The following is a 57,671-nucleotide window of genomic DNA, read 5'->3' as shown; positions in this document are numbered from 1 at the left end:
TGGCCGAAGGTGAACACCAGCGCGACGGGAATCAGGATGATCGAAGCGACTTCGAACAGGTTGCTCCAGGCAGTCGGGTTTTCGAACGGATGCGCCGAGTTGACGCCGAAGAAACCGCCACCGTTGGTGCCCAGCTGCTTGATCGCGATCTGGCTGGCGGCCGGACCCAACGGGATGACCTGGTCAGCGCCCTGCAGCGTGACCCCGTGCACATAGTGCGCAAAGGTCTGCGGCACGCCCTGCCAGACCAGGAACAATGCCAGCAGCAGGCACAACGGCAACAGCCCGTAGAGAGTGGCCCGGGTCATGTCGACCCAGAAGTTACCCAACGTTGCGGCGGACTTGCGCCCGATGCCGCGACACAGTGCCACGAGCACGGCCAGGCCGGTGGCGGCGCTGACGAAGTTCTGCACGGTCAGGCCGACCATCTGGCTCAGGTAGCTTAGGGACGCTTCACCGCTGTAGGACTGCCAGTTGGTGTTGGTCATGAAACTCACGGCCGTGTTGAAAGCCTGGGTCCACTCCATGCCGGGCAATTGTTCGGTATTGAGCGGCAGATATCCCTGCAGCAGGAGAATGGAGAACAGCAACACAAAACCCGCCAGGTTGAACGCGAGCAAGGCCAGGGTGTATTTCTGCCAGCTCTGCTCAGCGGTGGAATCGACACCGGCCAGGCGATAGCAACCGCGCTCCACCGGGCCGAGGATCGGCGAAAGCCAAGTGCGCTGGCCTTCCATCACCCGGTAGTAAAAACGCCCCAGAAACGGTGCCGGAATCAGCACCAGGGCGAAAAAGGCGAGGATCAGCCCATAGTCATAACCGTGCATAGCCGCTCCTAGTTCCGATCTGCGCGCAATAGCGCAACCAGCAGATAAATGAACAGCGCCCCTGCCAGCAGCAGCGACACCCCGTCCAGAACACTCATGGGATTTCTCCGTGGTACGGCGTCGTGCCGTGTGTGGAGTGATTGTCGGTAGGAAGGCTGTAAAGGAACGAGATCGAGAGCCGGGCTGGGGGGTAAAGAATCCGTAAAAAGTGTTGGCTGGGCAGGCCTCATCGCGAGCAAGCAGGCTCCCACAGGGAGTCTTCAGTGGACGCGAATTCTTTATTCACCACAGACCCATGTGGGAGCGAGCTTGCTCGCGATGAGGCCTGCCCTGGCACCAATGCTCTGAACTGGGGCACAAAACCAAGCCATCCGATAGCGAACATCCCCGATACGACACGATTTCACCCATTACGACCGCCCTCGCCACACTGGCACGTCCACTGCACTGCCCCTCCCCAGCGCTTTTGCTATGGATCGAGGGGAGCCACCGATGAACACACAACTCAAACCCACCCTGGGCACCCTGCATTTATGGGGTATTGCCGTCGGCCTGGTGATTTCCGGCGAGTATTTCGGCTGGAGCTACGGCTGGGGCGTGGCCGGGACAATGGGCTTTTTGGTGACGTCCTTCATGGTGGCGGCCATGTACACCTGCTTCATTTTCAGCTTCACCGAACTGACCACCGCCATTCCCCATGCCGGCGGACCGTTTGCCTACAGCCGTCGCGCCTTCGGCGAGAAAGGCGGGTTGATTGCCGGCCTGGCGACGCTGATCGAATTTGTCTTCGCCCCGCCGGCCATTGCCCTGGCCATCGGCGCCTACCTGAACGTGCAGTTCCCGGCCCTGGACCCTAAACACGCAGCGGTCGGTGCCTATATCGTGTTCATGGGTCTGAACATCCTCGGGGTCAAGCTGGCCGCGACGTTCGAGCTGATTGTCTGCGTCTTGGCGGTGGCCGAACTGCTGGTGTTCATGGGCGTCGTGGCCCCGGCGTTCAGTTTCAGCAATTTTGCCCTGAACGGCTGGGCTGGTTCCGATGTGTTCGGCGCACCGGCCATCGCCGGCATGTTTGCCGCGATTCCCTTCGCCATCTGGTTCTTCCTGGCCATCGAAGGCGCGGCCATGGCCGCCGAAGAAGCCAAGGACCCGAAACGCACGATTCCCAAGGCTTACATCAGCGGCATCCTGACCCTGGTGGTCCTGGCAATGGGCGTGATGTTCTTCGCCGGCGGCGTCGGCGACTGGCGCACCCTGTCGAACATCAACGATCCCCTGCCCCAAGCCATGAAAACCGTGGTTGGCGAAAGCTCCGGCTGGCTGCACATGCTGGTGTGGATCGGCCTGTTCGGCCTGGTGGCGAGTTTCCACGGCATCATCCTTGGCTACTCGCGCCAGTTCTTCGCCCTGGCCCGCGCCGGTTACCTGCCCGCATCCCTGGCCAAACTGTCACGCTTCCAGACGCCGCACCGGGCGATCATCGCCGGTGGGCTGATCGGCATCGCGGCGATCTACAGCGACGGCCTGATCAACCTCGGCGGCATGACCCTGACTGCAGCGATGATCACCATGGCCGTGTTCGGTGCCATCGTCATGTACATCATGAGCATGCTCAGCCTGTTCAAATTGCGTAAAACCGAACCCAACCTGGAACGTACTTTCCGCGCCCCGGGCTATCCGATCGTGCCGGGCATCGCCCTGGTGCTGGCAGTGGTGTGCCTGGTGGCGATGGCCTGGTTCAACGCGCTGATCGGGCTGATCTTCCTCGGCTTCATGGCGGTGGGTTTCGTCTACTTCATCCTCACCGCACAGCTGCGTGCGGACGCTCCCGCCGATGCGATGCTGACCGGGCTTTAAGGTGAAGCCTGCCGAACGGGCGTAGTATTGAACCACTGCGAGCAACCTTCGCTCATAAGTGGTAGGTGCGATGGATCGGCGAAATGTTCGTCCGTCCATCGCCCCCTCAAGGAGAGCCCTATGCCCTGGTATGCCTGGTTGATTCTGATTGTTGCAATCGGCTCGATCGTTGGTGGTCTGATGATGCTGCGCGACACCGCCAACAAGGTCGAGTTGACCGATGAGCAACGCAAGCGCGTTGCCGAGCGCAATGCGGAAATGGATGCTAAGGAGGCCAAGGATCGTTGAATCGCAACAGTCCTGGCTGCATGACGCTGTGTGGCGAGGAAGCATCCTCCCTCGCCACACAGCGTGCTATTTCTCCCAATCCGCCTTGGCGATGTGCAAGCCATGCAACCCCTTGTATGCTGCCCGCTCAGGCTGGCTCCAGCCCTCCAGCAATGAATCCTCCAAGCGATAGATCTCAACCCCCAGCGGGCGACAGACGCTAAGGGGATCCTGCGCATCCGGCCCCCACATCGCCAGCGACAAGTCACCACCCGGGCAGGTGGACAGGGCGCACAACAGATCAATCTCGGCAAAAAACTCCAGGTAATCGCCCTTCTGCGCCGGACAGGCCTTCATGAAGTACATGTCGTCATGATTGAGTCCGGTGCACTGGAAAATATTCAGAACGTCATGCACATCGAACTCCGTCAGGCCGTGGGGCAACACCGCACGGGTCAGGTTCGAGTGGCAGTGATGATGAAAATCCTCCCCGGTCAGCATTTTGTTCACATACGGATCACAGCGCGTACCCAACAGATCATGCAGTCGTCCACCATGCTCATCGATACCATAACCGGCCAGACTGTCATCGGTGATGGTCACCAAGGGCCGCAGGAATGGCAGGTTCGACCACAACCGGTCATGGATGCTGACGTGGGCGCCTTGAAGCTGGCGCGTGCGCGCCGCCCACAGGCGCTCCCGCGGATCGTGGGCGTTCCAGACGTTGAAGTCCCCTACCTGCGGGCCCACGGGTGTAGTGACACGAAACACGTGCCCAGCCGGCACATGCCAGGCGCGGCCAGTACGGATTGGCACTTCGAACTGCTCGATCAGCATGCGCTTGTCCTGCTGGGTGCGGATACGGTCGTAGAAGGATTTGTCCACCTGCAGGGCTGAACCTTTGCTGACCTGGTAGGCGGCTGGGTAGTCTTTGTACATGGCACGAATCCTTGATCAGTGGTGATGGGTGGGAGTCAGCAGTTGCAAAAGCAGTTGCTCGGAATCGTCCAGGTAAAGACTCATGGCTTCGTGGGCCGCAAGCTTGTCGCCCTTGGCCAGGCAATCGTGGACGTAGCGGTCACGGGCCAGCCACGGCGCCTGGAAACGCGCCTCATCGGGCGCGGAGCTAAATACCAGGCGCAGTTGCGCAACCACATTGGTGAAAAACTCATCAAGTAATGGACTGCGCATCAATCCGACGATGTGCTGATGGAACGCCAGTCCATGGGTACCGACCGAACGCCAGTCTTCAAGCTCCCGAGCCAAATCCGCCGCCTCGAGGGCTTCGAGCATCCGGTCGGATTGATACTCACGCAATGACTGGCTGCCCAAGATGGCTTGAAGCTCCAGGGTGCGACGGACCTTGAACAGATCTCGCACATCATCGGCACCTAACCTGCGGACCATCACCCCTTTGTTACGCACGTAACGGGTCAACCCTTCCTGGCCGAGGCGATGTAACGCTTCGCGGATGGTGTTGCGCGAGGCGTTGTAGGCTGAGACCAAGTTGTTCTCTACCAGCGCCATACCTGGCAGCAAGTGACCGCCGATGATGTCGGCGCGTAGCTCCAGGGTGATCTGATCCGCGAGGGATAGTGTATTGGTCATGGGAGGGAGGCCTTGGATTGTTGAACAATCGGTTGGCTATAGATAATCATTATTTATGCCAACGCCTGGAACGCTTCCAGAACTCGTCCAAAATTTGCATCCGCCGGACGGCAAAAAGGCCAGTCAATTTGACCGGCCTCCTTCAATCACAAACTCAATTCACTTCCAGCTTGTCACGGTTCCTGTCTAGAATCGCCTTGCCGATCCCCTTGACCTCCAGCAACTCCTCCACCGAAGAAAACGGCCCATTACTCTCCCGATACGCAACAATCGCTTCGGCCTTGCCCTTGCCGACTCCTGATAGCTCGCGCTGCAGTGTTGCCGCATCCGCCCCGTTTAAATCCACCCGGGCGCCCTGCGTTTTGGCTCGCTGCTCCACGGCCTGCGCCGTAGAGACCGATTCGGGCTTGACCGCTGGGGCGGCGATAGCAGCAATCGAGGCGCTGGTAAGAAGGGCAAAGATCAGAGAGTAGAAATAGCCTGTACGCATAAATGACGCTCCATGACATCGTTAAGAGAGAAGCAGCTTTTCCGAAGCCGCCTCTCAAACTTAGGCGATGATGTATCGCTGTCAAAAATATGTACGTTACAGCTTGTGTAATAATCAGGGTTCTAGGCGACGTTGCTGGTAGATCCAGTCGACGATCTCGCCGTCCGGCACGTAACCACTGACGGTATCGCGCAGAAGCTGGCGCACACGAGCGTAATCATCGTGCTCAATGGCGCAGAACAGATCATGCAATTTCAACTTCAACACATCCCAAGGCAGATGATCCTCATTGGCTGCCATGATCATGGGATGCTCGGTCGCGACGACGTTATCGCCGATCAACAGCTCTTCATACAGCTTTTCGCCGGGCCGCAGGCCAGTGAACTCGATGGAAATATCGCCTTGTGGGTTGCGCTCGGAACGGATGCTCAAACCCGACAGATGAATCATCTTTTCCGCCAATTCGACAATCCTCACTGGCTCCCCCATATCCAGCACAAACACATCGCCGCCCTGCCCCATGGAACCGGCCTGAATCACTAGCTGTGCAGCCTCGGGAATCGTCATGAAGTAGCGGGTGATTTTCGGGTGCGTGACCGTCAAAGGCCCCCCGGATTTGATCTGACTATGGAACAAAGGAATGACAGAACCCGACGAGCCCAGCACATTGCCAAAACGAACCATTGTGAAACGGGTTTTGTTCACCCGCGACACATTGGCTTTGTCACCAAACAGCACGGGCGCAACTTCCCGGCTGAGGGCCTGGAGCGTCAATTCGGCCAAACGCTTTGTGCTACCCATGACATTAGTCGGGCGTACCGCCTTGTCGGTAGAAATCAGCACAAAATTGGAAACCCCCGACTGCAAGGCAGCCTGAGCGGTGTTCAACGTGCCGATGACATTGTTCAAAACACCTTCGGCGATGTTGTGCTCAACCATTGGTACATGTTTGTAAGCGGCAGCGTGATAGACCGTGTCCACTTTCCAGGTTTTCATCACATCCAGCAGCTTATCCTGACGACGGATAGAACCAAGAATAGGCAGTAATTTAACCGGTACCGACTCTCGGGTGACTCGCTGTTCCAACTCAGAAAGAATGGTGTAAAGGTTGAACTCACCGTGATCGAACAGCAAAAGCGCGGTCGGCCCCAGGGAAAAGATCTGCCGGCACAACTCCGAACCGATCGACCCTCCAGCCCCCGTCACCATCACTGTCTTGCCCTTGATACAACGCTCGAGCAGATCGGCCTGGGCTGGTACCGCATCGCGACCGAGCAAGTCAGCGATATCCACCTCTTGGATGTCTTCAACCTTGACCCGACCGCTGGCCAGATCGGTAAAATTCGGGACACTGCGCACGTGAAGCGGAAAACCTTCCAGGAAATTGAGAATTTCCCTACGACGCGCGCGGGTAGAAGACGGCAGCGCGAGGAGGATTTCCTGCGCGCCCGTTACATCGATCATTTGTTGGATGTGCTTGGGTTTGTAGACCTGCAACCCGGAAATCGATCGATCCGCGATACTCGGATCATCGTCGATGAATGCTACCGGCCGCATCACCTTCCCCATGCGCAGCGCCGCGACAAGCTGATTGCCTGCGACCCCCGCGCCGTAAACCGCGACTTTAGTCAAGCCATCATCGCGATTGGTGAACGGAATATGCTGTGCCCCGGTGAACCAGTCCCCCATGAAGTACTGGCGCATGCATAGACGCAGGCCGCCAATGATGACCATGCTGAGCCACCAGTAGTTGAAGATGATGGAGCGGGGGACAACGGTTTGGTGGTTGCTGTACCAGTAGACGACGACGGCGAGGATCAGGGAAGACAGGCTGACGGCTTTGATGATGGCAACGAGAGCGTCGTTGCCGAAATAGCGCATGACGGCGCGGTACATTCCGAAACGGATGAAGAGCGGGATGGCGATTGTGGGGGCGAAAGCGAAGAGCCAGAGGTGGACCTTCAAGGGGTTGTACATGTCATCGATGCCGAGGCGGACGATGAAGGCAAGCCAAAGCGCCACCCATACAAGCAGGATGTCTGTGGAAACCTGTATCAACCTTTTCCGGCGCCGAGGAAGCCCTACCAGGTACGCCCTCGCTTTATCCATGGATTCGTCAAACACCTCAGCCTCTCCTTACGTAGTGACCCCTTATAAGCGCATGTCATCCACGTTAAGCCAAATGACAGAACTGTTACTCAGCTTTTCATCAAGGCTTCTTCGAGGTGGCCCGCACGAAACTTTATTGCCAGCATCAGTAATGGAGCATAAGCCAGAATCATACCCAAACTACCATCCATGCCATAATGAATAACGCCTAAAGCTATAGGTAACAACCAGAAAACATTGATCAGCCCTACAGCCACCGTAACCGGTAAATGGTTGCCATACCGGCGGGAAGCAAACTGATAGGCATGGCTGCGGTGCGCCTCGTAAACCTTGTCGCCTCTGAGCAAACGGCGAAACAATGTCAAAGTAGCATCAACGATAAATATGCCAAGTAGGATCAGCCAACCCCACAATAGTTCCGCCGAGAACCAGGCGGCTTGAAGCGAGAGCCCTCCGAGCACAATGCCCAGAAATCCGCTCCCAGCATCCCCCATGAAAATCCTGGCGGGGGGGAAATTCCAATAGAGAAAACCGGCTACGGATGCAGCTAATAACAGTGGTCCCCAGATCAGTTGCGTTGCACCGCTAACCCAATACAGAAGACACGCCCCTAGACAGACGCAAATAGCCTCAACACTGGCTATACCATCGATTCCATCCATGAAATTGTAAAGGTTGAGCAGCCACACCAGATAAAACAACGCCAACCCATGCCCCCACCACCCCAAGTCCAGCGCCCATCCGCCAAACTGAATCACGGGTAGCCCGCCAAGCCAGAACAACAACCACATTGAAGCAGCGAAATGCCCCACCAGGCGCCAACGAGCGGCGATGTGCCCGTGATCATCCACAAATCCAATCACGGCAATCATGGTTCCCGCCCCGAAAATCGCCCAAAAAGTCGAGGAAACGATCAAGCCTGCCGACAACAGCATCGCCAACGCCAACATGAATCCCAGAACAATTGCGACCCCGCCGCCTCGAGGTGTGGGAACTGAATGAGAGCTTCGAGCGTTGGGGATATCGATCAGGCTTCGAGATAAAGCGTACTGGCGCAAAGCCCACGTGAGGGAAAAAGACACAGCGACAATGACAGGGATAAACCAGCCATAACTCATGATTTGCAGGAGTCCAGAAAATGTTGCGCCGTCAGGCCCAAAGCTTTATCGAGGGGGACCGGAGGTATCCAGCCCAATAGTTGTCGGTTTTTACTTATATCTACCTGTAAGGAGCCAAGGATGCGTTCCGACAATGCACGCTGGCCCAATAACGCTGCCACCCTCTGCATCAGCGTGACAGGTATTGGCAATAATCTGGCAGGCCTCCCCAGCGCATTCCCCAACTTGCGCAATAATTGTGTGGTAGATACATCTTCGCCATCACTGGCCAGGAATATTTGATTGGCAGCCGCAGGATGATCGGAACAGGTCACGATGAAATCCACCAGATTCTCGATAGCAACAAGACTGCGCTGGTTGTGAACGGCGCCGAACGGCAGAGGAACACCACGATACAGCCAGCGCATCAAGCTAAGAAAATTGGCTTTGACACCTGGGCCGTATATCAACACCGGGCGAATAATGACAACCTCCATGTCTGTATCGGCAGCAAGTATCGTCAACCCTTGCTCAGCCTCAAGCTTAGAGATCCCATAGGGGTCAGTCGGAGCAGGTAAGTCATCGGCGCTATATACGATACCTGGCGCCCCCCCCTCTCCATTCACCTTGATTGAACTGATGAAAATAAAACGTTTCACACCGGACACCACTGCCTGGCGAGCGAGGTTCAACGTAGCCTCGACATTGACTTCACGAAACGCAGCGAGCGGATCGAGAGAGACTTCATTCATGATGTGAACGCGAGCAGCAGTATGGATAACAACATCGACGCCAGCCAGCGCCTCACTCCAGTCATTTGCACCGTTGAGACCGGTCAACGGTAGAGAAAGCACGCCTGCCGGAAACTTGGCAGGCACGGCTCGCATCGGTGCCACGATAGAACACCCAGGCAACTGCACTAATCGATTTATTAATGCACGTCCTACAAAACCATTACCACCAGTAATTAGAAAGCGTTTAGCTCTCATCGGTGCCCCTTGAGAATATATAAGAACACCTATGCTCTGCCAGTGTGCATAGATTCAAAGCAGCGACCGATAAATCTCCGCATAGGATTTTGCCATTGAATCAGCTGAAAACATTCCTTCAAAACGCTGTGCAGCCGCCTCTCCCATCGAAGCCGCAACCGCTGGTTGATTCCAGAGGTAGTTCATTGCCTGCGCCAGCGCAACAGAGTCGCGAGGAGGTACAACCAATCCAGTTTCTCCTGCGATATTGATGTAAGTCGTGCCAGAACCAATCTCGCAAGAAATCATTGGTTTCCCGTACATGGCCCCTTCAAGCAACGAAATACCGAAAGATTCGGACCTGAGGTGTGACGGGAAAACGAATGCATAGCAGAGCGTCAGCAGAGCCGCTTTATCTTCATCAGGCAAGCCTCCGAGAAAATGCACATTCGACAGCCCCAACTGATTCGCCTGAGCTTTCAACTCCATTTCAAGGTGTCCGCCCCCCAGAATGACGACGGGCAGTTGAGTGTTTTTTGCAGCTTCAAGCAGATAGTCCAGCCCTTTATAGTAGCGCAGAGCTCCCACAAACAGGAAAAAGCGCTCCCCCAGACGCGAGCGCCAGACGCCCAGCTTTTCAGCAGAGGGCGTGGGGTAGGTTTGCCGATCCAGCCCATAGGGAACAACGTGAACCTTGTCTTTGAATCGCGTCAATACTGGACTGCTTTCAGCGTAGTTGGGCGATGAAGCAACAATGCAGTCAACACTCGACAAGAAACGGTTCATCAAGGGCTGATAAAGCTTGAGGAGTGTCTTTTGCTTGACGATATCGGAGTGATAACTGACAACGGCGGGCTTGCGAATTCGACTGACGAAATGCACAAGATCCATGTAAGGCCACGGAAAATGGTAATGGACAATGTCTGCTTTCTGCGCCAACTCGGCAAAATCCTTGAACGCCGACAGAGAGAAACCGGTGGACGCTACATGCAGGTCGAGCTTGGAGCGATGAGTCAGGTGATGTCCCACCGGCTCATTGCGCGCCGCACCTCGCTCACTGAGGTAAAGCACTTCGGACTCAAAGCCGTGCCTTATTCCACCTTCAGCAATCTGAAAGATGACCTGTTCAATGCCACCCATGGTCTCCGGGTAGTATGTCTTGAAGAAGTGCAGAACCTTGATCATTGTCCCTCGACCACCTTCCGATAAACCTGAAGCGTTTCCATTGCGCAGCGTTCCCACGAAAACCTCGCCGCATGCCACAAGCCTTGCTCGACCGCGCTGGAACGCCACGACTCATCTTCCAGACCACGCTGGATGAGCCCTGTTAACGTTCCGACGTCCATGGCGTCGCACATCAGGGCCGCATTGCCAGCGACCTCCGGAAGCGACGAACTGTTAGAGCAAACGACAGGGACACCAGAACTCATGGCTTCCAGAACCGGCAAACCAAACCCTTCATACAATGAAGGAAAGGTAAAAAGACGAGCGCCGGCAAACAGCAGAGGAAGTTCTTCACTGGGTACAAACCCCAGGTAAAAGGCCCAGCCCTCACGGCGGGCGCTTTCGAGCCGTTGGTGAATACTTTCGTTGCGCCAGCCGTGATAGCCGGTGAGCACCAAAGGCCAGCGCTTGCGCACTGCCAACGGCAGACGTGAATACGCATCAAGCAACGTCTCGATATTCTTGCGAGGCTCGATCGTCCCGACAAACAGGCTGTAACCACCCATCTCGAGACCATGGCGCGAAAGCGCACTTTTGAGGTCTTCCGCACTACGAGGATGAAACTCGGCGGAACTGGCCAGCGGCACCGTATGAATACGCTCAATAGGCCAGGAAAAGTACTCCGCCAACTCTTTACGCGTGTACTCGGAGTCCGTGATCAACGCGTCTGCTCGTACCATCGTGGCCTTCAGCTCTTCCTGCAAGTAACGCACAAGTTGCGGCGCATGGCAGTGAGACCAGGTGAATGGAGACAGATCGTGGAATGTAGCAACACTGCGGCCAGCAAAGGGCGGCAGAAAGTAATTCGGGCTATGGTAAAGAAACTCACCATGATTTTTTAACGCGTGCTTCCTGAGCAACGGCATAAGGAGCCGATACGCTTCAACCGCCAGGAAGTTTTTCTGCACCGCTCGCTTCAAGCCGTAACCACTACCCGACTCGTTGGCAGCCGTAGGCAACGCCGGCAAAAATCGCCGACCGGCAAAAAATTGCAGGTCGGTGATTTCAGGATTCTGCTGCAGTCGCAGCGCCAATTCGTAGGTGTAACGACCAATACCAGTCAGCGGAAACCGGACCGGCTCAACAGAAAGAATTAACTTCATCTACTCGGCCGTCAGCATCCAGCTCAGGGTTTCGTCCAGAGAAGGTGTTGACCAGCCGGGAACCAGTGCACGTAACCGTGAGTTATCTCCGCACAACGTTTTCACCTCATTGGCCCGCACAAAGGCCGGATTCACTTCGACCTCAATATCGTGCCCGGTCAACCCTCTGCACATTTCGATGACTTCACGAAGCGAATGGGCATTGCCAGAGCTGACATTAATAGTCTGCCCCAGCGGCTTGGCCTCGATAAGTCCTCGATAGGCCTTCACCAACGCGCGAACATCGCTGAAATCACGCCATACATCGAGGTTGCCCAATTCAATTTTTTTCGCCTTACGCCGGAAATGGGAAATAATTTTCGGCAGCAAGAAATTCTCGGCCTGGCCAACACCGGTGTAATTGAAAGGACGAGTAATAACGATGGGCAAGCGTTCGTGCCAAAGGTTGGCCATGTACTCCATGGCCAACTTGCTAACGGCATAATCGTTGGCTGGCGCCGGAGTTGTGGTTTCCGACAACAGGCCACCCGAAGCGTTGCCATAGACATTGGCACTGCTGGCGATCAGCACACAATCCAGGGGTTTTCCACTGGCCGCGACAGCTTCCAGCAAGTTACGCGTGCCGATCAAGTTCACTTGATAGAACGCGTCCGCTGCGCCATGCCCGACAAACGCCAATGCCGCGAGATGAACCACAACATCAGGTTGAATCTTTGCCAGCAACGTGCGCAACCCCGGGCCATCGCCTAGATCCACCTGGTAATAATTGCGCTCATCGGAAGGCTGACTACCCAACCCGACAACCTCGTAGCCATGAGCCCGAAGTTCATCCGCCATGTAACGACCAGTGAAGCCTTGAATACCTGTAATCAGCGCACGTTTGCCAGCAATGGTCATCAGAATGAAAATCCTTGTTCATTACGACGCAAGTCGGCTTCAACCATCATGCGGCACAATTCTTCCAGGGAGGTTTTCGGCTCCCAACCCAGAACTTCCTTGGCTTTGGCCGGGTTGCCAATCAGCAACTCAACCTCAGTCGGGCGGTAGAATTTCGGGTTGATCGTGATCAGTACCTTACCAGTAGCCGCATCAGTGCCTTGCTCGGCCTCCGCAGTACCCGCCCAGGAAATAGTGATACCCACAGCCTTGAACGCCATGGAAACGAAGTCGCGAACAGTCTCGGTGCGGTTAGTCGCCAACACGAAAGTGTCCGGCTCATCGGCCTGCAGCATGCGCCACATTCCTTCCACGTATTCCTTGGCAAAACCCCAGTCGCGCTTGGCGTCGAGGTTGCCCAGCTCCATCTTGTCCAGCAGGCCCAGCTTGATCTTGGCGACGGAGTCGGTGATTTTGCGGGTCACAAACTCACGGCCACGCAGTGGGGATTCGTGGTTGAACAAGATACCGCTAGTGGCAAAAATGCCGTACGACTCGCGATAGTTGATGGTCATCCAGTGAGCGTAGAGCTTGGCAACGCCGTAAGGGCTGCGCGGATAGAAAGGCGTGCTTTCGATCTGCGGGATAGCCTGCACCTTGCCGAACATCTCGGAGGTGGATGCCTGGTAGAAACGAACCTTCGGATTAACGATCCGAATCGCTTCTAGGAGGTTTACCGCACCGAGACCGGTGATCTCTGCAGTGGTGATCGGCTGCTCGAACGAAACACCCACAAAGCTCTGCGCTGCAAGGTTGTAGACCTCGGTGGCTTCGGTGGTCTGCAGCAAACGAATGCTGGCAGACAGATCGGTCAGATCGTATTCGACCAAATGCAGATTAGGGTTGGACTGGATGCCCAACTCTTCGATACGCCAGAAATTGACAGAACTGGTACGACGGTAGGTACCGTATACGGTGTACCCCTTCTCCAGCAGCAGTTCCGCCAGGTAGGCGCCGTCTTGACCAGTGATGCCGGTAACAATTGCTTTCATGCGAATCCTCTAAACTCCATTTTGAGCTTTGGTTGGCTTGCTCACAAAAATAAGATGCACGGCTAGAGCCGCAGCGACCATTCTGGTCCGCAATGATACCCAAATTGCCTGCTCTGAAGGAACTTTAAAAAGGGCAAGCCCCCCTGACCTCCTATCGTCTCAAGCCCCTTCGCCTCCCCATAAAACCAGCCTCCTTTATAGCCATAGCCGTATAAAAACCATGAGCCCCATAAAAACCCCGACACAAAAGTGGCGAGGTTTTGACTCAGCAGAGGTCAGGCTTTGCAATTTTTAATAGCCATCGTTTTGCCACCAACCAGCAAAAATCAGCATCGTGTCACGCTTAGCGTCGAAATTACCTAGCGCCATTTTTTCGCATCAGGCCCTGCCTGATCCTGGCCAGAGAGTCAGCGATTCTAGAGGTTACGAACTCACGACCACGCAGCAGAGACTCGTGGTGGAAGAGGATGACATTGGTAACGAATACCTCTGCGACGCTCGATAGCTGATAGTAGCGAATTGTTCAGGCCTGTCGCACCAAGGTAGTGTGGCAGGCCGGTCGCGCAACCAACACACGCGCCCCTGCAGCAATTGATGCACACAACTCGCACCTAGGTTATCATCCAGCCCCTTGAAGACATGAGGCTCAACCCTCTGGCGGCGCTACTTCATAACCTGACACGGATGTGAGCTTTGCGACATGATGATGGATATCATGAGAATAATTTGGTGACTGTTGATGTGGCGGCAGTATTGAACTTCCCTGCTACAAGGGCTTACCAACACCAGCCCTGCGCACAGAACCTCAGTGATCACCAGAAGTGCTTTCTGAGTGCCGTTGGTTTCTCCGTGCCCGCTGTCCGTTCACGCGCGGCAACTCACCTTCATTCAACGCCCGTCAACTTAAGATTTCTATTTTTTCATGGCCGTCGAATCTTCGATTCCAAGGCAAGCTGACGGCAGCATGGCCGCCCCGTACAGAATTTTCTTATCCGGTAACCGATATGGCTTCAGTAAAACTTCATAACGGGAAAGCCTTCAGCTCCGAGGCAGGCACATCAATGCTCGACAGTGCCAGGACTGAAGGCATCACCCTCGAATACAGCTGCAGGACTGGACGCTGTGGTGTTTGCAAAACCAAAGTTCTCTCCGGTGAAACTGAAGCGTTCAAGGACGAGACGTCTTTGACACCCGATGAGAGCGCAGCAGGATTGATATTGACGTGCTGCCGCCACGCCCTCACCGATGTGGAGATTGATGCCGAAGATCTTGGAGCACTCGGAAACGTTGTCGTAAAGACACTCCCCTGCAGAATCGACACGATCAGCAAGCTCGCCGACAACGTTGTGGAAGTCATCCTTAGACTACCGCCCAATAGCAAATTCACTTATTTGCCAGGACAGTACCTCGACATCATCGGTGAAGCGGGCCTGCGCCGTAGCTATTCCATTGCCAATGCCCAGCGCGCTGACGGAAAACTGGAATTACAGATCCGGGAGGTCGAACAGGGCGTGATGTCGCAGTACTGGTTCACCAGCGCGAAGACCAACGACCTCTTGCGACTGGAAGGCCCTTTAGGCACCTTCAGCCTGCGTGAAAAGGACGTTAAGAACATCGTTTTCCTGGCTACGGGCACGGGTATCGCTCCCGTTAAGGCCATGCTTGAGCAATTGCTTGCCAATCCCTCGATGGCCGCCGGGAAGAAGGTTTTCATCTATTGGGGGGGCCGTACGCTCAGCGACATCTATTGGGAGCCGCAACTTCAAGGACTGGACGCCACCTTCATACCGGTCCTGTCGCGGGCGGACGCTCAGTGGGCAGGACGGACGGGCTATGTACAATCGGCGCTGATCAAGGATGCAATCGATCTCACGCAATCGGTCGTCTATGCCTGCGGCTCGGAAGACATGATTCATTCCGCACGGGATGTACTGACAACTTCGGGACTGCTCGCTAAACACTTTTATTCAGATGCATTTGTAAGCTCAAACTGAAAAGGAGCAATGATGAAAGCGGTCATATTGGCAGGCGGGTTGGGTACACGCCTGAGCGAAGAAACTAGTGTACGTCCGAAACCCATGGTCGAAATTGGTGGTAAGCCAATCCTCTGGCACATCATGAAAATGTATTCCGCGCACGGCATCAATGATTTCATTATCTGCTGTGGATACAAAGGCTATCTAATCAAAGAGTACTTCGCCAATTACTTCCTGCACTCGTCGGATGTAACTTTCAACATGCGTGAAAACACCATGGAAGTACACGACAAACGCGCCGAGGACTGGAATGTCACATTGGTTGACACCGGTGATACTTCGATGACCGGCGGTCGCTTGCGCCGCGTAGCAGATTACGTTAAAAATGAAGAACTGTTCTGCTTCACCTATGGTGATGGCGTCGGCGATATAGACATCAGCGCCACCATTGCCTTCCACAAACAGCATGGCAAGGCAGCGACGCTCACCGCCACCTATCCCCCTGGTCGCTTTGGCGCGCTGGACATCAAGCAACACCAAGTTCTTAACTTCAAGGAAAAGCCAAAAGGCGACGGCGCCATGATCAATGGCGGTTTTTTTGTATTGTCTCCTCAAGTCCTCGAATACTTGGTCGACGACAGCACTGTCTGGGAGCAAGAGCCCTTGATGGGGCTGGCAGCAGACGGCCAGTTGATGGCACATGAGCACCAGGGCTTCTGGCAGCCAATGGATACTCTGCACGATAAAAACCTGCTGGAAAAACTTTGGCAAAATGGCAAGGCACCTTGGAAATCCTGGGAATAATATGAAAGCTACCGTCACAGCTGCCTTCTGGAAGGGAAAGAAGGTATTCCTCACAGGTCATACCGGATTCAAGGGCAGCTGGTTGTCCCTGTGGCTACAAGACATGGGCGCGCACGTCAAAGGTTTCGCGCTGGCACCGCCTACAACGCCCTCGCTCTTTGAACAAGCGCGCGTTGAGCAAGGCATGGCATCGCAGATTGGCGATATTCGCGACCTGCAGACCATTACTGAAAGCATGACGGCTTTTGATCCAGATATTCTGATCCATATGGCTGCCCAACCCTTGGTCAGGTTGTCATACCGAGAGCCTGTCGAGACCTATGCCACCAATGTCATGGGTACTATTCATGTGCTGGAGGCTGCACGCAAATGCCCAAGCCTTCGCGCAATCGTCAATGTCACGACTGACAAGTGCTACGAAAACCAGGAGTGGGAGTGGGGCTATCGTGAAAACGAACCGATGGGCGGCCACGACCCTTACAGCAACAGCAAAGGCTGTGTAGAGCTGGTCACCTCCGCCTACCGCAATTCATTCTTTAAAGCTGATGACGCGCCCGCCCTAGCCTCGGCACGTGCCGGCAACGTGATCGGTGGGGGTGACTGGGCAGAAGATCGCCTCATTCCCGACATTCTGCATGCCGTCGAAAAAGGCCAGCCGGTGATCGTTCGCAACCCGAAAGCGACGCGCCCGTGGCAACATACCCTTGAGCCGCTCAGCGGTTACCTTGTCCTGGCCCAACACCTGTGGGAGCATGGTCATGCATTCGCACAAGGCTGGAATTTCGGCCCCCGGGATGAAGATGCTCGTCCCGTCGAATGGATACTCGATCACATGGTCGGAGCATGGGGCGCCGGTGCGAGCTGGCAACTTGATAGCGAATCTCAACCCCATGAGGCGCGCTATTTGAAGTTGGATATTTCCAAAGCCAAAACCCATTTGAAATGGGAGCCTACCTGGAGCCTGGAAACCACACTAACCCGCATCGTCACCTGGCATCGCGCCTGGTTGCGAGGCGAGGATATGCATGCCCATTGTGTGAACGAAATCAACAGCTACATGGCAGCCATGGCCGCTGGCGACTAACCAATTAAAAGCTTTAAGCAGGAAATACTATGACCCCCGATATGCTCCGTCAGGAAATCAGCCAGCTCGTTGAGCGTTACGCCCAGATTGCCTTGGCTGCCAAACCTTTTGTTGGGGGCGAGACCGTCATCCCACCCTCCGGCAAGGTGATTGGCGCGCGCGAACTACAACTGATGGTCGAAGCATCCCTTGATGGTTGGCTGACTACCGGTCGCTTCAATGCTGAATTCGAAAAGAAATTGGCCGAATTTCTCGGTGTCAATTATCTCATTACCGTCAACTCGGGCTCGTCGGCCAACCTTGTTGCTTTCAGCACACTGACCTCACCCAAGCTAGGTGACCGTGCCATCAAGAAAGGTGACGAAGTCATTGGCGTGGCTGCAGGCTTCCCCACCACTGTCAACCCTATCGTCCAGTTCGGTGCGATACCGGTCTTCGTCGATGTCGACATGGCGACTCATAACATTGATCCTGAGTTGATCGAAGCAGCCATCACCCCCAAGACCAAAGCGATCATGCTCGCCCACACCCTTGGTAACCCGTTTAACCTGGGCAAAGTCAAAGCCCTGTGCGAAAAGTACAATCTCTGGTTGGTCGAAGATTGCTGCGATGCACTCGGTGCGACCTATGATGGCAAGCTGGTTGGCACCTTTGGCGACATCGCTACTTTGAGTTTCTACCCGGCCCACCACATCACCATGGGGGAAGGTGGCGCGGTGTTCACCAATAACGCCCAGCTCAAATTGATTGCCGAATCGTTCCGTGATTGGGGACGCGACTGCTATTGCGCGCCCGGTTGCGATGATACCTGCGGCAACCGTTTCGGCCAGCAATTCGGCAGCTTGCCACAAGGTTACGATCACAAGTACGTGTATGCCCACTTAGGCTACAACCTGAAGATCACCGACATGCAAGCGGCCTGCGGACTGGCGCAGCTCGACCGCGCACCCGAGTTCATCGAAACTCGCAAGCGCAATTTCAAGCTACTCAAGGAACGCCTGGCGAGCCTGAGCGATTTCCTTGAAATCGCCGAACCAACCCCCAATAGCGACCCGTCTTGGTTTGGTTTCCCAGTCACTCTGAAGGAAAGCGCTGGGGTCAAGCGTGTCGACCTGCTCAAGTTCCTGGATCAGAACAAGATCGGTACCCGCCTGCTGTTTGCCGGTAACCTGACCCGCCAGCCGTACTTCCATAACGTCGAGTACCGCGTCGTGGGCGAACTGACCAATACTGATCGGACCATGAACCAGACCTTCTGGCTGGGCGTCCAACCCTCCCTTGGCCAAGAGCATTTCGATTACGTCGGTGAAAAACTGGAAGAGTTCTTCGGGATCGGTTTCTAAAATATGAAAGCTTCAGATGCAGTAGCAAAAGTACTTGCAGACAATAACGTCCTGTATGGTTTTGAGCTCATCGGTGGAATGATTACCCATCTGGTTGACAGTATTAACTTGCTCGGAAAGACCAAGTTGGTATCAATGCACCATGAGCAAGGCGCCGCCTTTGCTGCATCTGCCGTCGCACGTGCGACCCATCACAAGATCATGGGCGTGGCACTGGGTACAAGTGGACCCGGTGCCACCAACCTGATCACCGGAATTGCAGACTGCTGGCTGGACAGTCACCCATGTCTGTTCCTGACCGGTCAGGTCAACACCCACGAACTCAAGGGCGACAGGCCCATACGTCAGCAGGGCTTCCAGGAGCTCGACAGTGTTGCCTTAGTGAGTAGCATCACCAAATATGCTCACCAGATCACCCATGTCGATGAACTGATCCCTTGCCTTCTCAAAGCGATCCGCATCGCTCGGGAAGGCCGTCCGGGTCCTGTCCTGCTGGACATTCCCATGGACATCCAGCGCGCCGAGATCGATGAGGCGGTGCTGGACCAATTATTGAACGCACGAACCAATGAAACGATGCCTGCTGCCGAGCAGCACGCCTCGTTCAGCGACGTCTGGGCGGCACTGGCCAAGGCTCAAAAACCGGTATTCCTGATCGGCGGTGGCGCTGTAAACAGCCCGGCGTTCAGCCAATGGCTGAGCCTGGTCGGCAAATTGGGCATCCCCCATGTTGCCAGTCTGAAAGGCGCGGAAAAACTCACGGCGAGCGAACACTACCTCGGCATGCTCGGTGCCTATGGCACCCGCGCAGCCAACCATGCAGTCCAGCACTGCGATCTGCTGGTGGTGTTCGGTAGCCGCATGGACGTGCGCCAGACCGGGGCCAAACCCGAAACGTTCGCTGCGAATGCTCATATCATCCAGTTCGATCTGGATGCGGCCCAGCTGGACAATAGGGTCAAGGCCCAAGAGTCTATCCATGCCGACCTGGACGCGGTGTTTGCCGACTTCATCGCCCATGCAGCCAAGCTGCAACCCGCTCCGGCGGCCTGGCGCGCTCACCTGACACAGGTCTTCGAGCAATCGTTCGTCGATGAGTACACTGCGTGGAACATCAGCCCGTTCGAGCTGCTGAACAATCTCAACGACCTGACCGCCGACCGGGCCCTGGACTATGTTGCCGACGTTGGTAACAACCAGATGTGGGCTGCGCATACCTTGCGCCTGAGCCCCGGCCAAGCCATGCACCACTCAGGCGGCCTGGGCACCATGGGTTTTGCCATTCCTGCCGCCGTGGGCGCCAGCATCGCAGGTGACAAACCGGTTGTCGTCATCACCGGCGATGGCGGTGCGCAGCTCAATATCCAGGAACTCGACATCATTGCCCGCGACCAGTTGCCGATCCTGACTATCGTACTGAACAATCACTCGCTGGGAATGGTCCGCGGCTTCCAGGAAATGTACTTCGAAGGCCGTAACTCTTCGACTTACTGGGACGGCTATACCTCGCAGTTCCAGGCCCTTGGTGCTGCGTATGGCATACATTCGCTAAGCGTTGTCAATCTGGCGGCATTCAAGGCCGCTGTAGCCGAGTTTCTTGCCAACGGCAAACCCATGCTCATCGAAGTCATGATGCCAGATGCGCGGGAATGCCGGCCACGCCTGGAGTTTGGCCGCCCGATCGATGAGCAGTCGCCACCGCTGGATCCGGGTAAATGAAGCTTGCCATCCTAGGGGCAAGCAGTCATATCGCCAAAGACCTGGTAGCCAGCATCGCTGAACATACTGCCTATGAATGCAACCTGTTCGTGCGCGCACCGGGCTCGCTCGATGCCGAACTGCGGGCCATTGCCGAGCGCAAGGGATTTGCCGTGCTCGACTACTCCGGTTTCGATGCCAGTTGCCAGTTCGATGCGATCATCAACTTTGTTGGCGTTGGAGATCCCGCTCGGGCCGTACAGATGGGCAAGGACATATTCACCGTCACCGAACTGTATGACAACCTTGCCTTGGAGTACCTGCAAAACCATCCTCAGTGCAGATACATCTACCTGAGCAGCGGCGCTGCATACGGTACCAACTTCGAAACACCTGTAACCGAGGCCTCGAAGGCGATATTCGCGATCAACGGGCTAAAGCCGCAGGACTGGTACGGCGCGGCAAAATTCCAGGCCGAGTGCCGCCATCGAGCGCTGCCTGAGGCCGCCATTGTCGATGCGAGGGTATTCAGTTACTTCAGCCATCGCCAGGCTGTAGAGGCTCGCTTCTTCCTAAGCGACATTCTGCGTGCACTGCAGGCGGGCACGGTGCTGGAAGTGGCACCCGATGATATGCTCCGGGACTACCTCACCCCCGCCGATTTCCTGCAACTGATTGACCGGATCCTGCAGTCGCCAGCGTGCAACGACGTGGTTGACTGCTACAGCCAGGCCCCCATCGGCAAGTTCGAACTGCTGACGGCCTTGAGCGAGCAGTTCGGCCTGCAATACACAATTGTGGGTGACCAGGCGAGGATCAATGCCACAGGCCCCAAGGCCCATTACTACTCGCACAATCGCAAGGCCGGGCAACTGTTTGACTATGTGCCCAGCGACTCTTCACTAAGTGGTGTCGTGCGTGAAATCAGGCAGCATCTGAATGCAAGAGACTAAAAAAGCGCCCTCCATGCTAGGCAGGCTTCTACAAGTAAAACTGTTCAGGTTCCTGTGTGTGGGGGTGATGAATGCGGCGTTCGGCTATGGCTGTTTTGCCGGTTTTCTCTACCTCGGGCTGCACTACAGTGCGGCGTTGCTGCTCGCCACGGTATTAGGCATAGCCTTCAATTTCAAAAGCACCGGTGCCCTTGTATTCGGTTCTCAGAACAACAAGCTGATTTTCAGGTTCATTGCCGGCTATGGCGTCGTTTATGGCGCCAATGTGGCAGGCATTGCGGCGCTCAAATTACTGGGTGTCGACCCCTACTTGGCTGGCATGGCCTTGATCGTGCCCATGGCCTTACTTTCATTCGTCATTAATAACAGGTTCGTTTTCAATTATGCGTAAGCTTATCAGCATAGTGACACCCTGCTACAACGAAGAAGCCAACATTGATGAGCTGTACCAACGCATCGTCGAGGTGATGTCACGCCTTGACTATGACTACGAACACATTTTCATCGACAACTGTTCCACGGATAACAGCCACGCCAAATTGCGCGCCCTGGCCGCGCAAGACAAGCGGGTAAAGCTGATATTCAATGCCCGTAACTTTGGCCACATCCGTTCGCCCTATCATGCCCTACTGCAGGCCCGTGGCGACGCCGCCGTGCTGATCGCCTCCGACCTGCAAGACCCACCCGAGATGATCGAAGAGTTCGTCAAGAAGTGGGAAGAAGGCTTCAAGACGGTGATGGCGGTCAAACCGGAGAGCGAGGAATCGCGTCTGATGTTCCTGATGCGTCGCACTTATTATCGCTTTGTTACGCGTATTTCCGAAGTGCCGCTGGTGCAGAATGCCACGGGTGCCGGACTATTTGACCGGGTTGTGCTGGATATCCTGAAGAAGATCGACGACCCCTATCCGTATTTCCGCGGCCTGCTGTGTGAAATCGGCTTCCCGATTGCCACGGTGCCGTTCAAGCAACCACGGCGTCAGCGCGGCATCACCAAGAACAACTTCTACACGCTTTATGACATCGCGATGCTGGGCATCACCAACCACTCCAAGGTGCCGTTGCGCCTCATGGTCATGGGGGGCGGGCTGTTGGCGGGACTCAGCCTGTTGATCGCATTCGGGTTTCTTGTGGCCAAACTGCTCTTCTGGAACTCGTTCCAAGTGGGCATCGCCCCCTTGCTAATTTCTCTATTCTTCTTCAGTTCGGTACAGATATTGTTTTTGGGCATGCTGGGGGAATACCTGGGTTCGGTGCATACGCAGATACGCAACATGCCGTTAGTGGTTGAGTCTGAACGTGTAAATTTTGATTGACTTATGGATGACTGACAATCGTGACATCAAATAATGCACCACTTGAAAAAGCCATATTAAATTCGGAATTGCCACTAAAATCGTTGCAAGCAGTACTCGTGGAAAACTGGAAGTTGGTACTTTCAGGCGCTGTCATATCCTTCTTTCTCGCAAGTATTTGGCTTAGTGGCTGGCCGGGAGGGCTATGGCCCGACGTTTCTTACCCATACTCTTATCAAGGTGATAGTCTTTTCCATGCCTGGATGGCCAAAAGCGTTTCAGAAGGATGGCTCTTTAACAACCCCAGAACTGGATACCCTTTTGGTTCAAATTTTATTGATTTTCCAGGCTCCGACTTCGGTAGCCATTTAATCATCAAAGCATTTTCTCTACTGTCCGGCAGCAGCTTCACTGCAACAAACCTATTTTTCTTGTTTAGCTTCCCAACTGCCTTCATATCCTCTTTCTGCGTCGTCAGGGCCTTTGGCGTCTCGCGTGCCCTTTCATTCGTGGGCGCTTTACTTTTCACATTCATGCCATTCCACTTTCAACGTATTTCCCACCTCTTCTATACATGGTATTTCGTAGCTCCGATATTTTTCTATCTGGCATTTTCTGTTTTTCGCTCCTCAAGCAATCAAACTTTAAACACACCAAAAAGAAAACCCTGGGTCAAGTACGCACTTTCTACTCTTGCATTGCTTGCAATTTCTTCTTTTGGTGTGTACTACACACTCTTTGGCGTGATTCTAATTTTCTTGGCAGGCGCCCTAAACCTTATCAAAACCAGAAAGCCCCTTGGACTCAAGCGCGCGCTACTTATAACAGCCATCCTTTCTGGTGGCGTATTACTCAATATAGCCCCAAATCTAATTGGAAAGCATGAACAAGGCAAAAACTCGGAAGTAGCAATCCGTTCCCCCATAGAGTCAGAAATTTACGCCCTCAAATTAATGCAACTCATACTCCCCAGAGCTGACCATCGAGTATCTTACCTGGGACAATTCACTCAATCTTATAACGCCGCATCTCCGCTGATAAACGAAAACACTACGTCGACTTTAGGCATTATTGGGTCCTTTGGGTTACTGGCGTGCTTTTTGTATATCCTGGCTTCTCTTTCCGGAACTAGAACAGATCACAGATTAACCTTTTTGGCTGCCTCTACACTTGTATTGTTTTTGTTTGCTACTACTGGGGGTTTGGGCGCGCTCTTCTCCTATGCCATCTCACCTTCAATAAGAGGATGGAACAGGGCTAGCATCTTTATTGCCTTCGGCTGTGTTCTTGCCTTCTTTTTGTCGCTCCAGTTATTTTTAGAAAAATTCTCTTCGAAGATTCACGTCCACTCATTACTCGCAGCGGCAATTGCACTTACCGTGGGCATGTATGACCAAACAGTGCCTCCATGCAAAGAATGCAGGACACCGCAAAAGCTGGCATATGAGAACGACAAGAACTTTGTAAACGACATTGAGCGCTCATTACCTGAAGGCGCTGCCATTTACCAATTACCTTATATTGCGTTCCCGGAAACCCCGCCCTTAAATCGGTTATCTGCTTATCAATTGGCCGCAGGCTTTATTCATTCAAAAAACCTTCATTGGAGCTTTGGTGGAATGAAGGGCCGGGATGGCGACATGTATTATCGCTCGCTTGCAAATGAACCTATAGAAAAGCAATTGGAGGTCATTAAGCGTTTGGGCTTCAATGGCATCTACATAGATCGTCGTGGTTACGCGGACAATGCGAATGAGTTGATCACAAACTTAACTACGCTGCTTGGCTCTCCCCCGCTTTTAAACAGTTCGAATGGTGAGCTCGCGTTCTTTAAATTAACCTCGACTGAAACTACCAACTTAGCAGGCCTAAGCCCTAAGCAAATAATGGAGAAGTCGGGTTATTATGCAGACCATCTGGGTCCGCGGTACTCCGCCAACTTGCAAGAAGGGATAGTTTTTACTCGCCCAGGTTGGCCAGCGTTTATTCAAACTGTTTCTGGTTTTTCATCACCAGAGCCGTGGGGGCGCTGGTCTGAAGGGAACCCCCGCTTGGTTTTTACCTCTCCACTCCCCCAAACGTTCACGCTGATAATGACAGCACAAGCCTTCGGACCTAACGTCGAAAAGCCTGCAAAAGTATTAATTGGTACTCGAGAGTACGAGGTAAAACTTGAGGGTGCAGCATCAGAGGTTCGCATACAGGTGGATCTAATGGGGCAGACAACTGATACAATTTCATTCTTGCCATCAAAGCCAATCTCCCCTAGGGCTTTAGGCATCAATAGCGACAAGCGTAAACTTGGGATTGGTTTCGTTTCGCTTCGATTTGAGCTATAAAAACTCACCACAATGCTCAAATCAAGAAATTCGTATCAACTAGCTGAATAGTTGAAACTTGTAGTAAAAAATGCCCTGGCCAATACCAGGGCATTTCTATTTAAATCTTGCCGCCTTTTTCCCGCGTCCATTACGCCCTCCTGAAAATAGATCAGAGGGAGCTTGGCAAGCTAGCGAACGCACTAGCCCTCCAGGTATCGTATGACTGTGTTCGCGTTGTCTTCAACAGAAAGCCTAGAGTTGTCGACAATTAAAGCCGGCGTCAACGGTGGCTCATAGGGAGAGGATATCCCTGTGAAGTTTTCTAAAGAGTCACAGCGCGCTTTCCGATAAAGTCCTTTGGGGTCTCTTTCTTCACAGACACTGAGAGGAGTACTTACATAAACCTCATGAAAGCAACCGGAGCCAATTATCTCGGCCGCTAAAGTACGATCCTCAATCATCGGAGAAATTATCGCCACGATGACTATCAGACCAGCGTCATTCATGAGTCTTGCAACCTCAGCTATTCTTCTTATATTCTCCGATCTTCCGAGCAGACTAAATCCTAAGTCTTTATTAAGACGGTGCCTAACGTTATCACCATCAAGGACAAAACAATTTTTACCTTGGGCTGCTAGTTTTTTTTCTAATGCACAAGCTAAGGATGATTTTCCGGAGCCACTAAGCCCGGTGAGCCAAATGGTAATGGCCTGCTGCCCTAACTGGAGTTCCCGGTCTTCACGGGTCAAGGCTCCGTAATGCCAAGTGAGGTCATCCCCGCTTGTTTTCATTTTACAAGAACCTCACTATCAGAAAAAATCGCACTCTGCGGCTCATCAAACCATGCCACACCTTCCTGTACAAAAGTCATTCGCAAAATCAATAACCCTGACACTTCAGGAGCGATGACTTCTACATTAAGTTTCAGGTTTCCCTCTGAAAGCAAAGTCGGCTCGATTTTGGTTCTAACCCCATCAAAGATAACGAGCTCATCTGTGACCGGATTTATCCAGTGGTAGCAAATATTGATTGGATAGCGACCATTACTCTGAATGCGATATTTCGAATTATTGGTTACCTCGACTTGAACCTCAAAGGTAGCTCCCTGCTCAATAGCATCTGGTAAGGATATTGTATTGATTTTCAGGGTTTTCCTTTCCTCCGGAGACAGTTGAGTAATACAAGCCTGGTCCGCGTGCTTCGGGCTAGTGACATACTCATTTATGAGTAGTGAATTAACCAATTCGTCATACCTTGAATCAAAGGTCTTCACCGCCCAATCGTAAAGCTCCTGATCCAATGAGGTTATTTCTCTTATGGCATGAATTGTATCACTTGATATCTCATCATCCATCGGTCGATTTTCCGACACATTCAATTTTTCACGGGAAAATTGAGGATAAACATCTAAAACATGTGACAATAAATGCAATGAGTGATTCATTCGTTCCGTGATACCAAAGAACATGAACCGTTCAAGCCGGGATTTAGCCAAATCCAGCAACTCTCGATCTTTGTTACGCGCAGCATAACTCTTGATAACAGCCTGACCATAACCAACAGGATCTTTAGACAGTTTTTCAAAATCTAAATCTGCAGCAAGAAATATAGTTTGGGCATTCACCATATCCCACTGAGTTTCTTTATCCGCAACAAAGTCAAATAATGACCAATTTTCTTTCACAACACGATCATGACGATAAGCATTTACGTCACGCTTGACATGTGAGTACCATGAAATCGTACGCTGCACAGGATCTCGCAACATCGTTATATAGTTTAAATCCCGCCCCACATAACTATTTAAGCCAAACCATAGATGCCCCCGAAAAAAATCATATTTTGAAATGGAATCACCATCCAACTTAAAAAGTTCGGGAAGCAATTGGGCAGGACATATCCGAGAACGATCAAATTGCGCATCCAAAAATGAAGTCAACGATGTGCCGGCTGTCTTTGGAATATGAAGATAATAAAGTGGTTTGTTCATTGTTTACCAAATCTAAAATTGAATTAAAATCAAACGCTCGACCAATCAAAACCCTGTAAAAAAATGAAATAACCTAGCACGCATCACAGACACTGTCAAACTCTTGTAAATTTCGAATTTTATGTTTTTTACCCTTAATATTGTATTAGCCTTCCTTGGTGTACTACCGGTAGAGGAAACTGCGCTTGGCACGGCAAAACATTTTCAAGTTGATGGAGATGCACGCTGGGTTCATCGGAAATGCGGGATACTGCAGACTACATCGCAGAAGACGAAGGCCGATCTGACTGAGTCCACCCGTCGCGCCATTGATATAGAGACAAAAAGCAACTGGCAGCCCATTGCCAGCAAGGGGAGACTCATATGCTATGGGTAAACCAGTGTCCTCTCGGCCAAATCCTTCAATCACCAGCTCCCCCCCTCTATTTGACCAAGGCAGTATAGGACGACTCGAAGACCAGACCGGCTATCCTGGCGCGGTCTACACTTTCCTCAGTTCCCGCTCCTCAGTCCCCCGATCGAGCATCGGCCCGTGCGAGCAAATCGGATTGCACGATGGCGGCAGGGCACGTTAATGGAAACCTCGACTCGTACGTACGACACTTCGACGAATTCCGATTGCCAGGCGCAGCTAGTTTGAAGTACCTAGCTAGTCTAGTATGTCTCACCACCCCATACCAGCGAGCCAAATAAGCAATGCGCACAACGCATGGAAGTTTAAAAAAAATAGCTTTCGGATCACTCTTTGCTGTTCTGATAGCCATCATTCTTTTGCCGTATTCAAAAAACGGCTTCTGGGCTGACGATGCCTTGAACAGTCAGACATGGGGATTGATCAATCGCTTCGATTCCAGCGTCATTGAATTTTCAAGCAGCGTTATCCGATCGTGGCTTGTTGAATACGGAAGAATTCTTTTACCTTGGCCTGTGATCTACAGCTTCTTCTACATATTTAAGAGCGAGCTTGCTGTCAGATTGGCGGACATGGCGATGTTCATTGCGCATGTAAGCCTCACCATCCTATTACTACGTAGAATTGGTATATCTTGGCGAACAATCGGTTTTTTTATTTTGTCTTTATTGGCTTTACTGCAAATACGTGACTCGGCGGATCCATTGGCCGCATTCGCCGGTTTTAGCCAAGGCGTTGGAATCCTCCTCACGTCATCCCTCTTGACGCTTCACAAGTGGCACAAAACCAAATCCGCAGCATGGCTAGTCGCATCTTCGTTAATAGCCGCTCTATCAATGACGTTCTATGAAATTAATTCCGTCTACGTTCCGATTGCAATCGTGACGATACTTACCTCTAACCATTCAAGAAAAATTCGCGATACCGCCATAATTGTCGTGCCATTTATCATATTCATCACCGCAAATCTCTATGTAAAGCAAATAGCACTGACCCCTTATGCAGGCGCTGAAGTTGGAAATTTAAGTGCTGTACCGGCGACATTCCTTAAACAGCTATTCGCGACGCTTCCAGGGAGTTTTTACTTATCCGCAGGAAAAAACGAATTCCCTCCGAGCGAACTTTTCAGTGCAGCTTCCACAAGTCAACTCGCATGGGCAGTTATGATCCTGTGGTCAGCTATAGCAATCATTGTACTTAGGCGTGAACCTACAAAACAGCCCGTGATGCTCCTGCCTATTTTCGCAGCAGGCATGCTTCTACTTGTGCCTCCAGTGCTGATCTCTATCTCAGCCAAGTATCAATTAGGCTTGACTTGGGGCTATGCACACATTCCGGTCTACTACCAATGCTTCGGACTTGCGTTTCTTCTTGCAGCCGCTGTAGATCAGTTCTCGCGGGGCGCAATTGCAAAATGGGCGATAGCCTGTGTTCCATTGGTTGGTCTTGGAATTGCACTGAACTGGACGATGAACATGCACCAGTCAGCAGCGTGGGACTCTGTGTTAAGGGAACCACGTGACTCCTTGGTATCCGCCATGCAGAGCGGTATCTTCGATGGGGTCCGCGACGGCGATGTAGTACGGATAGATGGTCAGCCGATTCATATAAACGGCAACCTGATATACCAAACAATCGAAAAGAATTTTTCTATTCCCAACGAGGCTGCAATTTCAGGTTGGTTCGAGTCACCGCCCAGGGCTGATGCCAAGGTTTATCGTTTAGTACGGGACCCGGCGGTCAACAATCAGTGGAAAGTAGTTCCACAATAGCGCCGGGGAGTTTTGAATGCTGTTCAGCCCGCACTGCGCGGGCCTCTAATTATGAAATAAGAAAACAGTCCCATTCATTATTCAGCCTCGCTCAATTCCGACACGCAGGACCGAGTTGTATATTGCTACTGTGCTTTCAAGACTTTGATCTGTGGCGCAACAGCCCATATCAGGTTTCGACACCTCGATTTGTCGTCTGATTCTATAGTTCACGGCATGATTTCCATGCGCGGCAGTCGATCCAGAGCCCCCCCTCAATTGGCTCTTTTTGATGCGTGACCGTGAGCGGGCGCAAGAACTGGCTGTTCAGCGCCCCCGAAGGCGCGCCGGCCAGCGCTCAACTTTACAGTTTGGTCGAGACGGCTAAAGCCAAACACCAAGAGTCCTATGCGTGGCCGCGCCACGCACTTGAACGGTTGCCGCAAGCTGTAGCAGTAGAAGACTTCGAAGCCTGGCTGCCGTCGCACTGTACGCCGCAAAATACCAAGATGGCTTCACGCCCCACCTTTAAAAGGTGGAGTTCATGGATCGCATACACTTGATTAGCTCGTCGAGCTTAAAAAATTATCACGCGTATTGCGCAGTCGTCTTGTTTATTACTGGCTGAGGAGATTGGGGGGCGAGTAAAGCGCGTTTGAATTGCTCAGCACTCTGTTTCCAGGTTAGCCATGGCATGTTAACTGACTCAATGGTTGAGCCGTCACGATAATCCTCCAACCACTGAGTAATTGCGTCGGCCAAGCTCTTCGCACTGTCACCCTCGAAGAACGCCGCATACTCGCCGGCGACCTCTCGAAACACCGGCAGGGCACGCGCCAGGATCGGCAGCTTATGCTGCGCAGCTTCAATCAGCGGCAATCCGAAGCCTTCACCTTGCGAAGCGGCCAGCAAGCAGGACGCCGCCGCATAGACTTTTTCCAGGTACTCATCGCTGACACCCTCAAGCCAAAACAGACGCTTGTTTAATTGCGGGTGGTTGCGCAAGCGCGCGCACAACGCATCAACCATCCAGCCTTGTTTGCCCACAATAACCAAATTGACCTGCTCACCTTGGTCCCATAGCAGATCGAAGGCTGCAAGAGTTTGGGTATGCCCTTTGCGCGGCTCAATCGTGCCCACCGACAAGAAACTCGGTACGCTACGCAGGCATTCAAGCACCTCATTGGCGCCTTGCACCAAACCGTTGGACGGCATCGATGCGGCCAAATCAGCACCTAGGTGGAACCAACTCGTCTGCAAGGGAGAGGGAGACAAACGGGGTGCGCCATGGACGGCAACCCAGCGCTGCAGGTCAGTAGCCACCGAGGCAGAGATACATAGCGCTGCATCGGCCTTGGAAACCTCGTATAGCCAATCGGCATGACCTTCCTTGGTGCCCGCAGGAAAGTGCTCCTCGAACTGGATCGGGATCAGGTCATAGACTACGAAAGAAGTCTTCACCCCACGCTCGCGCAAACGGGAGAATACCCCGCGCTTGCCTGCCTCGACAATAAAGGAGCCAGAGAAGTCCAAGCCCAGGAATTGCTCGCCAGGTTGCATATCTACTGGCTCATCGAGTAACCATCCGGTCGGGCAGCCCATCAACGAAAGCATGAAATTGCGCGCATAACGCCAATGCCAATCGCCCCCGCTATCGCTCAGAAAAACCGGTTCAAACAGATAATCAGCAGGCGGCGATTCAATCAGCGCCAGCAGCAATGCCCTGACCACACGCTGAATACCGGTGCGTAAATCAACCCGTATCATGGCAGAGACGTCAACATATATGCGGCGCAAGCCAACGGCCGGCGGCTGGTTGAGTGCAATGGCTTTGGACATCGCAAGGATATCCACGCTCTCGCTATAATCAGTGACGACATGCCCCACCGCCGACGTGAACGTCTGATAACGGCTGTAATCAAGATAATGGGCTTCAATACTTTCGAAATAGCGCTGGGCACAAAATGCGGGCGCATGGGCGCTTCGCACATATGTGGCGGCTAGATCGCCCAGACCAGCACGAGCCGCAGGCTCGCTGCGGAGCCATTCCAAGGCTTGAGTCAGTTGCACGTCGCTGAAATCGTCTTCCAGCTTGATCAACACGTCATCCGGCAGATCAGCCATGGCACCATTGGCATTGATGATCGTGGCCAGACCGTAATTGAGACAATCGAGCACTGCCGCTGAGGTCTCGCCGCGCGACAGTTCACGCAACTGCACACCCACGTCTGCAGCGGCTAGATACTGCTCATAGGTCAACGCGTCGGTCCAACCAACAATGCTGACGCTAGAAGGCTGTTGGCGTTCCTTGATTAGCCGCTCGATGTCTTCGCCATAGTTTGACGCCTCGTTCTGACCGACGAAGAACAACTTGCAGTTGGAGTCCTGGCGGAGCAACGGGGAGTTTTCCCACGCGGCCAACAATCGATGATTAAGCTTGGTCTTGCCCATAAAGCCAAAGCTACACACAACGAAATCGTCACTGCTCAAGCCCAGGGCTGCACGGGCGCGCTCGCGGTCCTGGTTCATCGCAGGCACACGCAGAAGTGGGATCGCCGAACAGCGAGCCCTTTCACCATACCATTGACGCGCCAACGACTCGGAGTAATTCGAATGCACGATCACTCCTAGTGCCTGATTAATCACCCCCAGGCTGCCCGGGTACTTGGACAACGTGCTATGCACCCCGTCCCGATGAAAGTCATCCACCGCCTTGTAGCCATGTCCCTGATACAGCTCTTTAATCCAGGCATCGGGTTTTATCCCATGGACCTGGCAATACCACTGAACATCGCTCAGATAGAAGTCGTGCAAGACGACGACTCCAGCAATCTCGTCAAGTAACTCAAACATAAAGGCATGCATCGGACTATTACCGAAGTGGTAAATAACCCGCTGGTAGCGCGAGGCGTTTTGGCGGAACCACTCCACCGAGCGCACCTGACAGTTAGCCAGGATCCAAGGATCATTGACCTGGGGGTGATCGGTCACCACATCGATGTCGTAATAGCGGCTTAACTCGGGCAACAACTCTGCGCTGTACCCGGCGATGCCGCTTTTTTGGGGTGGCAGTGGCGACACATAAGCCAACTTCCGTCGCAAACCACTGGTGCTGACATTCCCCTGTCGCATGGTCCCTCGCGCCAACAACGCTAAGACAGCCCCAACGTCCTCCTGCAATGACTCTTCTTCGAAACCGGTCGCGGGGTTCGCCGATAGAGCATTAACCTGAACAGCAGGCACCCCCAGCGCCTGGCTGACATATTGAGGATCCAGCGGCGGTATGACCATCACCAGCTCTGCACGACGGATTTGCTGGATCTGCTGCGCCCGATACAAGCCCCGTGGCGTCACCTCGCCAGCATGGGACTTACCCAAAGACTCCAACACGACGACACTGCGCATGGACTGCTCCAATACGCCGATAGTCAAAATCAACTCATTGTCAGCGCTATCAAACACATCGGATAGCAACACCAAATCGGGCTTGAGATTGGCCAGAAACGCCTCACGGATCAACTCAGCGGCTTTCGCCCGTCCTTCGTTATCCGGATCAAGCCGATTCACCGGGCCAGGTGCCGACCACACATGGATATTTTCGGACGGCAAAACTCCATGAAACTGCGCGCGAATCGCTTCGATGGTCCCATCAAACAGCCCACTTAGGGCCAGGATGACCTCATGTTCGCCTGACTGTAGGGCTAACGCGCGTGCCAATCTGGTGATGTAGCACGAGGAGTCGAGCCGGGTGAGACGGGCTTGAGCGCCCTGCATATCAATAACAATACGCATCAGCGCAGATCCTTCTGTTCGGTAGTTTTTTTCAGATCGTAATACACTTGGCGAGCACCCGCCGACAGGCCCTCCAGGTGCTGCGGTACTTCACTGTTCGTCGTTTCATGGCGAGAAACAGATGCGCTGACCATTAGCCCACGCTTGAGGGCGAAGCGCTTGAGGGCTTCATGCAAACGGGGATAACGATTCAGGCTGGCATTGAGTCGCCGACGCAAAGCCGGGCGCCCGAGGGTATGGCGCAGCCCTGCGACCACGATTCGACGCGCCCCGCTTTTCAGCAAACGGGCAAAGCTACTGCCCAACCAGCGCACGGACCTTGTGCACCGGCGCAAAGGCGCAGTAAGGCGCCAGGAAGTGCTCCTCATCAACGCTTGCACGCGGCTGTTATCGGCGCAACTTTGTAGCCAAAATTCGTGAGTCCGGGCCAACGCCTCATCACGCTGCTGACGGGTCTGCTGCAACTCCGCTTCCAATTGGACAATCTGGCGCTGTAACTTGGCTTCCAGCTCAGCGCTCCGGCGCGGCAACTTGGCTTCAAGTTCGACACTCTGACGCTGCAACTCGGCTACCTGCTCGACATTCTGGTGCTGCGACACGGCTTCCAGTTCGACACCCTGGCGCTGCAACTCGGCTGACAGCTCGACACTCTGGCGCTGCAACTCGGCTGACAGTTCGACACTCTGGCGCTGCAACTCGGCTGACAGCTCGACCCTCTGTCGCTGCAACTCGGTTGACATGCCGGCAACCTCATGCTGTATTTCCTTTAGGTGCTGTATTTGCTGCAAAGAGCTGTCTTCAAGCGCTGCCCGGAAGCGCCGCTCCAGGTGTTGTTCATAACGCTCTGCCAAGGTTTCCAGACTCAAACCGTAAGTACGGTCAAAGTAAGGATCGAAAACCGCCAACTGTTCGACTCCCGCCGTCTTCTGCGCAATGATCGCGTAATCCGGGCTGACCCCGTCCAACACTTCCATCAAGGTAAGTTGCGGCACGTCATGCAACGCAGCCGACTCTTGCAGACGGACCAACTTGGAGCGCGAAAATCCCGTGTACTCGGTCAAAAAGCTGAGTAACAAATGTGGTATGGGTTTTTCGTGGGTCGGGTCGAGGTAGAAAGAATTAGTGCCAACCAATAGGTTTTCCGGGTTCGGCGTCTCCATAATCAACAGACCCGCCGGTTTGAGCACCCGTAGCGCCTCACTGACCAACTGCTGCAAACTGGTGAACGGTATGTGCTCAACCAAATGGAACGCCGACACCACCACTTGACTCTCATCGCCCAGCGCGGCCAGCGCCTCCAGCGCGTCGCCGTACTCGGCAGGCAAGCCGAGCGCCTGACATGCCTGCAGCATGCCCTCGTCGACGTCAACACCACGAGGTAAAAAGCCTTGCGACTGGATCAACTCCAGCCATTCGCCACGGCCACAACCCAAATCAAGCGCCAGGCACTGCGGGTACAATGCTTTGAGCGGGTTGATAAAAGGCAGATAGACCTCTTGACGTTTCCTGATCAAGTCGCGACTACCGCGATGGATATCTTCAAACGCCCGGTAAAAATTCTTACTCATTTGCTGTTTTCCACTGTTGGCGGCAACCAGGCAAGCCCAACAAATTCCGTTTTGGAGACATTCACCACATTGAACACCAGTGCCAGATCCTGCCACTCGAAGTTACAGGCAATATGATTCTGGGTGGTGTGCAGCGCAACCGCCACTGAATACGAGCCCACTCCCAAGTTAGCCTCAAAGTCGAAGCGGTACTGCATTGTCTGCCCCGCCGCCAGACTCTCCAGTTTGCAGCCCAAGTGATGCGTATTGGTGCCAAAGACCGTCTGGCCCAAACGGTCCTTGAGCGCGTAACCGGTAACCAACTCGGGGATATCGCTGTTGATCTGCACATCAATTTTCAAGCTGACATTTTCGCCAACTTGTACGTATTCGATCGGCTCTCCCACGCTATTGTGCAGGCTAACCGAACGTATGCTTGCCTCGCCCGAGCCAGAGCGAGTTTGCACACTGCCATCTTCGCGCTGGATGACTGTAACCGTGGCGTTTTCCTTGGCCGCGATAATAGCGTTGTAGTAATCCATCACCTCTTCCGGCGCGCCATCCTTGATCACGGTACCGTGTTCGAGCAGGATCGCCCGGTCACATAACGCCTGGATCGAGCCTCGGTCGTGGGACACGATCAACAACGTCGTGCCCAGACGCTGAAACTCGCGAATACGCTCAAAGCTCTTGTGCTGGAAATAACTGTCACCCACCGACAAGGCTTCATCGACGATCAGGATGTCTGGACGAAACGCTGTCGCCACGGCAAACGCCACGCGCATCTGCATACCGCTTGAATAAGTACGCACGGCTTGGTCGAAGTATTCGCCAATCTCGGCAAAAGCCTCGATCTCTGGCATGGCCTGGTGGATCTGCTCAGCGCCAAAGCCCATCAAACCGGCGGCGTGGTACACATTCTGGCGACCGGTCAAATCAGGGGTAAAACCCATGCCTAACTCGAGAATGGCAGCGATGCGGCCATTAACCTGAACGCTGCCCTCCGTGGGTTGCAGGGTTCCGGTAATCATCTTCAGCAGCGTAGATTTTCCCGCACCGTTTTGGCCAACGATACCGATGGCTTCTCCCGGCCTGATGGAAAAGTTGATGTGCTTGAGCACCCAATGCTCTTCACTGGGTTTGGTGGGCAGCCCAAACCAACGGCCAATGCGCTGAAGTTCAGAGGCGTAGACGCGATAAGCCTTGCCCAGGTTGTTTACGGTTAGCAGGCTCATAACACGTCCACCATTTCCGGCGCGGCCCGGCGGAACATAAAAAGCCCCAACAGCATCAAGCCCAAGGCAATAACAGTGGTCACTGCAATTTGCTGGATATCGGGGGTTTTGGCGTATACCAAAATGTCATGGTAAGCGCTGACGATCGGGAACATGGGGTTCATGTCCATGTAGCTTCTGAAGTTTTCAGGAATAATATTGACCGGGTAAACCACCGGGGTGAACCAGAACCAGACTTGCAGCAGGATGGGTACCACTTGACCTACGTCCCGAATGAAAACGTTCAGAACGCCGAGAATCAAGCCTATGCCAACTGCCAGAGCAGTGACTGCAAGCGTCAACGGGATGAGCCATAGCATTTCAAGGTGCGGCCATTGACCCAACAGAGCAAAAACCGCCAACAGCGCAACAAACAACAACACATAATTGAGCAGGCTCGATCCCACGACAATTACCGGCAAGGTAATACGCGGAAAGCGCATCTTTTTCATGAGGTTGCCTTGGTCGATAAACAAGGTCAAACAGCGACCGATGATCTCCGAAAATAGGCTCCATGCCAGCATGCCCGCCATCAAGTAGAGGGCGTACGCATACTTGTTGTCGATCCCGGGAAGCTTTGCTGCCAGCACGTTGGAGAGCACCAGAGCATAAATGGCGACTTGGGCCAGAGGGTTGATAATCATCCACAGACCGCCTAAACGGCTACGAGCAAAACGGGCAGAAAATTCATTATGAATGGATGAAAAAACGAACCCACGGTAATCCCAAAGGCTTTTGAACAACTCCAACATTCCTGACTCCTGGTAAAAGTAAAGCCAAGTTGCTTCACTCGTGGCGATCCTGAATCACGGGATTTACAGCTAAGGCTCAAGGCCTCCGGCAAACGATACGGTTGCGCTCCCAGAGATGAGAATCCAGATCAAATCTACTTAAACTACTTATCCCTGGATCAAACCAGCAATTTCCGCCACATAGCGCACAACAAGTTTTTCATCCGCACGACTCTCCACATTCAACCGTAGCAATGGCTCCGTGTTGGATCCTCGCAGGCTGAAGCGCCAATCGCCAAACTCAAGGCTGATCCCGTCGGTTTCATCAACAAGCGGATTGCTCGGCCGGAAGTGTTCGAGCACCTTTCTTAAGGTCTCATTCACATCCGTCACGCGATAGTTAATCTCCCCACTACACGGAAACGCTTCGATTCGCTTCGCGACTAGCTGCGCAAGCGTTTCGCCCGTTTCGGAAATCAATGCTGCCACCAACAACCATGGAATCATCCCGCTATCGCAATACGCAAAATCGCGGAAGTAGTGGTGGGCACTCATCTCCCCGCCATATACCGCGTCTTCCTCGCGCATGCGTTCCTTGATGAACGCATGTCCGGTTTTGCTCTGAACGGCGATACCACCCGCCTGCTCAACCTGCTCGATAGTATTCCAGGTCAGGCGCGGGTCGTGGATGATTTTGCTGCCGGGGTGTTGCTTGAGCAGCATTTCGGCCAGCAAGCCGACAAGGTAGTAACCCTCGATGAACCGACCATCCGCATCAAAGAAGAAGCATCGATCGAAGTCACCGTCCCAGGCCAGGCCCATGTCACACTGATTTGCCAGCAGTGCGTGACGAGTCAGCTCACGGTTTTCAGGTAGCAGCGGGTTCGGAACACCATTCGGAAAGTGGCCATCAGGCACCTCGTTGATAAACACCCACTGCAACGGAAGTCGTGCAGCCAGCGCCTGTAGCACAGGGCCTGCAGCGCCATTACCCGGATCGGCGAGAATCCTGAGAGGCTTTAGGGCGCTGACGTCGACGTAAGTGAGCAAATGGTCGATGTAGGCAGTCTTGTCGAAGGCCTGACGAACCGCGCCTTTTTGTGCCGCAACGGTGCCCAGGTCTCCCTGATCGACGCGTAGGCGAATGGCGTCGAGACCAGTGTCGCCACTGATAGGGCGAGACTCGGCCTTGACGAGTTTCATGCCGTTGTAGCCTTTGGGATTGTGACTGGCGGTTATCATTACACCGCCGTCGACCTTGTAATGGCTGGTGGCAAAATAAACTTCCTCGGTGCCACACAGCCCGATGTCGATCACATCGGCGCCCGCCTCGGTAATACCGCGCATCAGGGCTGTCGCCAGGGGCGGGCTTTCGAGTCTCATGTCCTGGCCGACCACAAAGGTTTTTCCCTGCAACTCAGCCACAAGTGCACGACCTATGCGATAGGCGATGTCTTCGTTGAGTTGAGCTGGAATCTGACCACGAATGTCATAGGCTTTGAAGCATTGCGTCACGATAGGAGGATACATACTACTCGCTAGCTGAAATGTCCGATGCCGCCCAGAGGCGGCACCGGAAAGAATGGACCGCCAGGGCCTAATGCCGCTGGCGCGCGGCCCTCACAAGGCGCAGGGCTCGCATCGGGCTCAATGTCGTTACTTATCGACGCGACCGTAATTATCCTCGAAACGAACAATATCGTCCTCACCAAGATAATCACCGCTTTGCACCTCAATGAGCACCAGGTCTATGACACCCGGGTTCATCAAGCGGTGCTGATGGCCAGCACGAATGAAGGTGGACTCATTGGTGTTCAGCATCAATTCTTCTTGGTCATTGATGACCAGAGCCATCCCGCTGACGACGATCCAATGTTCACTTCTGTGGTGATGCATTTGCAGGGATAGAGAAGCCTTGGGCTTCACAACGATGCGCTTGATCTTGAAGCGTTCGCCATTTTCCAGCGTGGTATAAGTCCCCCATGGGCGATGGACTGTGCGGTGCAACAGATGGACAGTGTGGTGGCACGCCTTCAGTTGATTGACGATATGCTTTACGTCTTGGGCGTGGTCTTTATGGGCAATCATTACCGCGTCCGGCGTGTCAATTACCAACAGGTTTTCAACACCAACCAACGCAGTCAGCCGATCTTCGCTGTTGACGTAATTGTTTCGAGAACCGTGGGACAACACTTCGCCTTCGAAACGGTTGCCGTTTTCATCAGGCTCGGTCAACTCACTCACGGCATTCCAAGAGCCGATGTCACTCCAACCGATATCGCAAGGAATGGTCGCTACGTTCGAGGACCGCTCCATCAGTGCATAGTCAATGGAAATGTCAGGAACATCGGCAAAGGTTTCAGCGTCCAGCGCCAGGCAGCGGTAATTTTTAGACGAGGTGAGGCGTGACGCCTCGATCGTCTTGCTGACGGCCGCCATGACGTCCGGAGCATGCTGACGGAGTTCTTCGAGCACGGAACCCACGCGGAAGCAAAACATTCCGGAGTTCCAGTAGTAATTGCCTGCGCTGACATAGCTTTGTGCGGTTTCCAGATCGGGCTTTTCTACGAAGCGTGCAACCTTCAAGCCCCCCGTCAACGGCGCATTTTTTTGTGCTTCGATATAACCAAAACCTGTTTCAGGATAGGTCGGCTGGATACCAAAGGTCACCAGCCAGCCCTCGGCGGCCAGAGCCATTGCGTGGTCTACGACCGCACCAAAGGCTTTTTCATCTTTAATTAAATGATCTGCAGCCAGCACCAGCATCTGGGCATCAGGGCCATGGGTGGCTTCCAGGTGGAGCGCAGCCGCAGCGACGGCTGCGGCGGTATTTCGGCCGAATGGTTCCAGGATGAAACCTTGGGCATGCTTGAGGGTATTGACTGCGCCGTATTCATCTTCAGTTTTGAACAGGAGCTCACGGTTGGTCACCGTTAGAACTTCAACAACACCTTTGAGTCGCGACGCACGGAGAAAGGTTTTCTGGATCAGATTCTGACCATCCGGCAGATCCATGAATGGCTTTGGATGGGCTTCACGAGAGACAGGCCACAACCGGCTGCCCACTCCACCAGACAAAATTACGGGAATCAGTTCCATACTCTAATCCTTAATACCCTTTCTGGTAGATGCATTCAGAAAGCGGGCGCAGTTATGTTTCCAATCATTTTCTGCATCACCATCGATGCACATGTTGCGTGATTAGCTTCACGCCCCAACCGATCCGCCCTATCGCGTCATCGTATTTCGGCCTATCCGGTCATCGGAGGACCTCAGCAAGGAGGTAGCGCGGAAAAGAACAATGATGGGAAAACCAGCTTCAATGGTTCTAAACGGGCTAAATTTTCTATCGGTCATTTTACATGCAGTGCCGGAAATTAATACTCATGCGCCAAATAGATATAGAAAATCGCTGGGAAAACATAAAGACATGCCATCAAAATAGCATCACCCCTCTACAACACCTACCTTCGGAGACCCGGCTTGAGCTGAGCGTTTTGAGGAGCAAATCCATCCGCTGTCAATAGGCAATCTGGTCGAGGCACGCCCATCATCGAACCTTCGCGCTTCTCGATGGCATGTATGAAATGGTCATCTAAAACGCAAAAAAACTCGAGATCAGACACGTGATAGCTAAAAAGAGTCGCACCGCAAGCCTATTGCTGGCAGAACACAGGCGCTCCCTACACTGACCATAGGAAATATTGGTAGCAAGAGTCTTTGCCACGTAATGAGGCGTGTGCCGCCCCGTCCAAGCCAGGAAGTTCGGCGCAGCTCAGCTTGATACAGCACTGACTGGAGCAGGTACTCGCAACAGAGATCAGAGAAGACGCTTTCGCGATGCCCGCGACATACGCCCCAACAGCCAACCCAGTAACGGACCGATCAACATTCCTATCAGCAGCGCCGCAACAGTGATGACCGATACAGGCAACTGTGGTCCCGTCAACCCCAGGAACAACAAGGCAACCGGCTGCTGGTTTTCCAGGACAAAGGCTAGAACAATCAAAATCACCAGCAGTACAAACACCGCGAGCAGGACGCGCTTGAGATTACGCATGAATCATTCCTTGTGTGGTGCCCGTCAAACCCCCTCCTCCTCATCTTCATTCACGCGATCGCGAAGTTCTTTCCCCGGCTTGAAATGCGGGACGAATTTCCCGTCGAGGCTGACGGACTGACCCGTTTTGGGATTGCGCCCAACCCGCGGGGCGCGGTAATGCAGGGAAAAGCTGCCGAAACCACGGATTTCAATACGATCACCCGTAGCCAAACACTGGGACATTTGTTCAAGCATGGTCTTGATGGCCAGCTCCACATCCTTGGATGAGAGTAGCCCTTGATGGGTGACAATTCGTTCGATCAACTCCGACTTCGTCATATTTTTCCCTTCTTTTTCAAGCAGCTAGGAAAATCGCTTGAAAAGGTTTTAGCATGACCGGAGGGATTTGAACAGCCCAAGTATTGACATTCTTCTTGACTCCCCCAATAGCCTCTTTCCGCGCAAGCAGGGAGGTACTACCGACAGATGACCAGCATCGTACGAGTCAGATAGCCAGCCGGATTGAAACCAAAGGGGTACTGATCTTCATCCTTCGCGTCGTCGGATCGGGTAATCACCTTGTAGCCAGCCCCCTTGCACTCTCTTGCAGCTCTCTTGTGGCACTTCTCCCAGCCGGAACCCAACCCCGAGCAGTCGACCTCGATACCACTGACACCACGCACTGCGTGGGTCTTGGCACTCGTAGAGCAAGCTGCCAGCACCAAGACACTCAATACCAGAAAGAGCTTGTTCATTCAGTTCCTTTAGACAGGGGTCCGGATCGATCACTTATACAAGTCGGAGCCACGCCCTGAATAGATTATTGATCCGCTTCATAAAAGAGACAGCTGGGTTGATGGGTTGGTTTCGCAGCGCCCCGAATCAACACTGTCATCGGCAGCGACCTGCAGAGAATCTTGAAATTTCGCAGGCACAAAAAAGGGCGACCGAAGTCGCCCTTTTTCTATGGTCTGACAGAACTCAGTTCTGTTTTTCCATTTGTGCACGCAGCAGGTCGCCCAGAGTGGTAGGACCAGCAGCAATGTCAGCGGCTGGCTTGTCGCGCAGGCTCTGGATTGCTTCTTTCTCTTCAGCATCGTCTTTCGACTTGATGGAGAGCTGGATTACGCGGCTCTTGCGGTCAACGCTGATGATCTTGGCTTCTACTTCTTCGCCTTCTTTCAGAACGTTGCGCGCGTCTTCAACGCGGTCACGGCTGATTTCGGAGGCTTTCAGAGTCGCTTCGATATCGTCGGCCAGAGTGATGATGGCGCCTTTGGCGTCAACTTCTTTCACGATGCCCTTAACGATTGCGCCTTTGTCGTTCTCTTGAACGTACTCGGAGAACGGATCGCTTTCCAGTTGCTTGATACCCAGGGAGATGCGCTCGCGCTCTGGGTCAACCGACAGGATAACGGTGTCCAGCTCGTCACCCTTCTTGAAACGACGTACGGCTTCTTCGCCCACTTCGTTCCAGGAGATGTCGGACAGGTGAACCAGGCCGTCGATGCCGCCGTCCAGACCAATGAAGATACCGAAATCGGTGATCGACTTGATGGTGCCGGAGATTTTATCGCCCTTGTTGAACTGGCCAGAGAAGTCTTCCCATGGGTTGGACTTGCACTGCTTGATGCCGAGGGAGATACGACGACGCTCTTCGTCGATGTCCAGAACCATGACTTCCACTTCGTCGCCGACTTGTACGACTTTCGAAGGGTGGATGTTCTTGTTGGTCCAGTCCATTTCGGAAACGTGTACCAGGCCTTCAACGCCCTCTTCCAGCTCAGCGAAGCAGCCGTAGTCGGTGAGGTTGGTAACACGAGCGGTGACGCGAGTGCTTTCTGGGTAACGGGCTTTGATAGCGACCCATGGATCTTCACCCAGTTGCTTGAGGCCCAGGGAAACACGATTGCGCTCGCGATCGTACTTCAGAACCTTGACATCGATCTCGTCGCCAACGTTGACGATTTCCGAAGGATGCTTGATACGCTTCCAGGCCATGTCGGTGATGTGCAGCAGGCCATCGACGCCACCCAGATCGACGAATGCGCCGTAATCGGTGAGGTTCTTGACGATGCCCTTGACCTGCTGGCCTTCCTGCAGCGATTCCAGCAGAGCTTCACGCTCGGCGGAGTTCTCGGCTTCCAGGACACTGCGACGGGAAACGACAACGTTGTTGCGCTTCTGGTCCAGCTTGATGACCTTGAATTCCAGCTCTTTGCCTTCCAGGTGCGTGGTATCGCGCACTGGACGGACGTCAACCAGGGAACCTGGCAGGAACGCACGGATGCCGTTAACGTCGACAGTGAAGCCGCCTTTAACCTTACCGTTGATAACGCCCTTGACCACTTCCTCAGCTGCGAAAGCCGCTTCCAGAACGATCCAGCATTCAGCGCGCTTGGCTTTTTCACGGGACAGCTTGGTTTCACCAAAGCCATCTTCAACCGAGTCCAGCGCAACGTGAACTTCGTCACCGACGTTGATGTTCAGTTCGCCAGCGTCGTTGTAGAACTGCTCAAGCGGGATGAGTGCTTCAGACTTCAGACCAGCGTGAACGGTTACCCAGCGAGCTTGGTAATCGATATCAACGATAACACCGGTGATGATGGAGCCTGCCTGAAGGTTCAGGGTTTTCAGGCTTTCTTCAAAGAGTTCCGCAAAGCTTTCGCTCATTTTAATTCCTGTTGATTAGGGCGAAGAATACGCCCGCCTCCACACCCCAGACGGTGTGGGTTAGTTTCATATAAAGGAAGCACCACAGGACTATGACTGGTCCCCTGCAGGGCTTCCGGGTCACCCGGCGATATCGCGAATGGCGATCTCGCTCATGATGCGTTGCAACACCTGGTCGATGGACAACTCCGTGGAATCCAGCTGTATCGCGTCAGCCGCCGGCTTGAGCGGGGCTACTGCGCGCTGGGTGTCACGCTCATCGCGTGCACGGATCTCATCTAGCAGACTCGACAGACTAACATCCTCGCCTTTGCCCTTCAACTGCAAATATCGGCGACGCGCCCTCTCCTCCGCACTGGCGGTGAGGAAAATCTTCAGCGGCGCATCGGGAAAAACCACCGTGCCCATGTCGCGACCGTCCGCCACCAGTCCCGGCGGCTCCTGGAATGCACGCTGGCGTTGCAACAAGGCTTCGCGCACCGCCGGCAGCGCGGCGACCTGGGAAGCCCCGGCACCCACGCTTTCGGTACGAATGACGTCGCTGACTTCGTCACCTTCCAGAATGATGCGCTGGAGCTGACCGTCGGTCGCGGCAATGAATTGCACGTCCAGATGAGCGGCCAGCGCCTTGAGCAACTCTTCGTTGGTCAGGTCGACGCCATGGTTCGCGGCAGCGAACGCCAATAGACGATACAAGGCACCCGAATCGAGCAGGTTCCAGCCCAACTGCCTGGCCAGGATCCCGGCGACGGTCCCCTTGCCCGAACCGCTCGGACCATCGATGGTGATGACCGGTGCCTTGATATTCACGACTGTGCCTCTTGTGCCACTCGGATACCGACCTGTGCGCACAGCGCCAGGAAGTTCGGGAACGACGTCGCGACGTTGGCGCAATCATGGATGCGAATCGGCGCGCTGGCGCGCAAAGACGCAACACTGAAGGCCATGGCGATACGGTGGTCGCCGTGACCATGGACTTCGCCGCCGCCGATCTGGCCGCCGTCGATGATGATGCCGTCCGGCGTCGGCTGGCACTTGACGCCAAGGGCGAGCAAGCCATCAGCCATCACCTGGATGCGATCCGATTCCTTGACCCGCAGCTCCTCAGCGCCCGTCAATACGGTGCGCCCTTCTGCACAGGCGGCCGCCACGAACAGCACCGGGAACTCGTCGATGGCCAGCGGAACCAGCGCCTCCGGAATCTCGATACCCTTGAGTTTAGCTGCTCGTACGCGCAGGTCCGCCACGGGTTCGCCGCCGACTTCACGCTGGTTTTCCAGGGTGATGTCAGCGCCCATCAAGCGCAGGATGTCGATCACGCCGGTACGGGTCGGGTTGATGCCGACGTGCTCGAGCACCAGGTCGGAGCCTTCGGCGATCGAGGCGGCCACCAGGAAGAATGCCGACGACGAGATGTCGCCCGGCACTTCGATGTGGGTCGCGGTCAGCTTGCTGCCAGACTCGACGGACGCCGTGGCGCCATCGACCGTGACCGGGTACCCGAAGCCGCGCAGCATGCGCTCGGTATGATCGCGGGTTGGGGCCGGTTCGGTGACGGTGGTCTTGCCCTCGGCGTAGAGACCGGCCAGCAGCAGGCAGGATTTCACCTGGGCGCTGGCCATTGGCATGGTGTAGGTCAGCCCCTTGAGCTTGTTGCCACCGCGGATGATCATCGGCGGACGACCATCGGCGGCCGTCTCGATGACCGCGCCCATTTCCCGCAATGGGTTGGCGACACGATTCATCGGGCGCTTGGACAGCGAGGCATCACCGGTCAGGGTGCTGTCGAAGTCCTGCGCGGCCAGCAGGCCGGACAACAGGCGCATCGAGGTCCCGGAGTTACCCAGGTAGATTGGACCCGGGGCAGGCTTGAGGCCGTGCAGGCCGACACCATGAATGGTCACGCGACCGTGGTGCGGACCTTCGATGACCACGCCCATGTCGCGAAACGCTTGCAGCGTCGCCAGGGCGTCTTCGCCCTCAAGGAAGCCTTCCACCTCGGTCACGCCTTCGGCCAGGGAGCCGAGCATGATCGAACGGTGGGAAATCGATTTATCGCCCGGTACACGAATACGCCCACTCAGGGAGCCACCAGGTTGTGCCAGGAAAATCAGATCGTTGGAGTTCATAGCGTCCACATAGGCCCGACGGGCCAGGATTTTACTGAAATGCTCGCGGGCGACCCTGGCGCGTGTGAAAACGCCCAGCAATTGGTGCCCGTCCCCTGCATCGACCGCGTCGCGCAAGGCGTCGAGGTCGCTGCGAAATGTATCGAGTGTGCGCAGGACAGCTTCGCGGTTGGCGAGGAAGATGTCGTGCCACATGACCGGGTCGCTTCCAGCGATTCTCGTGAAATCGCGGAAACCGCCGGCAGCGTAACGGAAGATCTCAAGATTTTCATTGCGTTTGGCCAACGAATCCACCAGGCCGAACGCCAACAGGTGCGGCAAGTGACTGGTGGCAGCCAACACTTCATCGTGACGCTCGACCTGCATGTGCTCGACATCGGCGCCCAGTTCGCGCCACAAACGGTCCACCACCGCCAGCGCGGCTGGATCCGTCTGGTCCAGCGGCGTGAGGATCACTTTGTGGCGACGAAACAACTCGGCGTTGGAGGCTTCCACCCCGCTCTGCTCGGAACCGGCAATCGGATGGCCGGGCACGAAGCGCGCCGGCATCCCACCGAAAGCCTCGGTGGCCGCACGCACGACGTTGCCCTTGGCGCTGCCGACGTCAGTCAGGATCGCTTGCCCCAGGTTCATGCTCGCCAGACGCGCCAGCAGTTTTTCCATGGCCAGGATCGGCACCGCCAACTGGATCACGTCCGCGCCCTGGCAAGCGATCGCCAGGTCATCCTCGCAGCGATCGACCACCCCCAGCTCCACGGCCAGCTTGCGCGACTGCGGATCCAGGTCGACACCGACCACCTCGCGGCACAGGCCGCTTTCACACAAGCCCTTGGCAAACGAACCGCCAATCAACCCCAGGCCGACCACCACCAGGCGACCGATCATAGGGGCAGCAGATTGCAGCGAAGTGACATCAACCACGAGCCAGAACCTTGCTCAACGCCTCAAGGAAACGGTTGTTTTCCGCTGGCAGGCCGATGGTGATGCGCAGGTGGTTCGGCATGCCGTAGTTGGCCACCGGACGCACGATCACGCCTTCGCGCAGCAGCCCCTGGTACACCGGCGCGGCGACACGCCCCAGGTCGACGCAGATGAAGTTGCCTTTGGATGGAATCCAGCTCAAGCCCAGCTCACGGAACCCCGCTTCCAACTGCTGCATGCCGGCCGCATTCAGGCGACGGCTTTCGGCCAGGTAGGCCTCATCCTGCAAAGCGGCGCAGGCGGCTGCCAGGGCGAAGCTGTTGACGTTGAATGGCTGGCGTACGCGATTCAGCACATCGGCCACCACGGCGGTGGACAAGCCGTAGCCAACCCGTAGCGAGGCCAGGCCGTAGGCTTTCGAGAACGTGCGCGAAACCAGCAGATTCGGGTAGGCCGCAAGAAAATCCAGGCCGTCGGGCAAATCGCTGCCTTCGGCGTATTCGATGTAGGCCTCGTCCAACACCACGAGCACATGCGCAGGCACGTCTTGCAGAAAGTCGTCCAGGGCCTGGGCGTCGAACCAGGTGCCGGTCGGGTTGTTCGGGTTGGCAATGAAGACCACACGCGTGTTAGCGTCGATGGCAGCCAGCATGGCCAGCAGATCGTGCCCCCAGTTTTTGGCCGGGACCACATGGGCATCCGCGCCCACGGCCTGGGTCGCGATCGGGTAGACCGCAAACGCGTGCTCGCTGAACACGGCGTTGAGACCTGGTGCCAGGTACGCACGGGCGACCAACTCAAGAATGTCGTTGGAGCCGTTGCCCAGCGTCACCTGGTTCAGCTCGACGCCACAGCGCTCGGCCAGCAGGCTTTTCAGCGCAAACCCATTACCATCGGGGTAACGGGTCAGCTCGGCCAGTTCGTCGCGGATCGCCGCCAGCGCCTTGGGGCTCGCGCCCAACGGGTTTTCGTTGCTCGCCAACTTGACGATGCTGGCCGGATCCAGGTCCAGCTCGCGAGCCAGTTCGTCCACGGGCTTGCCCGGAACGTAAGGCGAGAGTTGTTGCACGCCTGGCTGAGCCAGAGCGAGGAAGTTGCCACTCATTTGCTATCCGCCCTTAAAGAACTGCCTTGGGGTAGGAACCCAGCACCTTGAGTGCCACTGCTTCCTGACTGATTTTTTCCAGCACACCTTTTACCAGCGGATCGCGGTGGTGGCCGACAAAATCGATGAAGAACACGTAGGTCCATTTACCGCTGCGCGACGGACGGGTCTCGATCCGCGTCAGATCGATACCGTTGTCGTGGAACGGCACCAGCAGTTCATGGAGCGCACCGGGCTTGTTGCTCATGGAGACGATGATCGAAGTCTTGTCGTCGCCGGTCGGTGGTACTTCCTGGCTACCGATCATCAGGAACCGCGTGGAGTTGTCCGGGCGATCCTCGATTTTCTCGGCCAGGCGAGTCAGCCCGTAGAGGCCGGCCGCCATATCGCCAGCAATCGCCGCCGAGTTCCACTCACCCTTGACCCGCTTGGCCGCTTCGGCGTTGCTCGATACCGCCACGCGCTCGACATTCGGGTAATGGGCGTCCAGCCACTTGCGGCACTGGGCCAACGACTGGGCATGGGAATAGATCCGGCTGATGCTGTCGGTCTTGGTGTTCTCGCCGACCAGCAGGTGATGGTGGATACGCAGCTCGACTTCGCCGCAGATCACCATGTCATGTTCGAGGAAGCTGTCCAGCGTGTGGTTGACCGCGCCTTCAGTGGAGTTTTCCACCGGCACCACGCCGAAATTCACCGCGCCGGCCGCCACTTCACGGAAGACTTCGTCGATGGCCGCCATTGGCTTGCTGATCACGGCGTGACCAAAGTGCTTCATGGCGGCGGCCTGGGTAAAGGTCCCCTCCGGGCCCAGGTAGGCAACTTTCAGCGGCTGTTCGAGCGCCAGGCACGACGACATGATTTCGCGGAACAACCGCGCCATCTCTTCGTTGCCCAGCGGCCCCTTGTTGCGCTCCATGACACGCTTGAGCACCTGAGCTTCACGCTCAGGACGATAGAACACCGGCACTTCGCCTTCGGCCAGGGAGGCCATCTTCACCCTGGCGACTTCCTGGGCACAGCGCGCACGCTCGCTGATCAGCTCCAGGACCTTTTCGTCCAGGGCATCGATGCGCAGGCGCAGCGCCTTGAGTTCTTGCTCAGACATCAGCCATGTTCCTTCTCGAACTCTGCCATGTAGGCGATCAACGCATTGACGGCGTTGATGTCGACGGCGTTGTAGATGGAGGCACGCATGCCACCGACCGAACGGTGGCCCTTGAGGTTCAGCAGGCCACGCTCGTCGGCGCCGGCCAGGAACGGCTTGTCCAGACGGTCGTCGGCCAGGCGGAACGGCACGTTCATCCACGAACGATCGGTCTTGTTGATCGGGTTGCTGTAGAGACCGCTGGCGTCGATGAAGTCATACAGCGTGCGCTGCTTGACTTCGTTGAGCTTGCCGATGGCTTCGACACCGCCCTGCTCCTTCAGCCATTCGAACACCAGGCCGGAGAGGTACCAGGCCAGGGTCGGCGGAGTGTTATACATCGAGCCGTTGTCGGCCGCGACCTTGTAGTTGAGCATGGTCGGGCACAGGGAACGGGCACGCCCCAGCAGGTCTTCACGAATGATGCTGACCAGGATGCCGCTAGGGCCGATGTTTTTCTGGGCGCCGGCGTAGATCATGCCGAAACGGGAGATATCCACAGGGCGCGAGAGAATGTCCGAGGACATGTCGGCCACCAATGGCACGTCGCCGGTTTCCGGGATCCAGTTGAACTCCAGGCCACCGATGGTTTCGTTCGGCGCGTAGTGAACGTAGGCCGCGTCCTTGGACAGGTTCCATTCGTTCTGGCCGGGAATCGCGAAATAATCGTAGGGCTTGGCGGTGGCAGCCACGTTGACGTGACCGTAGCGCGAAGCTTCTTCGATGGCTTTCTGCGACCAGATACCGGTATCGATGTAGTCGGCCTTGCCACTTTCCGGCAGCAGGTTCAACGGGATCTGGGCGAACTGCTGGCTCGCGCCGCCCTGCAGGAACAGCACCTTGTAATTGGACGGGATGTTCAGCAGATCACGCAGGTCCTGCTCGGCCTTGGTGGCAATGGATACGAACTCATCGCTGCGATGACTCATTTCCATGACCGACAGGCCCTTGCCGTGCCAGTCGAGAAGTTCACCCTGGGCACGCTTCAGGACCGCCTCAGGAAGCGCCGCCGGGCCGGCACAGAAGTTATAGGCTCTCTTGCTCACATCCAATCTCGCTCTGATCTGGTGGTCACATAAATCTTGTTCAACACATTACCCAATGTGGGAGCGAGCTTGCTCGCGATTACGGTGTGCCAGTCAATATCAACGCCGCTGACCCACCGAAATCGCGAGCAAGCTCGCTCCCACAGTTGCGCATTATGTGCAGTGTCGCAAATTTTCAAACGAGACAAACAACAAGGGGCGAATCTTCATCCGCCCCCCACGTGTCCGCTTAGTCCTGCGGTTCTTCTTCGTCTGCGGCAGCGTCGAGCGGTTGGTCGCCGGTCACGTCGTCGACATCGGCACCCAGGGTGCCCTCGAACGCCACGCCCTCCTCGCCCTCCAGCTCCTCGCCTTCGACTTCCGATGGCTCCTGCACCCGCTCAAGCCCTACCAGCGTTTCGTCGCTGGCCAGCTTGATCAGCGTCACGCCCTGGGTGTTACGACCCAGGCTCGAGACTTCGGCAACTCGTGTACGCACCAGGGTACCCTGGTCGGAGATCAGCATGATCTCCTCGCCATCGAGCACCTGGACAGCGCCAACCAGACGACCGTTACGATCGTTGCTGACCATGGCGATCACGCCCTGGCCGCCACGCTTGTACTCAGGGAACTCGCTGATGGCCGTGCGTTTGCCATAACCACGCGCCGAAGCGGTGAGGATCTGGCTGCCTTCTTCAGGAATCAGCATGGAAATCAGCTTCTGGCCTTCCGGCAGGCGCATGCCGCGCACACCGCGGGCGGTACGGCCCATGGCACGCACGTCGGATTCCTTGAAGCGAGTGACCTTGCCACCGTCGGAGAACAGCATGACCTCACGCTCGCCGTCGGTGATAGCGGCGGAAATCAGTACGTCGCCTTCGTCCAGTTCCAGGGCAATCAGGCCGACGCTGCGCTGGCGGCTGAAGGATTCCAGCGGGGTCTTCTTCACGGTGCCATTGGCGGTAGCCATGAAGATGTAGTGACCTTCGGTGTACTCCTCCACCGGCAGCATGGTGGTGATGTATTCACCATCGTCCAGCGGCAACAGGTTGACCAGCGGACGGCCACGTGCGGCACGGGACGCTTCCGGGATCTCGTAGGTCTTGAGCCAGTACACCTTGCCTTTGCTGGAGAACAGCAGCAACGTGGTGTGGCTGTTGGCGACCAGCAGGTGGGCGATGTAGTCCTCGTCCTTGACGCCGGTCGCCGACTTGCCTTTGCCGCCGCGACGCTGGGCCTGGTAGGCAGCCAGCGGCTGGGTCTTGGCGTAGCCACCGTGGGAAATGGTCACCACGCGCTCTTCTTCCGGGATCATGTCACCCAGGGTCAGGTCCAGGCGCGCATCGAGAATCTCGGTGCGGCGCACGTCGCCGTACTCGGCGCGAATCACTTCCAGCTCTTCGCGGATCACTTCCATCAGGCGCGTGGAGCTGTTGAGGATGCGGATCAGCTCGCCGATCTGGTTGAGGATTTCCTGGTACTCGGCCAGCAGCTTCTCGTGCTCCAGGCCGGTCAGGCGGTGCAGGCGCAGTTCCAGGATGGCTTGCGCCTGTTCCGGGGACAGGAAGTACTTGCCTTCGCGCAGGCCGTACTGCGGGTCGAGGTTCTCCGGGCGGCACGAGTCGGCGCCAGCGCGCTCGACCATTGCCACCACCGCGGAGGACTCCCAAGGGGTGCTGATCAGCGCTTCCTTGGCTTCCGACGGCGTTGGCGAGGCCTTGATCAAGGCGATCACCGGGTCGATGTTCGACAGGGCAACGGCCTGGCCTTCGAGAATGTGACCACGCTCGCGAGCCTTGCGCAGCTCGAATACGGTACGACGGGTGACCACTTCGCGACGGTGACGCACGAAGGCTTCCAGCAGGTCCTTGAGGTTCAGGATCCGCGGACGGCCGTCGATCAGCGCAACGATGTTGATGCCGAACACGCTTTGCAGTTGGGTCTGGGCGTAGAGGTTGTTGAGGATCACCTCAGGCACTTCGCCACGACGCAACTCGATCACGACGCGCATGCCGTCCTTGTCGGACTCGTCACGCAGCTCGGTGATGCCTTCGAGCTTCTTCTCTTTCACCAGCTCGGCGATCTTCTCGATCAAGCGAGCCTTGTTCAGCTGGTACGGCAGCTCGGTGATGACGATCTGCTGGCGGCCGCCAACCTTGTCGATGTCTTCGACGGTGGAGCGGGCGCGCATGTAAATGCGGCCACGGCCGGTGCGGTAGGCTTCAATGATGCCGGCACGACCGTTGATGATCGCGGCGGTCGGGAAGTCCGGACCCGGGATGTATTGCATCAGCTCATCGACGGTCAGCTCGGGATTGTCGATGAGGGCCAGGCAACCGTCGATGACTTCACCAAGGTTGTGCGGCGGGATGTTGGTCGCCATGCCCACGGCAATACCGCTGGAGCCGTTGACGAGCAGGTTCGGGATACGGGTCGGCATGACCGCCGGGATCATTTCGGTGCCGTCGTAGTTCGGCACCCAGTCCACGGTTTCCTTGTGCAGGTCGGCCAGCAGTTCGTGGGCCAGCTTGGTCATGCGCACTTCGGTGTATCGCATGGCCGCGGCGTTGTCGCCGTCCACGGAACCGAAGTTGCCCTGACCGTCTACCAGCAGGTAGCGCAAGGAGAATGGCTGCGCCATACGAACGATGGTGTCGTACACGGCTGTGTCGCCGTGGGGGTGATACTTACCGATCACGTCACCGACGACACGGGCAGATTTCTTGTACGGCTTGTTGAAGTCGTTGCCCAGCTCGCTCATCGCGAACAGCACGCGCCGGTGCACGGGCTTCAAGCCATCGCGCGCATCCGGCAGTGCCCGCCCGACGATTACGCTCATTGCGTAGTCGAGGTAGGACTGTTTCAGCTCGTCTTCGATATTGACCGGGAGGATTTCTTTGGCCAGTTCGCCCATGAGAAGCCTGATTCCTTTTTCTGGTGAAACCTCGTTACATCCAGATGGGACGAACGAAGCTCGCCGCTGCAGAACAAATGCCGTGCAGCGACTTACGACAAATCAACGAGTTATGCCATGGATCTGCGCAGTAAAGGCCACCTCGCGAGGCAGCCTTGGAAACCGCCGGATGTTATCACAAGAGCCGCCACGCACCTATCCCCCAGATGCGCATGGTGCGTAGTTAGTTGACCGATGACAGGCTGATATGGGACCAGAGGGGCTTAGAAGCGCTACGAATGGAGAATCAGGGCGAAAATGCAAGGCATTTGTTGCCTTTGACGACCTCATCGCGAGCAGGCTCGCCCCCACAAGGATCTTTTGTGTCTGAAATTTCAGACACACCTCCTATCCACTGTGGGAGCGAGCCTGCTCGCGATGGCGGTGGTTCAGACACCAAAAGGCCTTCAATGCAACCGCTTGCGACACATCAACTGCGCCAGCTTGGCGGTGTCCGGGCGCTCGATGATGCCCTTCTCCGTGACGATGACGTCGATCAAATCCGCCGGGGTGACATCGAACGCCGGGTTGAAGGCGTCCACCTCCGCGCCGAGCCTCTTGCCGCCGATTTCCAGCAGTTCACGCCCATCGCGCTCCTCGACCGGAATGTCATCACCGCTGGCCAGGCTCATGTCGACGGTCGAACTCGGTGCCACGACCATGAAACGCACGCCATGGTGCATGGCACAGACCGCCAGTTGATAGGTGCCGATCTTGTTCGCCACGTCGCCATTGGCGGTGATGCAGTCAGCACCGACGATTACCCAGGTCACACCTTTCGTCTTCATGATGTGGGCAGCGGCGGAATCGGCGTTGAGGGTCACCGGGATGCCCTCACGGGCCAGCTCCCACGCCGTCAGGCGCGAGCCTTGCAGCGATGGACGGGTTTCGTCGGCATAGACGCGCTCCACCATGCCTTCGATGTAGGCGCCACGGATGACCCCCAAGGCCGTGCCGAAGCCGCCGGTCGACAAGGTGCCGGTGTTGCCGTGGGTGAGGATGGCCTGGGCGTTGCCCTGGTGCTTGCGGATCAGGTCGACACCGAGCTGGGCCATGGTCAGGTTGGCTTCGCGGTCACTTTCGTGGATCGCGATGGCTTCGGCCTCAAGCACCGCCAGCGGCTCGGCGTGCTCTTTCAAGCGTCCCAACCGGTCGCGCATCCGATCCAGCGCCCAGAAGAGGTTCGCCGCTGTCGGCCGTGCCTGGGCCAGCAAGGCAAAATCAGCCTCCAGCGCCGCTTGCCAGTCACCGCCCTCGGCCATCCTGGCCCGCGCCGCCAGCACCACACCATAAGCCGCGCTGATGCCGATGGCCGGCGCGCCGCGCACCACCAACGAGCCAATGGCCTCGGCCACATCGGCGGCACGGGTGCAGGCGATCCAGTTTTCCTCGAACGGCAAGACACGCAGGTCCAACAGGTACAGGACGCCATCACGCCAATCGATGGCCTTCACCTTCTCCGCAGCCAATAGTCGATCGCGCATCCTTCACCCCGTACTCATGAACAAAAGCCGCCGATTATAGCGATCCCTCCGCGAAGACGCTCGGGTATACTTCGCCATCCTTTATACCCCATGGAACCGTTCCACGATGCCCAAGCCTGCCGTTGCGCTCGACTTATTATTGCTGCCGACCTGGTTGGTGCCTGTCGAACCCGCCGGTGTAGTGCTCAAGGACCATGGCCTGGGCATTCGCGACGGCTGCATCGTGTTCATCGGTCCACGGGCAGAAGCCCTCAAGTGTGACGCCGCCCAGGTCCGTGAGCTGCCCGGCATGCTGCTCAGCCCCGGCCTGATCAATGCCCATGGCCACGCAGCCATGACGCTGTTCCGCGGCCTGGCCGACGACCTGTCCTTGATGACCTGGCTCGAACAGCATATCTGGCCGGCGGAAGCCAAATGGGTCGATGAAGATTTCGTGCGCGATGGCACCGACCTGGCAATCGCCGAGCAGATCAAGGGCGGCATCACCTGCTTCTCCGACATGTATTTCTACCCCAAGATCGCCAGCGAGTGTGTCCACGACAGCGGTATTCGTGCGCAAATCGCGATTCCAATCCTCGATTTCCCGATCCCCGGCGCCGCCAGCGCCGACGAAGCCATTCGTCAGGGCATCGAATTGTTTGGCGACCTCAAGCACCACCCACGAATCAAAGTCGCATTCGGTCCGCACGCGCCCTACACCGTAGGCGACGAGAACCTGGAGAAAATCCGCGTGATCGCCGAGGAGCTGGACGCGGCCATTCATATGCACGTTCACGAAACCGCCTTCGAAGTGCAGCAGGCTGTGGATAACACTGCGGAGCGACCGCTGGCGCGCCTGGGACGACTTGGCCTGCTGGGGCCACGCTTTCAGGCCGTGCACATGACTCAAATCAGCGACGAAGACCAGGCCTTGCTGGTAGAAAGCAATTGCAGCGTGATCCACTGCCCGGAATCGAACCTGAAGCTGGCCAGCGGTTTCTGCCCGGTGGAGCGCCTGTGGCAGGCCGGCGTCAATGTCGCCCTCGGCACCGACGGCGCGGCGAGCAACAACGACCTGGATCTGCTCGGCGAAACCCGCACCGCCGCCCTGCTGGCCAAGGCCGTCGCCGGTTCCGCCACGGCCCTGGATGCTCATCGGGCACTGCGCATGGCTACGCTCAATGGTGCCCGGGCGCTGGGCATCGAAGCGACAGTCGGCTCGCTGGAAGTGGGCAAGGCCGCCGACCTGGTGGCCTTCGATCTGTCGGGCCTGGCCCAGCAACCGATCTACGACCCGGTGTCGCAACTGATTTATGCCACCGGGCGCGATTGCGTAAAACACCTGTGGGTGGGCGGCAAGCCGCTATTGGAGGATGGCCGACTGACCCGCATGGACGAATCAAGACTGATCGCCACGGCCCAGGCCTGGGGTCGCCGCATCAGCGGCCACAACGAATAACCACGCCCCTTGAGCCGCGGCTCGGGGCACCTGATTTTTCAAGCTTTTCGAGGATCTGCACATGAGCAACGTCGACCACGCCGAAATCGCCAAGTTCGAAGCCCTGGCCCATCGCTGGTGGGACCGTGAAAGTGAATTCAAGCCACTGCACGACATCAACCCGCTGCGGGTCAACTGGATTGACGAACGGGTCAACCTGGCTGGCAAGAAGGTGCTCGACGTCGGTTGTGGCGGCGGCATCCTCAGCGAAGCCATGGCCCAGCGCGGGGCGACGGTGATGGGCATCGACATGGGCGAAGCGCCACTGGCGGTTGCACAACTGCATCAGTTGGAGTCGGGCGTCAGCGTGGAATACCGGCAGATCACCGCCGAAGCCCTGGCCGAAGAAATGCCCGGCCAATTCGACGTGGTCACCTGCCTGGAAATGCTCGAGCACGTGCCGGATCCGTCGTCGGTCATCCGCGCCTGCTTCCGCATGGTCAAGCCGGGCGGCCAGGTGTTTTTCTCCACCATCAACCGCAACCCGAAGGCCTACCTGTTCGCCATCGTCGGCGCCGAATACATCATGAAACTGCTGCCTCGCGGCACTCACGACTTCAAGAAATTCATCCGCCCTTCCGAACTGGGCGCCTGGAGCCGTGCGGCCGGGCTGACCGTCAAGGACATCATTGGCCTGACCTACAATCCGCTGACCAAGCACTACAAGCTGGCCGCCGACGTTGACGTCAACTACATGATCCAGACCCTGCGCGAGGAGTAAGTCGATGCGTCTCAAAGCGGTTCTCTTCGACATGGACGGCACGCTGCTCGACACCGCGCCGGATTTCATCGCCATCTGCCAGGCCATGCGCGCCGACCGTGGCTTGCCACCGATGAACACGCAGCACATTCGTGACGAGATTTCCGGCGGTGCCCGGGCGATGGTCGCTGTGACCTTTTCCATGGACCCGGAATCACCGGGGTTCGAGGAACTGCGCCAGGAGTTCCTCGACCGCTACCTCAAGGGTTGCGCGGTCCACAGCCATTTGTTCGACGGCATGGCCGAGGTGCTGGCCGATATCGAAGCGGCCAACCTGATCTGGGGCGTGGTCACCAACAAGCCGGTGCGCTTCGCCGAACCGATCATGCAGCAACTGGGCCTGGCCGAACGCTCGAAAGTGCTGATCTGCCCTGACCATGTGAAAAACAGCAAGCCGGACCCGGAACCACTGACCCTGGCGTGCAAGCTGCTCGACCTGGACCCGGCCAGCGTGCTGTTCGTGGGTGATGACCTGCGGGACATCGAGTCCGGTCGCAGCGCCGGCACCAAGACGTGTGCGGTGACCTATGGCTACATCCACCCGGACGACAACCCCAGGCACTGGGGCGCGGATGTGGTGATCGATCACCCATCGGCACTGCGCGAGGTGCTGGATAACGCCCTGTGCGGTTGCTGATGTGACTGTCTTGTGATGAAGGAATTTATGTGGGAGCAAGGCTTGCCTGCGATGACGGCGATGCGGTCGTCCAGAAATCGAGGCGCCTGTTTCGCGAGCAAGCTTTGCTCCCACAGCCTGCTTCCAATGGCGGGGCTCAATCCCCTGACACTACAGCTTCTGCCAACAGATTGATTTGTTGAGGTTTTTTTATGTTTGATTATTCCGCCCGCCCCGATCTGCTCAATGGCCGGGTGATTCTGGTCACCGGCGCCGGCCGCGGAATCGGTGCCGCAGCCGCGAAAGCCTACGCCGCCCATGGCGCCACCGTGCTGCTGCTGGGCAAGACCGAAGCTAACCTGACCCAGGTCTACGATGAAATCGAAGCGGCCGGTCATCCGCAGCCAGCGGTGATCCCGTTCAACCTCGAAACCGCGCTGCCTCATCAGTACGATGAACTGGCGGCCATGATCGAAACCGAGTTCGGTCATCTGGACGGTCTGCTGCACAACGCCTCGATCATCGGCCCGCGTACCCCCCTGGAACAGTTGTCCGGTGAGAATTTCATGCGGGTGATGCACGTCAACGTCAACGCGATGTTCATGCTCACCAGCACCTTGCTGCCCCTGCTCAAGCTGTCCAAGGATGCGTCCGTGGTATTCACCTCCAGCAGCGTCGGGCGCAAGGGCCGAGCGTATTGGGGCGCCTATGGCGTGTCCAAGTTCGCCACCGAGGGGCTGATGCAGACCCTGGCCGACGAAGTCGACACCGTCGCCGCCGTGCGCGCCAACAGCATCAACCCCGGCGCCACCCGCACCAGCATGCGCGCCCAGGCCTACCCGGGGGAAAACCCGCTCAACAATCCGACGCCCGAGGAGATCATGCCGGTC

General features: G+C 55.8%; 48 protein-coding genes and 1 pseudogene (2 of these 49 cut by a window edge). 17 read left to right on the top strand and 32 right to left on the bottom strand.

The genetic code is table 11. From position 1 onward, the window contains the following. Window positions 1–827, bottom strand: the beginning of a protein-coding gene (gene kdpA, locus KGA89_RS26650) for a potassium-transporting ATPase subunit KdpA (protein WP_223472949.1). It extends 868 nt beyond the left edge of the window; the window shows 827 of its 1,695 coding nt (coding positions 1–827); the start codon lies at window positions 825–827; its stop codon lies beyond the left edge, outside the window. Window positions 828–835: 8 nt separating this feature from the next. After that, window positions 836–925, bottom strand: a complete 90-nt coding sequence (kdpF, locus tag KGA89_RS26645) for a K(+)-transporting ATPase subunit F (RefSeq protein WP_032833236.1) — start codon at window positions 923–925, stop codon at window positions 836–838. Window positions 926–1,319: 394 nt separating this feature from the next. Between kdpF and eat the strand changes: the two genes are divergently transcribed. Beyond that, entirely contained in the window at window positions 1,320–2,684 is a 1,365-nt protein-coding gene (gene eat / locus KGA89_RS26640; protein WP_013692567.1) for an ethanolamine permease, read from the top strand. A 120-nt stretch (window positions 2,685–2,804) separates the two neighbouring features. Then, window positions 2,805–2,972: a DUF2897 family protein gene (locus tag KGA89_RS26635; RefSeq protein WP_003183831.1), complete on the top strand. Its 168-nt coding sequence runs from the start codon at window positions 2,805–2,807 to the stop codon at window positions 2,970–2,972. A 66-nt stretch (window positions 2,973–3,038) separates the two neighbouring features. Here the strand turns inward: KGA89_RS26635 and KGA89_RS26630 are convergent, their stop codons facing one another. From KGA89_RS26630 to KGA89_RS26580, 11 genes are all read right to left on the bottom strand, one after another. Then, window positions 3,039–3,890: an urea carboxylase-associated family protein gene (locus KGA89_RS26630; RefSeq protein ID WP_223472948.1), complete on the bottom strand. Its 852-nt coding sequence runs from the start codon at window positions 3,888–3,890 to the stop codon at window positions 3,039–3,041. A gap of 15 nt (window positions 3,891–3,905) precedes the next feature. Further along, window positions 3,906–4,559: a GntR family transcriptional regulator gene (locus tag KGA89_RS26625; protein ID WP_223472947.1), complete on the bottom strand. Its 654-nt coding sequence runs from the start codon at window positions 4,557–4,559 to the stop codon at window positions 3,906–3,908. A gap of 154 nt (window positions 4,560–4,713) precedes the next feature. Further along, window positions 4,714–5,049: a ComEA family DNA-binding protein gene (locus tag KGA89_RS26620; protein ID WP_223472946.1), complete on the bottom strand. Its 336-nt coding sequence runs from the start codon at window positions 5,047–5,049 to the stop codon at window positions 4,714–4,716. Between the two features lie 114 nt (window positions 5,050–5,163). Beyond that, entirely contained in the window at window positions 5,164–7,158 is a 1,995-nt protein-coding gene (locus tag KGA89_RS26615; RefSeq protein WP_223472957.1) for a polysaccharide biosynthesis protein, read from the bottom strand. An 89-nt stretch (window positions 7,159–7,247) separates the two neighbouring features. Next, window positions 7,248–8,276, bottom strand: a complete 1,029-nt coding sequence (locus KGA89_RS26610) for an MraY family glycosyltransferase (RefSeq protein WP_223472945.1) — start codon at window positions 8,274–8,276, stop codon at window positions 7,248–7,250. Next, window positions 8,273–9,244: a UDP-glucose 4-epimerase family protein gene (locus KGA89_RS26605; protein ID WP_223472944.1), complete on the bottom strand. Its 972-nt coding sequence runs from the start codon at window positions 9,242–9,244 to the stop codon at window positions 8,273–8,275. The genes KGA89_RS26610 and KGA89_RS26605 overlap by 4 nt, the downstream gene beginning before the upstream one ends. Window positions 9,245–9,298: 54 nt before the next feature. Then, window positions 9,299–10,408 (bottom strand): glycosyltransferase family 4 protein, encoded by a 1,110-nt coding sequence (locus KGA89_RS26600; RefSeq protein ID WP_263292863.1) that lies wholly within the window; start codon window positions 10,406–10,408, stop codon window positions 9,299–9,301. Next, the gene (locus KGA89_RS26595) at window positions 10,405–11,550 is read right to left on the bottom strand and encodes a glycosyltransferase family 4 protein (protein ID WP_223472943.1); all 1,146 of its coding nucleotides are present in this window, start codon (window positions 11,548–11,550) and stop codon (window positions 10,405–10,407) included. The genes KGA89_RS26600 and KGA89_RS26595 overlap by 4 nt, the downstream gene beginning before the upstream one ends. After that, window positions 11,551–12,447 carry a GDP-mannose 4,6-dehydratase gene (locus KGA89_RS26590; RefSeq protein ID WP_223472942.1) on the bottom strand — a complete coding sequence of 299 codons (897 nt, stop codon included), beginning with the start codon at window positions 12,445–12,447 and terminating at the stop codon, window positions 11,551–11,553. Beyond that, complete coding sequence (gene gmd / locus KGA89_RS26585) at window positions 12,447–13,478, bottom strand: GDP-mannose 4,6-dehydratase (RefSeq protein ID WP_223472941.1); 1,032 nt, start codon at window positions 13,476–13,478, stop codon at window positions 12,447–12,449. The genes KGA89_RS26590 and gmd overlap by 1 nt, the downstream gene beginning before the upstream one ends. Before the next feature lie 355 nt (window positions 13,479–13,833). Continuing rightward, a complete protein-coding gene (locus tag KGA89_RS26580) occupies window positions 13,834–13,998 on the bottom strand; it encodes a GDP-mannose 4,6-dehydratase (RefSeq protein ID WP_411740623.1) in 165 nt (54 codons plus the stop codon). 484 nt (window positions 13,999–14,482) lie between these two features. On the opposite strand from KGA89_RS26580, the gene KGA89_RS26575 reads away from it, so the two are divergent. The 9 genes from KGA89_RS26575 to KGA89_RS26535 are packed head-to-tail and all read left to right on the top strand — an operon-like array spanning window position 14,483 to window position 24,970. Then, the gene (locus KGA89_RS26575) at window positions 14,483–15,472 is read left to right on the top strand and encodes an FAD-binding oxidoreductase (RefSeq protein WP_223472940.1); all 990 of its coding nucleotides are present in this window, start codon (window positions 14,483–14,485) and stop codon (window positions 15,470–15,472) included. 12 nt (window positions 15,473–15,484) lie between these two features. Beyond that, window positions 15,485–16,258: a glucose-1-phosphate cytidylyltransferase gene (gene rfbF / locus KGA89_RS26570; protein ID WP_223472939.1), complete on the top strand. Its 774-nt coding sequence runs from the start codon at window positions 15,485–15,487 to the stop codon at window positions 16,256–16,258. Window position 16,259: 1 nt separating this feature from the next. Then, entirely contained in the window at window positions 16,260–17,342 is a 1,083-nt protein-coding gene (gene rfbG, locus KGA89_RS26565; protein WP_223472938.1) for a CDP-glucose 4,6-dehydratase, read from the top strand. Window positions 17,343–17,371: 29 nt separating this feature from the next. Continuing rightward, window positions 17,372–18,685 carry a lipopolysaccharide biosynthesis protein RfbH gene (gene rfbH / locus KGA89_RS26560; protein ID WP_223472937.1) on the top strand — a complete coding sequence of 438 codons (1,314 nt, stop codon included), beginning with the start codon at window positions 17,372–17,374 and terminating at the stop codon, window positions 18,683–18,685. A gap of 3 nt (window positions 18,686–18,688) precedes the next feature. Beyond that, entirely contained in the window at window positions 18,689–20,404 is a 1,716-nt protein-coding gene (locus KGA89_RS26555) for a thiamine pyrophosphate-binding protein (protein ID WP_223472936.1), read from the top strand. Then, complete coding sequence (locus KGA89_RS26550) at window positions 20,401–21,336, top strand: NAD-dependent epimerase/dehydratase family protein (protein ID WP_223472935.1); 936 nt, start codon at window positions 20,401–20,403, stop codon at window positions 21,334–21,336. Before KGA89_RS26555 ends, KGA89_RS26550 begins: the two co-directional genes overlap by 4 nt. Beyond that, a complete protein-coding gene (locus KGA89_RS26545) occupies window positions 21,323–21,727 on the top strand; it encodes a GtrA family protein (RefSeq protein ID WP_223472934.1) in 405 nt (134 codons plus the stop codon). Before KGA89_RS26550 ends, KGA89_RS26545 begins: the two co-directional genes overlap by 14 nt. Then, a complete protein-coding gene (locus KGA89_RS26540) occupies window positions 21,720–22,652 on the top strand; it encodes a glycosyltransferase family 2 protein (protein ID WP_223472933.1) in 933 nt (310 codons plus the stop codon). Before KGA89_RS26545 ends, KGA89_RS26540 begins: the two co-directional genes overlap by 8 nt. A gap of 20 nt (window positions 22,653–22,672) precedes the next feature. Beyond that, window positions 22,673–24,970: a DUF7024 domain-containing protein gene (locus tag KGA89_RS26535; protein ID WP_223472932.1), complete on the top strand. Its 2,298-nt coding sequence runs from the start codon at window positions 22,673–22,675 to the stop codon at window positions 24,968–24,970. Window positions 24,971–25,152: 182 nt separating this feature from the next. On the opposite strand, the gene cysC is transcribed toward KGA89_RS26535, so the two are convergent. Beyond that, a complete protein-coding gene (gene cysC / locus KGA89_RS26530) occupies window positions 25,153–25,743 on the bottom strand; it encodes an adenylyl-sulfate kinase (protein ID WP_223472931.1) in 591 nt (196 codons plus the stop codon). Next, window positions 25,740–26,942, bottom strand: coding sequence for a sulfotransferase family 2 domain-containing protein (locus KGA89_RS26525; protein ID WP_223472930.1), 1,203 nt, complete (start codon window positions 26,940–26,942; stop codon window positions 25,740–25,742). The genes cysC and KGA89_RS26525 overlap by 4 nt, the downstream gene beginning before the upstream one ends. A gap of 696 nt (window positions 26,943–27,638) precedes the next feature. Between KGA89_RS26525 and KGA89_RS26520 the strand changes: the two genes are divergently transcribed. Together KGA89_RS26520 and KGA89_RS26515 are read left to right on the top strand one after the other, a co-directional pair. Next, window positions 27,639–29,126 (top strand): hypothetical protein, encoded by a 1,488-nt coding sequence (locus KGA89_RS26520; RefSeq protein ID WP_223472929.1) that lies wholly within the window; start codon window positions 27,639–27,641, stop codon window positions 29,124–29,126. 281 nt (window positions 29,127–29,407) lie between these two features. After that, a pseudogene (locus tag KGA89_RS26515) lies at window positions 29,408–29,668 on the top strand (transposase domain-containing protein); the annotation flags it as partial. Between the two features lie 25 nt (window positions 29,669–29,693). Here KGA89_RS26515 and KGA89_RS26510 read toward each other — a convergent pair. The 17 genes from KGA89_RS26510 to mtnA all read right to left on the bottom strand — a co-directional run bounded on the left by KGA89_RS26510 (window position 29,694) and on the right by mtnA (window position 53,928). After that, window positions 29,694–32,897, bottom strand: a complete 3,204-nt coding sequence (locus KGA89_RS26510) for a glycosyltransferase (protein ID WP_223472928.1) — start codon at window positions 32,895–32,897, stop codon at window positions 29,694–29,696. Continuing rightward, the gene (locus KGA89_RS26505) at window positions 32,897–34,465 is read right to left on the bottom strand and encodes a class I SAM-dependent methyltransferase (RefSeq protein ID WP_223472927.1); all 1,569 of its coding nucleotides are present in this window, start codon (window positions 34,463–34,465) and stop codon (window positions 32,897–32,899) included. Before KGA89_RS26505 ends, KGA89_RS26510 begins: the two co-directional genes overlap by 1 nt. After that, window positions 34,462–35,679, bottom strand: a complete 1,218-nt coding sequence (locus tag KGA89_RS26500; RefSeq protein ID WP_223472926.1) for an ABC transporter ATP-binding protein — start codon at window positions 35,677–35,679, stop codon at window positions 34,462–34,464. Before KGA89_RS26500 ends, KGA89_RS26505 begins: the two co-directional genes overlap by 4 nt. Then, window positions 35,676–36,470 (bottom strand): ABC transporter permease, encoded by a 795-nt coding sequence (locus KGA89_RS26495; protein ID WP_223472925.1) that lies wholly within the window; start codon window positions 36,468–36,470, stop codon window positions 35,676–35,678. Before KGA89_RS26495 ends, KGA89_RS26500 begins: the two co-directional genes overlap by 4 nt. Window positions 36,471–36,617: 147 nt before the next feature. Beyond that, window positions 36,618–37,979, bottom strand: a complete 1,362-nt coding sequence (locus KGA89_RS26490; RefSeq protein ID WP_263292862.1) for a phosphomannomutase — start codon at window positions 37,977–37,979, stop codon at window positions 36,618–36,620. A 126-nt stretch (window positions 37,980–38,105) separates the two neighbouring features. Then, window positions 38,106–39,548: a mannose-1-phosphate guanylyltransferase/mannose-6-phosphate isomerase gene (locus KGA89_RS26485; protein WP_223472924.1), complete on the bottom strand. Its 1,443-nt coding sequence runs from the start codon at window positions 39,546–39,548 to the stop codon at window positions 38,106–38,108. A gap of 721 nt (window positions 39,549–40,269) precedes the next feature. Beyond that, complete coding sequence (locus tag KGA89_RS26480) at window positions 40,270–40,509, bottom strand: lipopolysaccharide assembly protein LapA domain-containing protein (protein WP_223472923.1); 240 nt, start codon at window positions 40,507–40,509, stop codon at window positions 40,270–40,272. Between the two features lie 24 nt (window positions 40,510–40,533). Then, window positions 40,534–40,830, bottom strand: a complete 297-nt coding sequence (gene ihfB, locus KGA89_RS26475; protein ID WP_003218804.1) for an integration host factor subunit beta — start codon at window positions 40,828–40,830, stop codon at window positions 40,534–40,536. A 137-nt stretch (window positions 40,831–40,967) separates the two neighbouring features. After that, complete coding sequence (locus tag KGA89_RS26470; protein ID WP_013692555.1) at window positions 40,968–41,246, bottom strand: hypothetical protein; 279 nt, start codon at window positions 41,244–41,246, stop codon at window positions 40,968–40,970. Window positions 41,247–41,472: 226 nt separating this feature from the next. Continuing rightward, window positions 41,473–43,164 carry a 30S ribosomal protein S1 gene (rpsA, locus tag KGA89_RS26465; protein ID WP_058543229.1) on the bottom strand — a complete coding sequence of 564 codons (1,692 nt, stop codon included), beginning with the start codon at window positions 43,162–43,164 and terminating at the stop codon, window positions 41,473–41,475. Window positions 43,165–43,284: 120 nt separating this feature from the next. Beyond that, entirely contained in the window at window positions 43,285–43,974 is a 690-nt protein-coding gene (cmk, locus tag KGA89_RS26460; RefSeq protein WP_014337227.1) for a (d)CMP kinase, read from the bottom strand. Further along, entirely contained in the window at window positions 43,971–46,178 is a 2,208-nt protein-coding gene (locus KGA89_RS26455; protein ID WP_263292869.1) for a bifunctional prephenate dehydrogenase/3-phosphoshikimate 1-carboxyvinyltransferase, read from the bottom strand. The genes cmk and KGA89_RS26455 overlap by 4 nt, the downstream gene beginning before the upstream one ends. Window positions 46,179–46,206: 28 nt before the next feature. Next, window positions 46,207–47,319: a histidinol-phosphate transaminase gene (gene hisC / locus KGA89_RS26450; protein ID WP_069971057.1), complete on the bottom strand. Its 1,113-nt coding sequence runs from the start codon at window positions 47,317–47,319 to the stop codon at window positions 46,207–46,209. A gap of 13 nt (window positions 47,320–47,332) precedes the next feature. Next, on the bottom strand, window positions 47,333–48,427 hold the full coding sequence (gene pheA, locus KGA89_RS26445; RefSeq protein ID WP_003199233.1) for a prephenate dehydratase: 1,095 nt from the start codon (window positions 48,425–48,427) through the stop codon (window positions 47,333–47,335). Then, window positions 48,427–49,512, bottom strand: a complete 1,086-nt coding sequence (serC, locus tag KGA89_RS26440) for a 3-phosphoserine/phosphohydroxythreonine transaminase (RefSeq protein ID WP_003199231.1) — start codon at window positions 49,510–49,512, stop codon at window positions 48,427–48,429. Before serC ends, pheA begins: the two co-directional genes overlap by 1 nt. A 229-nt stretch (window positions 49,513–49,741) precedes the next feature. Continuing rightward, the gene (gyrA, locus tag KGA89_RS26435; protein WP_223472921.1) at window positions 49,742–52,405 is read right to left on the bottom strand and encodes a DNA gyrase subunit A; all 2,664 of its coding nucleotides are present in this window, start codon (window positions 52,403–52,405) and stop codon (window positions 49,742–49,744) included. Window positions 52,406–52,851: 446 nt separating this feature from the next. Continuing rightward, window positions 52,852–53,928, bottom strand: coding sequence for an S-methyl-5-thioribose-1-phosphate isomerase (gene mtnA, locus KGA89_RS26430; RefSeq protein ID WP_223472920.1), 1,077 nt, complete (start codon window positions 53,926–53,928; stop codon window positions 52,852–52,854). Between the two features lie 106 nt (window positions 53,929–54,034). Between mtnA and KGA89_RS26425 the strand changes: the two genes are divergently transcribed. The 4 genes from KGA89_RS26425 to KGA89_RS26410 form a co-directional block, all read left to right on the top strand. Then, window positions 54,035–55,366 (top strand): TRZ/ATZ family hydrolase, encoded by a 1,332-nt coding sequence (locus KGA89_RS26425; protein ID WP_223472919.1) that lies wholly within the window; start codon window positions 54,035–54,037, stop codon window positions 55,364–55,366. 61 nt (window positions 55,367–55,427) lie between these two features. Continuing rightward, window positions 55,428–56,126: a bifunctional 2-polyprenyl-6-hydroxyphenol methylase/3-demethylubiquinol 3-O-methyltransferase UbiG gene (ubiG, locus tag KGA89_RS26420; protein WP_003199224.1), complete on the top strand. Its 699-nt coding sequence runs from the start codon at window positions 55,428–55,430 to the stop codon at window positions 56,124–56,126. A 4-nt stretch (window positions 56,127–56,130) separates the two neighbouring features. Next, complete coding sequence (gene mupP / locus KGA89_RS26415) at window positions 56,131–56,802, top strand: N-acetylmuramic acid 6-phosphate phosphatase MupP (RefSeq protein WP_003199221.1); 672 nt, start codon at window positions 56,131–56,133, stop codon at window positions 56,800–56,802. 191 nt (window positions 56,803–56,993) lie between these two features. Then, on the top strand, window positions 56,994–57,671 hold the 5' portion of the coding sequence (locus KGA89_RS26410) for a YciK family oxidoreductase (protein WP_003199218.1). 63 nt of this gene lie beyond the right edge of the window; only the first 678 of its 741 coding nucleotides appear in the window; the start codon lies at window positions 56,994–56,996; the stop codon falls past the right edge of the window.

The organism is Pseudomonas sp. A-RE-22 (assembly GCF_019956035.1).
Lineage (GTDB): Bacteria > Pseudomonadota > Gammaproteobacteria > Pseudomonadales > Pseudomonadaceae > Aquipseudomonas > Aquipseudomonas brassicacearum.
Note: the sequence above shows the minus strand (reverse complement) of the source record. Positions and strands in the feature narration are given on the sequence as shown.

Coding starts and splice junctions, on each gene's coding strand:
- kdpF (WP_032833236.1), bottom strand. CDS start 925: ATGAGTGTTCTGGACGGGGTGTCGCTGCTGCTGGCAGGGGCGCTGTTC.
- eat (WP_013692567.1), top strand. CDS start 1,320: ATGAACACACAACTCAAACCCACCCTGGGCACCCTGCATTTATGGGGT.
- KGA89_RS26635 (WP_003183831.1), top strand. CDS start 2,805: ATGCCCTGGTATGCCTGGTTGATTCTGATTGTTGCAATCGGCTCGATC.
- KGA89_RS26630 (WP_223472948.1), bottom strand. CDS start 3,890: ATGTACAAAGACTACCCAGCCGCCTACCAGGTCAGCAAAGGTTCAGCC.
- KGA89_RS26625 (WP_223472947.1), bottom strand. CDS start 4,559: ATGACCAATACACTATCCCTCGCGGATCAGATCACCCTGGAGCTACGC.
- KGA89_RS26620 (WP_223472946.1), bottom strand. CDS start 5,049: ATGCGTACAGGCTATTTCTACTCTCTGATCTTTGCCCTTCTTACCAGC.
- KGA89_RS26615 (WP_223472957.1), bottom strand. CDS start 7,158: ATGGATAAAGCGAGGGCGTACCTGGTAGGGCTTCCTCGGCGCCGGAAA.
- KGA89_RS26610 (WP_223472945.1), bottom strand. CDS start 8,276: ATGAGTTATGGCTGGTTTATCCCTGTCATTGTCGCTGTGTCTTTTTCC.
- KGA89_RS26605 (WP_223472944.1), bottom strand. CDS start 9,244: ATGAGAGCTAAACGCTTTCTAATTACTGGTGGTAATGGTTTTGTAGGA.
- KGA89_RS26600 (WP_263292863.1), bottom strand. CDS start 10,408: ATGATCAAGGTTCTGCACTTCTTCAAGACATACTACCCGGAGACCATG.
- KGA89_RS26595 (WP_223472943.1), bottom strand. CDS start 11,550: ATGAAGTTAATTCTTTCTGTTGAGCCGGTCCGGTTTCCGCTGACTGGT.
- KGA89_RS26590 (WP_223472942.1), bottom strand. CDS start 12,447: ATGACCATTGCTGGCAAACGTGCGCTGATTACAGGTATTCAAGGCTTC.
- gmd (WP_223472941.1), bottom strand. CDS start 13,478: ATGAAAGCAATTGTTACCGGCATCACTGGTCAAGACGGCGCCTACCTG.
- KGA89_RS26575 (WP_223472940.1), top strand. CDS start 14,483: ATGGCTTCAGTAAAACTTCATAACGGGAAAGCCTTCAGCTCCGAGGCA.
- rfbF (WP_223472939.1), top strand. CDS start 15,485: ATGAAAGCGGTCATATTGGCAGGCGGGTTGGGTACACGCCTGAGCGAA.
- rfbG (WP_223472938.1), top strand. CDS start 16,260: ATGAAAGCTACCGTCACAGCTGCCTTCTGGAAGGGAAAGAAGGTATTC.
- rfbH (WP_223472937.1), top strand. CDS start 17,372: ATGACCCCCGATATGCTCCGTCAGGAAATCAGCCAGCTCGTTGAGCGT.
- KGA89_RS26555 (WP_223472936.1), top strand. CDS start 18,689: ATGAAAGCTTCAGATGCAGTAGCAAAAGTACTTGCAGACAATAACGTC.
- KGA89_RS26550 (WP_223472935.1), top strand. CDS start 20,401: ATGAAGCTTGCCATCCTAGGGGCAAGCAGTCATATCGCCAAAGACCTG.
- KGA89_RS26545 (WP_223472934.1), top strand. CDS start 21,323: ATGCAAGAGACTAAAAAAGCGCCCTCCATGCTAGGCAGGCTTCTACAA.
- KGA89_RS26540 (WP_223472933.1), top strand. CDS start 21,720: ATGCGTAAGCTTATCAGCATAGTGACACCCTGCTACAACGAAGAAGCC.
- cysC (WP_223472931.1), bottom strand. CDS start 25,743: ATGAAAACAAGCGGGGATGACCTCACTTGGCATTACGGAGCCTTGACC.
- KGA89_RS26525 (WP_223472930.1), bottom strand. CDS start 26,942: ATGAACAAACCACTTTATTATCTTCATATTCCAAAGACAGCCGGCACA.
- KGA89_RS26520 (WP_223472929.1), top strand. CDS start 27,639: ATGCGCACAACGCATGGAAGTTTAAAAAAAATAGCTTTCGGATCACTC.
- KGA89_RS26510 (WP_223472928.1), bottom strand. CDS start 32,897: ATGCGTATTGTTATTGATATGCAGGGCGCTCAAGCCCGTCTCACCCGG.
- KGA89_RS26505 (WP_223472927.1), bottom strand. CDS start 34,465: ATGAGTAAGAATTTTTACCGGGCGTTTGAAGATATCCATCGCGGTAGT.
- KGA89_RS26500 (WP_223472926.1), bottom strand. CDS start 35,679: ATGAGCCTGCTAACCGTAAACAACCTGGGCAAGGCTTATCGCGTCTAC.
- KGA89_RS26495 (WP_223472925.1), bottom strand. CDS start 36,470: ATGTTGGAGTTGTTCAAAAGCCTTTGGGATTACCGTGGGTTCGTTTTT.
- KGA89_RS26490 (WP_263292862.1), bottom strand. CDS start 37,979: ATGTATCCTCCTATCGTGACGCAATGCTTCAAAGCCTATGACATTCGT.
- KGA89_RS26485 (WP_223472924.1), bottom strand. CDS start 39,548: ATGGAACTGATTCCCGTAATTTTGTCTGGTGGAGTGGGCAGCCGGTTG.
- KGA89_RS26480 (WP_223472923.1), bottom strand. CDS start 40,509: ATGCGTAATCTCAAGCGCGTCCTGCTCGCGGTGTTTGTACTGCTGGTG.
- ihfB (WP_003218804.1), bottom strand. CDS start 40,830: ATGACGAAGTCGGAGTTGATCGAACGAATTGTCACCCATCAAGGGCTA.
- KGA89_RS26470 (WP_013692555.1), bottom strand. CDS start 41,246: ATGAACAAGCTCTTTCTGGTATTGAGTGTCTTGGTGCTGGCAGCTTGC.
- rpsA (WP_058543229.1), bottom strand. CDS start 43,164: ATGAGCGAAAGCTTTGCGGAACTCTTTGAAGAAAGCCTGAAAACCCTG.
- KGA89_RS26455 (WP_263292869.1), bottom strand. CDS start 46,178: ATGATCGGTCGCCTGGTGGTGGTCGGCCTGGGGTTGATTGGCGGTTCG.
- hisC (WP_069971057.1), bottom strand. CDS start 47,319: ATGAGTGGCAACTTCCTCGCTCTGGCTCAGCCAGGCGTGCAACAACTC.
- pheA (WP_003199233.1), bottom strand. CDS start 48,427: ATGTCTGAGCAAGAACTCAAGGCGCTGCGCCTGCGCATCGATGCCCTG.
- gyrA (WP_223472921.1), bottom strand. CDS start 52,405: ATGGGCGAACTGGCCAAAGAAATCCTCCCGGTCAATATCGAAGACGAG.
- mtnA (WP_223472920.1), bottom strand. CDS start 53,928: ATGCGCGATCGACTATTGGCTGCGGAGAAGGTGAAGGCCATCGATTGG.
- KGA89_RS26425 (WP_223472919.1), top strand. CDS start 54,035: ATGCCCAAGCCTGCCGTTGCGCTCGACTTATTATTGCTGCCGACCTGG.
- ubiG (WP_003199224.1), top strand. CDS start 55,428: ATGAGCAACGTCGACCACGCCGAAATCGCCAAGTTCGAAGCCCTGGCC.
- mupP (WP_003199221.1), top strand. CDS start 56,131: ATGCGTCTCAAAGCGGTTCTCTTCGACATGGACGGCACGCTGCTCGAC.